The organism is Bartonella jaculi (assembly GCF_039543045.1).
Taxonomy (GTDB): domain Bacteria; phylum Pseudomonadota; class Alphaproteobacteria; order Rhizobiales; family Rhizobiaceae; genus Bartonella; species Bartonella jaculi.
Map to the genome: position 1 here is coordinate 1 of NZ_BAABIZ010000012.1, position 47,275 is coordinate 47,275.

44 protein-coding genes, 1 tRNA gene and 2 pseudogenes are annotated in these 47,275 nt (G+C 39.1%); 17 read left to right on the forward strand and 30 right to left on the reverse strand.

Going from position 1 to position 47,275, the window contains the following annotated elements:
* Positions 1–211: 211 nt before the first annotated feature.
* Positions 212–538, forward strand: coding sequence for a hypothetical protein (locus tag ABD915_RS05750; RefSeq protein ID WP_345116413.1), 327 nt, complete (start codon positions 212–214; stop codon positions 536–538).
* A gap of 22 nt (positions 539–560) precedes the next feature.
* Here ABD915_RS05750 and ABD915_RS05755 read toward each other — a convergent pair whose 3' ends face one another.
* Positions 561–989, reverse strand: a complete 429-nt coding sequence (locus ABD915_RS05755; protein ID WP_345116416.1) for a type II toxin-antitoxin system HicB family antitoxin — start codon at positions 987–989, stop codon at positions 561–563.
* Positions 990–1,054: 65 nt separating this feature from the next.
* Positions 1,055–1,246 (reverse strand): hypothetical protein, encoded by a 192-nt coding sequence (locus ABD915_RS05760; RefSeq protein ID WP_345116419.1) that lies wholly within the window; start codon positions 1,244–1,246, stop codon positions 1,055–1,057.
* Positions 1,247–1,553: 307 nt separating this feature from the next.
* Here ABD915_RS05760 and ssb point away from each other — a divergent pair.
* From ssb to ABD915_RS05820, 12 genes and pseudogenes are all read left to right on the forward strand, one after another.
* Positions 1,554–2,005, forward strand: a pseudogene (gene ssb / locus ABD915_RS05765) (single-stranded DNA-binding protein).
* A gap of 10 nt (positions 2,006–2,015) precedes the next feature.
* The gene (locus ABD915_RS05770) at positions 2,016–2,552 is read left to right on the forward strand and encodes a hypothetical protein (RefSeq protein ID WP_345116422.1); all 537 of its coding nucleotides are present in this window, start codon (positions 2,016–2,018) and stop codon (positions 2,550–2,552) included.
* Positions 2,553–2,620: 68 nt separating this feature from the next.
* On the forward strand, positions 2,621–2,821 hold the full coding sequence (locus ABD915_RS05775) for a type II toxin-antitoxin system HicA family toxin (RefSeq protein ID WP_345116425.1): 201 nt from the start codon (positions 2,621–2,623) through the stop codon (positions 2,819–2,821).
* Positions 2,818–3,213: a type II toxin-antitoxin system HicB family antitoxin gene (locus ABD915_RS05780; protein ID WP_345116428.1), complete on the forward strand. Its 396-nt coding sequence runs from the start codon at positions 2,818–2,820 to the stop codon at positions 3,211–3,213. Before ABD915_RS05775 ends, ABD915_RS05780 begins: the two co-directional genes overlap by 4 nt.
* A gap of 318 nt (positions 3,214–3,531) precedes the next feature.
* Positions 3,532–3,858, forward strand: coding sequence for a hypothetical protein (locus tag ABD915_RS05785; RefSeq protein ID WP_345116524.1), 327 nt, complete (start codon positions 3,532–3,534; stop codon positions 3,856–3,858).
* Positions 3,855–4,438, forward strand: a pseudogene (locus ABD915_RS05790) (hypothetical protein). The gene ABD915_RS05785 and the pseudogene ABD915_RS05790 overlap by 4 nt, the downstream one beginning before the upstream one ends.
* Before the next feature lie 586 nt (positions 4,439–5,024).
* Entirely contained in the window at positions 5,025–5,252 is a 228-nt protein-coding gene (locus ABD915_RS05795) for a Rha family transcriptional regulator (protein WP_345116430.1), read from the forward strand.
* 351 nt (positions 5,253–5,603) lie between these two features.
* Positions 5,604–6,356 (forward strand): transporter substrate-binding domain-containing protein, encoded by a 753-nt coding sequence (locus ABD915_RS05800; protein WP_345116433.1) that lies wholly within the window; start codon positions 5,604–5,606, stop codon positions 6,354–6,356.
* A gap of 513 nt (positions 6,357–6,869) precedes the next feature.
* A complete protein-coding gene (locus tag ABD915_RS05805; RefSeq protein WP_345116437.1) occupies positions 6,870–7,622 on the forward strand; it encodes a transporter substrate-binding domain-containing protein in 753 nt (250 codons plus the stop codon).
* Positions 7,623–7,703: 81 nt separating this feature from the next.
* On the forward strand, positions 7,704–8,423 hold the full coding sequence (locus ABD915_RS05810; RefSeq protein ID WP_345116440.1) for an ABC transporter permease: 720 nt from the start codon (positions 7,704–7,706) through the stop codon (positions 8,421–8,423).
* Positions 8,423–9,139, forward strand: a complete 717-nt coding sequence (locus ABD915_RS05815; RefSeq protein WP_345116443.1) for an ABC transporter permease — start codon at positions 8,423–8,425, stop codon at positions 9,137–9,139. Before ABD915_RS05810 ends, ABD915_RS05815 begins: the two co-directional genes overlap by 1 nt.
* A gap of 70 nt (positions 9,140–9,209) precedes the next feature.
* Positions 9,210–9,983: an amino acid ABC transporter ATP-binding protein gene (locus ABD915_RS05820; protein WP_345116446.1), complete on the forward strand. Its 774-nt coding sequence runs from the start codon at positions 9,210–9,212 to the stop codon at positions 9,981–9,983.
* 14 nt (positions 9,984–9,997) lie between these two features.
* On the opposite strand, the gene lpxB is transcribed toward ABD915_RS05820, so the two are convergent.
* The 13 genes from lpxB to ABD915_RS05885 all read right to left on the reverse strand — a co-directional run bounded on the left by lpxB (position 9,998) and on the right by ABD915_RS05885 (position 24,081).
* Entirely contained in the window at positions 9,998–11,206 is a 1,209-nt protein-coding gene (gene lpxB, locus ABD915_RS05825) for a lipid-A-disaccharide synthase (RefSeq protein ID WP_345116449.1), read from the reverse strand.
* Positions 11,199–12,071: an LpxI family protein gene (locus ABD915_RS05830; RefSeq protein ID WP_345116452.1), complete on the reverse strand. Its 873-nt coding sequence runs from the start codon at positions 12,069–12,071 to the stop codon at positions 11,199–11,201. Before ABD915_RS05830 ends, lpxB begins: the two co-directional genes overlap by 8 nt.
* Before the next feature lie 2 nt (positions 12,072–12,073).
* Positions 12,074–12,898 (reverse strand): acyl-ACP--UDP-N-acetylglucosamine O-acyltransferase, encoded by an 825-nt coding sequence (gene lpxA / locus ABD915_RS05835; protein WP_345116454.1) that lies wholly within the window; start codon positions 12,896–12,898, stop codon positions 12,074–12,076.
* Between the two features lie 22 nt (positions 12,899–12,920).
* Complete coding sequence (gene fabZ, locus ABD915_RS05840) at positions 12,921–13,388, reverse strand: 3-hydroxyacyl-ACP dehydratase FabZ (protein WP_345116457.1); 468 nt, start codon at positions 13,386–13,388, stop codon at positions 12,921–12,923.
* Position 13,389: 1 nt separating this feature from the next.
* Complete coding sequence (gene lpxD, locus ABD915_RS05845) at positions 13,390–14,436, reverse strand: UDP-3-O-(3-hydroxymyristoyl)glucosamine N-acyltransferase (RefSeq protein ID WP_345116460.1); 1,047 nt, start codon at positions 14,434–14,436, stop codon at positions 13,390–13,392.
* A 66-nt stretch (positions 14,437–14,502) separates the two neighbouring features.
* Positions 14,503–16,899 carry an outer membrane protein assembly factor BamA gene (gene bamA, locus ABD915_RS05850; RefSeq protein ID WP_345116463.1) on the reverse strand — a complete coding sequence of 799 codons (2,397 nt, stop codon included), beginning with the start codon at positions 16,897–16,899 and terminating at the stop codon, positions 14,503–14,505.
* 211 nt (positions 16,900–17,110) lie between these two features.
* Positions 17,111–18,259 (reverse strand): M50 family metallopeptidase, encoded by a 1,149-nt coding sequence (locus tag ABD915_RS05855; protein ID WP_345116466.1) that lies wholly within the window; start codon positions 18,257–18,259, stop codon positions 17,111–17,113.
* Between the two features lie 15 nt (positions 18,260–18,274).
* A complete protein-coding gene (locus ABD915_RS05860) occupies positions 18,275–19,093 on the reverse strand; it encodes a phosphatidate cytidylyltransferase (protein WP_345116468.1) in 819 nt (272 codons plus the stop codon).
* A gap of 720 nt (positions 19,094–19,813) precedes the next feature.
* On the reverse strand, positions 19,814–20,374 hold the full coding sequence (gene frr, locus ABD915_RS05865; protein ID WP_345116470.1) for a ribosome recycling factor: 561 nt from the start codon (positions 20,372–20,374) through the stop codon (positions 19,814–19,816).
* A 37-nt stretch (positions 20,375–20,411) separates the two neighbouring features.
* Positions 20,412–21,131 (reverse strand): UMP kinase, encoded by a 720-nt coding sequence (gene pyrH, locus ABD915_RS05870; RefSeq protein WP_345116472.1) that lies wholly within the window; start codon positions 21,129–21,131, stop codon positions 20,412–20,414.
* Between the two features lie 158 nt (positions 21,132–21,289).
* Positions 21,290–22,213 carry a translation elongation factor Ts gene (gene tsf, locus ABD915_RS05875; RefSeq protein WP_345116475.1) on the reverse strand — a complete coding sequence of 308 codons (924 nt, stop codon included), beginning with the start codon at positions 22,211–22,213 and terminating at the stop codon, positions 21,290–21,292.
* 109 nt (positions 22,214–22,322) lie between these two features.
* Positions 22,323–23,096, reverse strand: a complete 774-nt coding sequence (rpsB, locus tag ABD915_RS05880; protein WP_345116478.1) for a 30S ribosomal protein S2 — start codon at positions 23,094–23,096, stop codon at positions 22,323–22,325.
* Positions 23,097–23,256: 160 nt separating this feature from the next.
* Entirely contained in the window at positions 23,257–24,081 is an 825-nt protein-coding gene (locus ABD915_RS05885; protein ID WP_345116481.1) for a cell envelope integrity EipB family protein, read from the reverse strand.
* A 143-nt stretch (positions 24,082–24,224) separates the two neighbouring features.
* Between ABD915_RS05885 and ABD915_RS05890 the strand changes: the two genes are divergently transcribed.
* The gene (locus tag ABD915_RS05890) at positions 24,225–24,686 is read left to right on the forward strand and encodes a RidA family protein (RefSeq protein WP_345116484.1); all 462 of its coding nucleotides are present in this window, start codon (positions 24,225–24,227) and stop codon (positions 24,684–24,686) included.
* 136 nt (positions 24,687–24,822) lie between these two features.
* Positions 24,823–25,245: an HIT family protein gene (locus ABD915_RS05895; RefSeq protein WP_345116487.1), complete on the forward strand. Its 423-nt coding sequence runs from the start codon at positions 24,823–24,825 to the stop codon at positions 25,243–25,245.
* A gap of 9 nt (positions 25,246–25,254) precedes the next feature.
* Here ABD915_RS05895 and clpA read toward each other — a convergent pair whose 3' ends face one another.
* On the reverse strand, positions 25,255–27,606 hold the full coding sequence (clpA, locus tag ABD915_RS05900) for an ATP-dependent Clp protease ATP-binding subunit ClpA (protein WP_345116490.1): 2,352 nt from the start codon (positions 27,604–27,606) through the stop codon (positions 25,255–25,257).
* A gap of 6 nt (positions 27,607–27,612) precedes the next feature.
* Entirely contained in the window at positions 27,613–27,984 is a 372-nt protein-coding gene (clpS, locus tag ABD915_RS05905; RefSeq protein ID WP_345116527.1) for an ATP-dependent Clp protease adapter ClpS, read from the reverse strand.
* Positions 27,985–28,228: 244 nt separating this feature from the next.
* Here clpS and ABD915_RS05910 point away from each other — a divergent pair, with 244 nt between their 5' ends.
* Both ABD915_RS05910 and ABD915_RS05915 read left to right on the forward strand, forming a co-directional pair.
* Entirely contained in the window at positions 28,229–29,578 is a 1,350-nt protein-coding gene (locus ABD915_RS05910) for a D-alanyl-D-alanine carboxypeptidase (RefSeq protein WP_345116491.1), read from the forward strand.
* Positions 29,579–29,611: 33 nt separating this feature from the next.
* Entirely contained in the window at positions 29,612–29,890 is a 279-nt protein-coding gene (locus tag ABD915_RS05915; protein ID WP_345116494.1) for a hypothetical protein, read from the forward strand.
* 783 nt (positions 29,891–30,673) lie between these two features.
* Here the strand turns inward: ABD915_RS05915 and ABD915_RS05920 are convergent.
* From ABD915_RS05920 to ABD915_RS05980, 13 genes are all read right to left on the reverse strand, one after another.
* A complete protein-coding gene (locus tag ABD915_RS05920) occupies positions 30,674–32,071 on the reverse strand; it encodes an L-serine ammonia-lyase (RefSeq protein ID WP_345116497.1) in 1,398 nt (465 codons plus the stop codon).
* A 347-nt stretch (positions 32,072–32,418) separates the two neighbouring features.
* Complete coding sequence (locus ABD915_RS05925) at positions 32,419–33,099, reverse strand: nitroreductase (protein WP_345116500.1); 681 nt, start codon at positions 33,097–33,099, stop codon at positions 32,419–32,421.
* A gap of 235 nt (positions 33,100–33,334) precedes the next feature.
* The gene (locus ABD915_RS05930; RefSeq protein WP_345116503.1) at positions 33,335–33,721 is read right to left on the reverse strand and encodes a MerR family transcriptional regulator; all 387 of its coding nucleotides are present in this window, start codon (positions 33,719–33,721) and stop codon (positions 33,335–33,337) included.
* An 859-nt stretch (positions 33,722–34,580) separates the two neighbouring features.
* Positions 34,581–38,792, reverse strand: a complete 4,212-nt coding sequence (gene rpoC / locus ABD915_RS05935) for a DNA-directed RNA polymerase subunit beta' (protein WP_345116505.1) — start codon at positions 38,790–38,792, stop codon at positions 34,581–34,583.
* Between the two features lie 178 nt (positions 38,793–38,970).
* Complete coding sequence (gene rpoB / locus ABD915_RS05940; RefSeq protein ID WP_345116508.1) at positions 38,971–43,122, reverse strand: DNA-directed RNA polymerase subunit beta; 4,152 nt, start codon at positions 43,120–43,122, stop codon at positions 38,971–38,973.
* 287 nt (positions 43,123–43,409) lie between these two features.
* On the reverse strand, positions 43,410–43,781 hold the full coding sequence (gene rplL, locus ABD915_RS05945) for a 50S ribosomal protein L7/L12 (protein ID WP_004860149.1): 372 nt from the start codon (positions 43,779–43,781) through the stop codon (positions 43,410–43,412).
* 102 nt (positions 43,782–43,883) lie between these two features.
* Positions 43,884–44,402 carry a 50S ribosomal protein L10 gene (rplJ, locus tag ABD915_RS05950; protein ID WP_345116511.1) on the reverse strand — a complete coding sequence of 173 codons (519 nt, stop codon included), beginning with the start codon at positions 44,400–44,402 and terminating at the stop codon, positions 43,884–43,886.
* Between the two features lie 367 nt (positions 44,403–44,769).
* The gene (gene rplA, locus ABD915_RS05955) at positions 44,770–45,468 is read right to left on the reverse strand and encodes a 50S ribosomal protein L1 (protein ID WP_345116514.1); all 699 of its coding nucleotides are present in this window, start codon (positions 45,466–45,468) and stop codon (positions 44,770–44,772) included.
* A 4-nt stretch (positions 45,469–45,472) separates the two neighbouring features.
* The gene (gene rplK, locus ABD915_RS05960; RefSeq protein WP_019218470.1) at positions 45,473–45,901 is read right to left on the reverse strand and encodes a 50S ribosomal protein L11; all 429 of its coding nucleotides are present in this window, start codon (positions 45,899–45,901) and stop codon (positions 45,473–45,475) included.
* A gap of 150 nt (positions 45,902–46,051) precedes the next feature.
* A complete protein-coding gene (nusG, locus tag ABD915_RS05965) occupies positions 46,052–46,582 on the reverse strand; it encodes a transcription termination/antitermination protein NusG (RefSeq protein ID WP_345116530.1) in 531 nt (176 codons plus the stop codon).
* Between the two features lie 20 nt (positions 46,583–46,602).
* A complete protein-coding gene (gene secE / locus ABD915_RS05970; RefSeq protein WP_345116520.1) occupies positions 46,603–46,815 on the reverse strand; it encodes a preprotein translocase subunit SecE in 213 nt (70 codons plus the stop codon).
* Positions 46,816–47,038: 223 nt separating this feature from the next.
* A tRNA-Trp gene (locus tag ABD915_RS05975) sits at positions 47,039–47,114 on the reverse strand.
* 47 nt (positions 47,115–47,161) lie between these two features.
* The coding region (locus tag ABD915_RS05980) for an EF-Tu C-terminal domain-related protein (RefSeq protein ID WP_455578898.1) at positions 47,162–47,275 on the reverse strand (114 nt) is incomplete at its 5' end.

A 47,275-nucleotide genomic window follows, 5' to 3' on the forward strand; every position in this document is an offset into this window, starting at 1 on the left:
GTGAAGGGCAGCGTGGTAAAGCGGCTTAAACCAGCAAAATAGTGAAAAGTGCTAATGGTTTTGTAATTAGATATGCATTTAAATCGATAAAAAGGTACCGTACAAAGCGGTTTAAAGATTTTATGATAAAAACCTACATAAAAAATAAAACGCTATTATACGGTCAAATTTAAGGCAAATAGACCAGTTGGTAAAATTATGGACTAAAAGCATGAAAATTTTAAAGCATCTGTTCTTAACAAAACGTAAACAACCAATGCAAAAAAAGTTTGTTGCAACAGCTGTTGGTTATGTTCCATGGGGAGATGGGGCGGCAGAGTATTTTTACAATCTCTATGAATATGAAGACGGCACAAGAGAGTGTGAAAAATTTGATGGCGGTCAGTATTACAAAACACCTAAGAATGCGGATTTCAGTACCAAAGCGCAAGTGAAAGCGTGGGTTTATGGTGGTGCTGTACCTAAAAGCGTTCTGAATGTCGAACCTCTTATAGAGGAGATCAACAGAGAGATAAAAAAACTATCAGAAGCTGCTTGACGCATTTAAATGGAGGAGAAGATCAAGCTGCATCTTTGATTGTGATAACCACCTGCTTACCAAGAACAGTCAGTGCTTGCTCTAGTGTTTGAAGCTTAGTTGGATAGTTTAGGTCAAGAATGCGTCTTGCTTCGGTTTCTTTCTTACCCAAACGATGAGCTAACTCTGTTTTTGTAATATTCGCTTCATGAAAAGCTTCTACCACTGCGAGCTTAAGGGCATTCCACGCATCTACTGTTACCTCTACAAGATCTTTATACTGTTGTGGTGTAGGGAGAGGCAAACCACGCATTGGATAGCTACGTAATGCCAATCCTAACGCTTCAACGGCATTCTCTGATGCCTCTGCTCTATTTTCTCCAGCTGTTATTGCTTCTGGTACATCTGGAAAGGTTACAACAAAACCACCATCTGGATCAGTTTCAAATTTTGCTTGATAAGTATATTCCATATCTCTAAATCTCCTTGCTATTATGAAAGTGCTTCTGTGAGAGGTATAAAAACATTTAGAAAACTTCATACCCCTAACTGTTTTTTGATTATTTTCACATAGAGTGGGGTTAATTCACCAGATTTTATAACGGTCGTCTTATCTCCAAAAGTTACCAAATTATGTGACCCTTTGCCTGCATCTGGAGCCTCACTGTAATGAATACCTCTTTTTCTGGCTTCTTTACGTAATTCCCTAAGCAGCGCTTCTCTTTTCATTCACCCTCTCCCACTTTCGTAATAAAACTAATATCGCACAAAAAGGTTCGATAGTCAACAATAAATCGTACAAAAAAGCTTGATACAGACTTTGCTAATTTAGATGATGCTTATTGAAAAACTGAAGGCAAAACGAAAAAGCTATACCATGTGTAAGACATGACTTTTTGCTTAAATAATTTATCAAGCAGTATTATAATCTAATACTTTAAAAAACCGTTATTAATTAACTGAAATAATTGAGTAAATAAGCAAATTATGCTAAGATTATATGCATATAAATTGTAAATCTAATGGGGCTAAAAATATGCTAAATAAAGTGACGTTAATCGGGCGCCTTGGTGCTAATCCCGAAAGCAAAACCATGAATTCTGGAGCAGAAATAGTCAATTTTAGTATAGCGACTTCTGAGAGCTATACAGATAAAAAAACAATCAAAAAGTAGAGAAAACAGAATGGCATTCAGTTGTGATTTTTAATCCACATTTGGCAAAAATTGCACTTCAATATCTAAACAAAGGTTCAAAGGTTTACATAGAAGGAAAATTACAGACACGCAAATGGCAAGATAAAAATGGGCATGACCATTATACAACAGAGATTGTCTTACCACAATTCAAAGGTGAATTGTATTTGCTTGATGCCAAAAAAGAGCAATCGGCATCCCCTACCCCTTCACCTATTACTTCTCAAAGTTATGCTATCGCTTCAGGGGCTGCTGACCATAGCATATCTCTTAATGATGCTATTCCATTCTGATTGATAAAATATGACAAAAAGAAAAAAACGTGCAAAACGTGGTCGTCCACGGATCAACAGATGTGTAAGAGAACCAAACGGACGCATCTCACGAGCAAAAACACCGCATGAACCCATGGATAAATTGGCAATTGAAATGCGTGCTAAACGCTTCTGTTTGACCATAGAAGATGCTAAAAATCCGCTTGCTGGTACTTATGTTGGGCGGCTGTGTTTGCAAGGCGTGCTTACTCAAGACCAGTATGATGCTGCGCAAAAATATATTGAAGTGAAAAACAATTACCTATGTGCAAAAGGATTGCCTAATGCTGTTTATGATGACTTTACTCCTTCATCAAATGAGGAGGCACAAAAACGGTGGATTGAAAGAGCAACTCATTGTTATGAAGAAACGAAAGAGGCGATAAAAGAAGCACAACACCTCTATAGACAGTATAATCTTTATGCCGCAATACAATATCTTGTCATAGAAAACAAAACATTACCACATCTTGTTAATTCATTGCGGGTCGCTCTTAACGCGCTTCATAAACATTTCAGCCGTTAAAAAAAGAATTGACATCAGATGAGAAATCATTAAAATGTGTATATATTTACACATTATGAGTTTAGGAAATGGAACAAGATAGCCGAAAAATCATTGCAAAATTAAAGCGTGATGGCTTTGAACTTGTCAAAGTAAAAGGTTCTCATCATAAATTAAAAAAAGATGGTAAGGTTGTTATTGTTCCACATCCTAAAAAAAATCTTCCGATTGGTACAGCACGTTCTATCGCACTACAAGCAGGTTGGTTAAAAAAAGGAGAAGAAAAATGAAAAGATTTTTTGCTCTTGTTCATAAAGATGAAGATTCTGCTTTTGGTATTCAGTTTCCTGATTTTGAGGGGCTTTTTTCTGCTGCTGATGAGGAAGAAAATTTAATCGCAAATGCAACAGAAGCACTTCAACTTTATTGTGAAGATATAGATATAGTGCCTATTCCTTCAAAATTTGAAGAAGTCATACAACGGGAATCTGTCAAAACAGCTTTGTCAGAAGGAGCTTTTTTAATACAAGTCCCCTTTATTGAAAATGATGCAGAAGTGGTACGTACGAATATATCTATTGAAAGAGGGCTCTTACGTGCAATTGATGATTGTGCACAAGAAAGAGGTTTAACAAGATCTGCTTTTTTGGCAACAGCAGCGCGTCACGAGCTTAATATTTAGATTTTCTTCTTTTTTGGTTGTGTCAATACATACCTTTTTGTTTCTAAAAACACCATATTTAGGTAAAAAAATAAAAAAAACACAAGATCATGATTTTTTTGTTGACATGGTGTAAAAAATCGTATTTAATGACAGTACGGCACCAGTCGTATTGCGTCTAAAATTCAAAAATATCCCCAAAAATTCAGTAAAATATCAAGCCTTTAATATGGCTAGAAAGCCCTGTTTTCTTGATAATTCTGGCTAATCTGTTTTTCACAGAATAAAAATCAATATTTGACTAATGATGTCATTAATTATGACTCAAAAGGAGCAATGATGAAAGCAATCATCACTAAGCCAATGTGTGTTCTTGGCGATAATAAAAGCACTATCCGTTTTGAAACCTCAACTCCAAGTAATCCATTTGTGGAGGTTTCCAATCAAGTCTACGCACGCCTCAAACGCGCCAATGCTGCAAAACCTTTTGTGGAGAGTAAAACAACAACCAAATCTGAAAAGACAACTGAACCAATTAAGCCAATAGAAAAAGAAGTGGTACAAGTATCCTCTGAACCAGGTGCTGAAGAAGCACCACCCCAACAGAGCGAAACATCTAAAGTTTCCAAGCCATCAACACCTCCTGCCAAGAAGCTTAAAAGTTGAAATTAATCATTCATCAAGAATGGTATCTTCAACAGGTAAAAGATACCTTTACCAATCTTCAAGCACCACGCCTTAATTGGGCTTTGCGGAATGCTATCAACACCGCAGCAAAACAAGTAGAGCGCTTTACTGAGAAGCAAGTTGCTGACATCTCATCAGCCCAATCAAAGCGCGTTAAAAAAGGCGTTTATATTAAAGGAAAGGCTACAGCTAAGTTTCTCGAGACAGATATCATTGGTTCTGGAACTCCGTTGCCTCTTAAATTTTTTAAAGCAAAAGAGACAAAACGCGGTGTGACTTACACAATGTTTGGAAAAAAACAAATCTTGCCCCATGGTTTTATCAAGGGGGGGGGAATTTTCCAAAGCGTGTTGAATTAAAAAAGCTGAATGGTAATGTTTTTCAAAGAGCGGATGGAGATCAATTCCCTATTGCAAAACAAGAGGGACCCTCAATTGCTGGGGTGATGTCCAAGCCAGAAATTGCAAGTGCTATCGCACGATATGCCAATGAAAGACTAACCAAAAACATACAGAGACAACTTTCTCGTCAAGAATACGCTACCAATAAAAGAGGCTAGATCATGTTCCCAAGCTTTATCTCTATATTACATATCCTTATTGTTTTATGCATTACATGTTCTTATGACAATTTTAAAAACAAATTATCACTTGCACTTTGTATTTTTCCCAAAAAAATCAATGTAAAAGGTACTTCCCAGCGGGTTGGCTTCATTGCGGGGCAGGCTAGCGCGAACTATCGCTAGCGACAGAATTTTCAAATTGACTGTACATTGTACACTTAACTCATTGATAAATAACGAATTTAATATGTACTCATATACAGACTGTACAATATAGGATTATTTTTTAGAAAAAAGTTTTTTATCACTTGACAAGAGAGTATCGTTATATCTACTGTCGAATCAGGTGCCTAAAAAACACCTTAAATGCATAGCGGATGAATTGCTGAAACAGTTTATTTTCCGCACATTAAAGGCTTTGACTCATTATATGCGTGTGGCATATAGTGGTTTTGTCGGGTGTAGTTACGCTATACAATACCCTTATGGGAAAAGCGTGACGACGGACTATGCACCGTGTTTCTTAGCACCCGGCACTCTTTTTGAGTATCATTAAGAAACGTCTAACTGCATAGGAGTTCACATGAACACTCTTATAAAAATTACAGAAAATGTTGCTAACGATGCAACAGTTCAAACTATGTCTAGCATTGAAATTGCGGAGGTATGTAATAAGAAGCATAAAAATGTTATGCGTGATATTAAGCAAGTATTTAGCGAGCTCAAATTTGAGCCGGCTAAATTTTTAAGTAGTTATCTTGATGAACAAGGAAAAACACGCCCTTACCTATCCCAAGAAATCTATTCATAATACGTATTATTACATAGATATAAATAGATTACAAGTAAACTGTGTAAACCCCTATCCTCTTCAAGATCTAGACTCTCTCGTACTTAAATAGTTTTCAAAAACCAAATTCTTGAATTTCATGAATAAGATGGCAAAGGAAAAACATCGTATGCAATATCATCAAGATAAAATTTTTTTCTGTATTTATCATACGCATATTTGATAAAAATAGAATATTTTTTGATACTGATATCCTCATAACAATAACAAAATAGACATCAATGGATTTTTACATTGCTCTAGAAGAGCTTACAGATTATAGAATGCCATGATACGTCTAATATTTTCCGGCTTATCCAACAGGAGAACATAATGAAATTATTAGCAATAATCCTTATAACAAATGCAATATTGTTTACTCAATTAGCCAATGCAAAAACACTGAAACTTGCAACTGAAGCCGCCTATCCTCCCTTTAGTTACGTTGACTCAAATAACGAACTCCGCGGCTTTGATATTGATATATCTTACGCACTTTGTAAAAAAATGAATGTCGAGTGTACCATCAGCAATCAAGACTTCGATGGAATTATCCCCGGTCTTCTCGCAAAAAAATATGACGCGATCATTGCCTCCCTTGCTCCCACAAAAGAACGGTTACAAAAGATCGACTTCACAGATGCATACTATCACACAGCACTCGCCGTCATCGTTACCAAAGATTCAGAAGTTAAAGAAATCTCGGCAGAAGCTTTTAAAGGTAAAAATCTTGGTATGCAATCAAATACAACACAGGCTGCATATGCAGAAGATCATTATGCCTCTGAAGGGGTAAATATCAAACTTTATCCGACAGCAATAGAAGTTAACCATGATCTTTTAAGCAATCGACTTGATATTGCCATCTTTGATAAACTAAAGGCGTTAGACTGGCTTGAAAATGAAGGAAAAAATTGCTGCAAACTTCTTGGCACTCTGGAAGAAGCAAAATTTCCTATTGCAATTGCACTACGTAAAAATAATAACGACCTTAAAAATAAGTTTAATGAAGCAATAAAGGAAATCCGTTTGGATGGAACTTATGAAAAAATTATGAAAAAATATTTCACATTCGATATTTATTAAATATCAATATGAACAAAAATTGAACACACTATTTATCCCAAGAAACCATTATCTAACCCCTTGTGAGGGAGCGTAAGAATGATTAAAGATTTAGCGTTGTCATTTTTTGCGAGAAAAATATTCATATTTACCAAGAAATTAATTTTATATGTTCCTCGATATTTGAGCATTTCACAACACCCGTAATGACAATAATATTTTACTTTTTTCTTCTTAAGATTTAAAATTTTCTTTTGTCAATTTAATTGTCTTTTTTTAAAGCTAACGTCTCGATTTTTATGAATAAAATGATGAACATAAATCATCTCGTGAAAAAAAATCTATAATACAACCAATGAGATATTTATTTCTTCTCTAAGGTTAATAAAAATATGTAATTTTTGATAATGATGTTTATCGTAATGGTAGAAAGATGAACACCTGTGAATTTTTGTATTACTCTCAGAAGAGCTTACAGATCATAAAAATACATAATGATCTAATGTTTTTCCGCTTATCTAACAGGAGTACATAATGAAATTATTAGCAGTAGCTCTTATAATAAGCACGACACTGTTCACCCAATTGGCTGATGCGAAAACGCTGAAAATTGCGAGTGAGGGCTCCTATCCCCCATTTAGTTACATTGACTCAAATAACAAACTCCAAGGTTTTGATATTGATATCTCTTATGCACTTTGTAAAAAAATGAATGTCGAGTGTACTATCATCACTCAGGACTTTGAGGGAATGATTCCTGGTCTTCTTGCAAAAAAATATGATGCTATCATTGCTTCTCTCGCTCCTACACAAGAACGCTTACAAAAAATTGACTTCACAGATCCCTATTATCACACAGCATTAGCTGTAATTGTTAGCAAAGATTCAGAAGTTCAAGAAATCTCAGCAAAAGCCTTTAAAGGTAAAAATCTTGGCGTACAATCAAATACGACACAGGCTGCATATGCAGAAGATCATTATGCCTCTGAAGGAGTGAATATTAAGCTCTATCCTACAACAATAGAAGTTAATCGCGACCTTTTAAGCCGTCGGCTTGATGTCATTATCTTGGATAAACTGCAAGCATTAAACTGGTTTGAAAAAGAAGGTAAAGGTTGCTGCAAACTTCTTGGAACTCTCGAAGACACAAAATTTCCTATTGCAATTGCACTACGTCAAAATAATAATGACATTAAAAATAAATTTAATGAAGCGCTAAAAGAAATTCGTTCAGATGGAACTTATGAAAAAATTATGAAAAAATATTTTACATTCGATATTTATTAAATATCAATCTGAACTAAAATTGAACAAACTGTTTATCTTAAAAAAAAATATTTATCTAACTCTTTGTGAGGGAGCGCAAAAATGATTGAAAATTTAGCATTGCTATCATTTAGCAATGGGGGATGGGGTATGGTTATACTTTCTAGTGCAGGAATGACATTATCATTAGCTTTGTGCTGTGGACTCTTGGGACTCCCACTAGGCCTTCTAGGTGCAGTGATGATTCGATCCAATATCAAGATAGCTAAAGTTACCGCGACCCTCTTTTCATCAGTATTCCGCGGCTTGCCAGAGCTTTTAACCTTATTTTTAGTCTACTATGGCTTACAAAATATTATTCAAATTGTTCTTGATTATCTTAATATTGAAATAATGTTCAGTATCAACGCTTTTGTTGCCGGCGTTCTTGCACTCAGTATGGTTCTTGCAGCCTTTTCTTGTGAAGTTTGGCTTGGAGCATTCAACATTTTTGACAAAGGTCAATATGAAGCGGCTAAAGCTTTAGGGCTTTCAAACTCTACCACATTCTTTCGTATTGTCTTTCCTCAGCTCATTCGAAATGCTTTGCCAGGACTCTCTAATAATTGGCTTACTTTACTTAAAGATACATCTCTCGTGTCAACTATTTCACTTGTTGATCTTATGCGACAAACGAATTTAGCAGTCGCAGCCACCGATAAACCCATGCTGTTTTATCTTGTGGCATGCTTACTCTATTTGTTATTTTCAGCGTTTTTCTCTGCAATCCTGCGCACTCTGGAAACATACACTCAAGCGGGATATCGAAAGGTATTGAGCTAATGATTCCTGAGTGGCTTTATTTCCTTTTTAATCCTGTTCTTCTGGACCGTTACGGGCTCAAATTTATTGATGGCTTTATTGTTACTTTTGAGCTTGTTTTTATTGCTTGTTCTATTGGTTTTGTTCTCGGCATACTTATCGCATTGGCACGTCTATCAAATAATAAATTTTTACAATATTTTGCGCATGCTTATGTCTATTTTTTCCGTGGATCTCCTTTATTAGCACAACTCTTCCTTTTTTACTATGGTCTTGGTTCAATGCACAATTTTTGGCAACAGATTGGGCTATGGTGGTTCTTTCAAAACGCATGGTATTGCTGTCTTTTCATTTTTGCACTCAATTCGGCTGCCTACCAATCCGAAATCTTTAAAGGAAGTTTTCTATCCGTAACAACTGGACAACGTGAAGCATCAAAAGCATTGGGATTGAGCAATTCTGTAACCTTTTTTAAAATTATTCTTCCGCAAGCAATGATTGTAGCATTACGCCCCTTAGGAAATGAGGTTATTTTAATGATTAAATCCAGTGCCATTGCCTCACTCATCACTGTTTATGATTTAATGGGAATTGCAAAATTAACTTATTCACGTACATTCGATTTACAAGTTTATGTTTGGGCTGCCCTTATTTATCTTCTTATTGTTGAGATTATTCATCGTTTTATTGTTTTTATTGAATATCGCCTTACTCGATATTTACGGCAAATAAGATAATCACAAAAATCTTTGCAAAATCAAAATGTTAAATTAATCAATTTATTTATCAATGAAAGAATACAATAAAATGAATTGGAAAAATAATAAATCTGTCCATACCGCTGAAACTCCCGTGATTTCTATTCGAAATTTAAATAAATGGTATGGAGATTTTCAGGTACTCTACGATATTAACTTCGATGTTAAAACTGGCGAACGCATCGTTATCTGTGGCCCTTCCGGATCAGGAAAATCAACTTTAATTCGTTGTATTAATCAATTAGAAAAAGCACAAAAAGGTTCAATTTGCGTCCATAATATTGATATTCATGCTGCCCCTCTACATCAGCAAAAAAATGTTCTTCGCAAAATAGGAATGGTCTTTCAGAATTTTAATTTATTTCCCCATATGAGCGTTATGCAAAATTGCATTTTAGCACCTATGACAGTTCAGGGACTCTCTAAACAACAAGCAAAAGAACGAGCAATTCGTTACCTTACAGATGTTGGAATTGAAAAACACTGTAAGAAATACCCTTTACAACTCTCTGGCGGCCAACAACAGCGTGTTGCAATTGCCCGTGCACTTTGTATGGAACCTGAAGTGATGCTTTTTGATGAACCAACGTCAGCTCTTGATCCAGAAAGTGTTGGTGAAGTTTTAGAAGTTATGGTTCAATTGGCAAATACAGGTATAACAATGCTCTGCGTTACCCATGAAATGGGCTTCGCGCGCGAAGTTTCAGAAAGAATACTCTTTCTAGAAAACGGAAAAATTATTGAAGATACAACATCTGATAAATTTTTTAGCAACCCTAAATGTCAACGTGCTCGTAATTTTCTTGCCAAAATTAAACACTAATTATCAAAATTGTTTCATCTACAAAACTCTAAGTGTCCCCATTTTTCTTTAAGAAGAGTGATAATTGTTTGCGCACCAACAACACTCGGTGGTACTTCAGTCTTCATTTTCTGTTCCACCACCTCAAAAGCATCTAGTTGTGCTTGCCGCAATAAAGGATTATATAAAAGTTGTTCTATCTGCCTTGCTAACATGCCTGGGCGTAGAAATTCATTAAAATATTCTGGTACAATAGGCTTATCAGAAATAATGTTTGGAAGAGCAGCGCTCCATAACCTTATTTTGGGAAAAATAAATAATTTAGAAAAGCAATCAAGTTTATAGCAAAGAACCATGGGAATTTTTGTTAATGCCAATTCAAGTGAAATCGTTCCATGTGCCGCAAGTGCGACATCTGCATCCGCAAAAGCACGCCATTTTGCATCTTCGCCAACAACAATTTCTACATTAATTTTCCAGTTCTGTATAAGATAACGAATTTCATCCACTAAATGCGGCAATGTTGGTAAAATAATACGTAAATAAGAAATACGTTGTGCGAGAATTTCTATCGCTTCTCTAAAAATAGGCAATAAATAGCGTATTTCTAACTTGCGTGACCCTGGTAAAATAACCAATGTGGAGCATAATGCTTGTTTACTACACAGCTGTTTTTTTTCTAATTGGTGTTTCTTTTCTGATTGAACAGACAAAAGCGGAGGATAAGTTAAAAGACGATGTCCGACATAGCTGGTGGGAGGACCACCCAAACCTTTCATAATCTTTTCTTCAAAAGGAAAAACTGCTAAAACATGGTCAATAAATTTGCGCATAGCTTTAGCACGTTCCGGCCGCCATGCCCAAACAGTTGGTGCAACATATTTAATGATAGGAATAGAAGGTGCTAAAATACGCACCTTCTTTGCAACACGATGCGTAAAATCAGGACTATCAATGATTATTAAACAATCGGGTTGTTCTTGTGCGATAAATTTGGACAAATGACGAATATGTGCCATGAGTGATGGCAGTTTTTTTAACACTGCACCTAACCCTATTAAAGCAATATCATTAATATCAAAAATGCTTCTTAAACCTAACGCCTTTAAATGACTCCCGCCAACACCAATCAGATGAATCTTACATCCTGTTTGTTGAGATAAACAAGAAATCAAATCCGCTCCAAGAAAATCACCGGATTCCTCCCCTGCAACAACAGCAATTTTTAAGGAACAATTATTCATGATTAAACTCTTCAAATGTTTCTATAAAAAGTGAATGTTTATTAGCTTCTTTTACTGTTTCTTTTACAGACAAGATCAAACTTCTATTCGCTTCCACGGCGACACCAGATAATCCACTTTTTGCAGCATTCATTATCGTTTTAGGTCCAATTGATGGCAAATCAACACGATGATCTTGTTGTGGTTTGACACATTTAACAAGAACACCGCCTTTAGGCAGAATTTGCCCTCTTTCTCGCATTTCACAAACTCGCCATAGCATATTATCAGTTCCTTCAGCTCCCTCTACTGCAATCACCCGCCCATTAATAGCCACAGCTGCTTGCCCAATATCTAATTGACCTAAAAGTTTTGCTGCTTCTGCCGCTAAGAAAATATCCTTTTTTTCTTTTCGCGTAGCACGCCGTAATGTCAAATCGAATTTTATTGGAGCTAAAAGATCTGGTACTATCTCGTGAGCACCAATTACACAAAAACCATATGCTTCAATAACCCGTATAAAAGCTTTTAATAATGCATCATCTCCCCCCCTTAAAGCCCCGAGTAATTTAGGTAAAGCTAATATTGTTGTCCAATCGAGTCGCAATTGCGTGAGAAGCGGTCGCTTTTTTACTCCTCCCGCCAAAACAATATTACAAATTGCAGCTTCTTTTAATGTTTTAATGAGCTGCGCTAATTCTACAATTGATAACTCACAATGCTCATAGCGATAAAGTACAGCATCTGCCTCATCACGCAAAAGTACAAGGAAAGGATTTTGTCCATGTTTCTCAAGAGCCTGAGCAACAGTGATAGGTAGAACACCACTTCCTGCTATAATAGCAGTACGGCCGGAAAGAAAACTTCTGGCACTGGAGGCAGACATTTTTAATCCCTATTTTCTTTTATTCTATCACCTTCAAATTTTGGTGTACAATAAAAGCGTTTTCCTTCTTCTTTAATAAAATTAATAACATCAACAACAGACGGAGAAGTGGAATAGAAAGAAGCGACATCGCTTACGCGTTCTTTAAAGGGTTTACTGCGATCAAAAAGCATAGCAACTGCATGGCGTAACGCATGAATATCTTTACGCTCAAGTCCCGCCCGTTTCATACCAATAATATTTAAACCAGCAAGTTTTGCCTGTACCCCAACAGCTGTCCCGTAGGGAATCAGATCGCCAACCAGTGCAGACACACCACCGATGAATGCATGATGCCCAACACGAACAAATTGATGCACAGCAGAACCGCCACCAATAATCACATAATCACCAATAGTAACATGACCAGCAATCATCACATTATTGGCAAATGTTACATGATTCCCTACATGGCAATCATGTGCAACATGTGCATAGCAAAAAAACTGGCAATCATCACCAACAATTGTCATTCCCATACTGGTATCGGACCCTCTATGCATTGTTACGCCTTCACGAATCGTACAATTCTTACCAATAGAAAGGGTCGTACAACCTCCTTTATGTTTGTTATTTTGTGGGTCTGCGCCCAAAACTGCATGCGAAAATACTTTACTATTGGCTCCTAACGTTGTCTTTCCCATTATGACAACATGACTCATTAAACTGCATCCATCACCAATAACAGCCTCTGAACCGATATGACAAAATGGACCAACGTATACATTCTCACCAAGCTGTGCTCCCTTCTCCACAAGAGCAGTTGGATGGATCTTCGTATCGGACATTTTTAAATTCCTATGATATTCTTTATTCCGCTTCGATAATCATCGCAGCAATTTCTGCTTCAGCAACGCGGACATCCTCTACTTTCGCAACACACGAAAAACGTCTTACGTCAGATCGCTTTTTTAAGAGCTGAACATGTATCCTTAGTTGATCACCAGGTACAACCGGCTTACGGAATTTCCCATTATCAACAGTCATGAGATAAACCAAATTCGCTTTCTTATACTCTAAGCTTAAAAGTGAAACTGCTCCTGCTGTCTGCGCCATAGCTTCTAAAATTAAAACCCCAGGCATAACTGGTTTTGCAGGAAAATGTCCCATAAAATGCGGCTCATTAATTGTTACATTTTTAATACCAATGGCTTTTTGTTCTCCATCAATTTCAATGATGCGATCAATCAATAAAAACGGATAACGATGCGGTAATATTGAGAGCAATTTTTCAATATCTACAGCCTCTAAACTTTTAGTTCCTTCGATGCTAATCATATTAGCGTTTTTCCTTTTTTACTTTACCAATATTACGCAACGCCGCTACTTCACGAAACCATTGTTTAAATGGTCGCGCTGGACTGCCTCCCCATTTCTCACCATCTGGGATATCATTCATAACACCACTACCAGCAGCAATCTGAACATATTTACCTATTACAATATGGTCTGCTACTCCCACACTTCCACCAAGCTGAGACATATCACCTATGGATGTGCTTCCAGCAATTCCGCATTGCGCAGCAATGAGGCAATAACGACCAATCTTCACATTGTGGGCAATCTGTACTAAATTATCAATTTTGCTTCCTTCACCAATAATGGTGTCTTCAAATGTTCCACGATCAATTGTTGTATTTGCACCAATCTCTACACAATCCTCTATGATAACACGACCAAGCTGTGGAACTTTTTCAATTCCAGAAGCACCGCCAACATAACCAAAACCGTCTTGCCCAATGCAAACTCCGGGGTAAAGGTGAACTCTGTCACCTATCAAGGAATACTGAACTGTTACCTTGGGAGCAATATAGCAGTCACACCCGATACGGCAGTTTTCACCTATAACAGCAGTAGATGAAATAAGAGATCCTGAACCAATCTCAACATTTCTACCAATAACAGCTCCCGCTTCAATACACACATCATGTGCCAACTTAGCACTTGGATGAATATGCGCATGCGGAGAGATCTCTCTCTTTCCAAACCAAGGCATTGGCTTGACAGAATCAGGAAATAAAATGCGACCAATTTGAGCAAAATCACGCTGCGGCGTGGACGTCACCAAAATTGCCATAGATTCAGGAACTTTAAAAACAATTTCATTCGTACAAAAAACAGCAACTGCAGAACTCCCTAACAGAGCATCAGAAAACTTCCGATGCTCTACAAACACAAGAGAACCTTCTCCAGCGCTCTCAAGAGAAGAAAGAGTATTTATAACTGTGTTAGAAAACTCTGGATTAAGAAGTTTTGCACCTGTCAACTCCGCAACATTAGCAACTGTCAATCGCCGGGACGGCGTAAAAAAAAATGTATCCGCCATCAAAACACTTTCTCTCCCAGCCTACCCCATTCTCTTTAAAGCTTTCCTTTATGGAGAAACTTTAAATCAGAACTTAGTAGAAATACCAAAGTTCAATTTCTGCACACTATCACCTACCTGCTTATTTATTGGCCAAGCATAATCAAAGCGCAGTGGTCCAAACGGAGAATCCCACATCAAACTAACACCCGCAGATGAACGCCATGCACTTTTGACACTGCTAACAGGCGCTTCACCCTGAAAAGTAGGTTTATAATTATTGCCATAGAGCGTCATAATATCTGCAAATAAAGCACCGCGGAATCCTAATCCTTCAGGCACAACTGGTATAGGAAACTGAACTTCAGCAGTTGCATTCATATACGTCGTTCCCCCTAAGAAATGAACTTCACCTTTACTGGAAACCTGATGCGGACCTATTCCATTGTATTTGAATCCTCGAATCATATCGGTATTCGCTTTAAACATATCGAAGATACGAACACCATTTCGGCCTATTTCGTGGATATAACCACCCCCAACAGAAAGCAAACCAACAAGATCCATCCGATCAGAAAGCGTCTTATACATCATCGCTTTACCAGTTGTCTTCAAGAACTTCGCATTTCCACCAAGGCCAGCATATTCTTGAAGAACACGCACATACCACCCATCATGTGGGTTTTTCATGTCGTCAATTGTATTATAGGTTAGACCATAACTAATTGATGAACGCTTCCAAGGGCTATGCTGTGCCGCTTGCACGATTGCACCAGAATATTTTCCATACAATTTTCTTATGTCACTGTCTTTGGTTAAGTCATACTCTTTACCAAAATCATACTCTTCCTGCACATAAGAATAAGCTAGATTAGCAGATAATTGGTCATTAATAGGAACCCCAAACCGAAGTGATCCACCTGTCTGCCGCACATCGTATGCTTTATCCGCACGGTAAGTGCTGCGAAAAATATCAACACCGGCGGATAAACGGTATCCCAAAAAATAAGGATCAACAAATGATAAATTGTAATTACGGGACTTCTCTTGTCCAGCACCTAAACCTAAACGAACATATTGACCACGTCCCCCAAGGTTACGCTCTGTAACCGATACCTCAAGTGACATACCAGGACTTGTACCACCCGTTGTATACCCTCCAGAAAAAGAAAGATCTCCTGTCGGGGATTCAACTACATCTATAACCAAGATAATCTGGTCAGACTGATCGGTCGGAACCATTGAAATATTAACGGCTTTAAAAAAACCTAAGCTTTCTAAACGACGCTTCGCCCGCTGCACTAAGGTCTGATTGTAAGCATCTCCCTCATTTAAATCAATCTCACGGCGAATGACATAATCACGTGTCTTTTCATTACCACGTATTTCAATACGTTGAACATAAGCCCGGGGACCTTGTTCAATGTTATATGAAATCGAAATTGTATGATTTACCAAATCACGATTTCCCCGTGGCTCAACTTTAGCAAAAGCATATCCCGAATCAGCAGCCTTATTATTGATAATTGCAACAGACTGTTCAATATTTTCTGCACTATAAACATCACCTGAACGGGTTTTAAGTATCCCTTTCATAGATTGAACATCAATCCCATCGACATCGCTTTCAACTTGAACATCGCCAATTTTATAGCGCACGCCCTCATCAAGAATGAAGTCAATTTTATAGGCATTTTGCGCTTCATCAAAAACTGCTTTAGAGGAAATAACACGAAAATCCGCATAACCACGATTATAGTAAAAACGACGGAGCGCTTCTTCATCAGCAGCCAAACGTTCTTCACTATAAACATCACCTCTCAACAACAACGAAAGTATTCCTGAAGGTTTTGTTGAAATAACATCACGCAAACGGCGGCTTCCAAAAGCATGATTCCCCTTAAAAGTGATAGCACTAATTTTTGTCTTCCGGCCTTCAACAACATTAAAGACCACATTTACACGTCCTCTTCCCAAGTTGATGGTTTGAACTGTAACAGCGACATTATTACGACCAACAGTCTTATAAGCTTCACGAATCACATTAACATCGGCTGAAAGCTTAGCAGAATTAAAAGGCTCATTCGGTTTTAAAGAAATAAACCGTTTAAGATCAGGATCTTTAAGTGTTTTATTTCCTTGAAATAATACTTGATTGACGACCTCATATTCTTTGACAAATACAACCAGCTTATCACCTACTTGGTTTATTTTTACATCATAAAATAAACCTAATCCAAATAGACGTTTCACCGCAGAATCGATATGATCACTGGAAAAACTCTTTCCAACTTTGATGTCCATATTGTCTCTAATTGCTTGCGCACTTACAAATTTATTCCCGCGAACCTCAATAGAATGGACTACAGATGCTTGCACTTCTCCAACCATCGCAATTGACATAAAGGCTGTTGTTGGAGCAATCAGCCCCAAACCTAATACCAATACAGATGCTGCATTTAAAAACTTTGAATTCGTAGTCATTGGCTTTTTTACCTTATTTTATTCCCTGAACACAATGCCTCAAAAAGCTAACTGCCATAACAACCCTTAATGTATTCACAGCGAGACTCTCCACCCCTTAATTACTAATTATAGCACACGATGCCACAATATTTTGTGGATATGGTAAACGACTTTTGATTTATAATTTTTTTATTATTACCCAATTTATAAAATGTTTTCCATAATTTAATTAGCTAAACCAACAAAAATAATCATTAAAGAACGCAAAAAGTATAAAAAAGAAAACAATAAAGAAACCTAAGCGAAAAATAATTTCTTGAATTTTAGCTGATATTGGTCTCCCAGAAATGACCTCAACAATATGAAATAATAAATGACCACCATCAAGTGGCGGAATCGGAAAAAGGTTAATAAGTCCAATACCTATCGAAAGAAAAGCGGTAAAATTCAATAAAGAGATAAAACCTGTTTCACTAATTTGCCAAGCAATCTTAACCGTCTTAGAGGGACCACTTAGTCGACAATGATCCTCTTTTCCCCCTATTAAACGACTTATAAAAAAAATTGTTTGGGTAACAATAAACATAGCGCGTTCTGATGCTTCTCTTACAGATTTGCCAAAACCGTAGCGAATATGTTTTACATAAGCTGGATCTAAACGCGTAGGATTATCTGGATCAACAGGAACACCTACACCTATTACTCCACTCTGAACCCGATTCCCAAATCCATCATCTTTCTCAATCACTTTTGGTGTAATTACCGTCGTAAATACCCGCCCCATGCGTTCCATTTTAAATTCTATAGGACCTGTACCATGAAAAGTCACATAGTTCATCAAATCTTCAAAGCTTTCAACCCGACGACCATCCATTTCAATAAAACGATCACCCACTGCTAAACCAGACTGAATAGCAGGGGAGTCTTTTACCAAAGAACCAACAACCGGTTCAATTGCTACACGGCCATAAACAAAGAAAAAAAATGTTAAAATAACAACGGTAAAAAGGGCATTGAATAAGGGACCAGCAAAAACTGTTGCCGCTTTTTTCCAAGCATGTGCATTAGCAAATGAACCATCAACGATCGGAAATGACTGGGATGATGGTATACCCGCCTCTTTTTCATCCCCAATAAACTTTACATACCCCCCCAAAGGAATAAGTGCTAAACGCCACTGTGTGCCATGCTTATCTGTGTAACCGACTATTTGTGGTCCAAATCCAAGCGAAAAAACCGATGCCTTAATACCGCACCACCGCCCAATGAGATAATGCCCAGCTTCGTGCACAAAAATGATAATCATAACAACAAAAAGAACGCTCAAACTTCTCAAAAGCAAGTCGCCTAAAACGATTATATGATTCAAAAAATCCAAGATATCTTCTCCTGATTAAACCATGCGAAAAAGATTAAAAGGTGTATCCATATTAGACATAAATGAGCCAATTAAATAAAGAAGAGAAGCAGCTCCTATCAACCCATCCATACGATCCATAAAGCCACCGTGTCCAGGCAATAAAGAACTGGAATCTTTAACCGAAAACTGTCTTTTTAGCCATGATTGCCCCAAATCACTCAATTGCGAAACAATCGATAAAATAAAAGCAAGTAATGGCACAAAAAAACCTTCTACACTAAGATCAAAAAACTGAAAAGCAACCAATATACCGCCAGAAACTCCGACAAACGTACCACCAATCGCCCCTGCCCATGTTTTATTAGGAGAAAATTGTGGTGCTAATTTAGGTCCACCAAGTGCACGTCCACAGAAATATCCAGCAATATCTGTTCCCCACACTACTGTAAATAAGAAGATAACAACCCAGAATCCTAGCGTCTCATGCCCCCGTAAAAAGCACAAGCATGCAACTGGAAAAGATGCGTATACAAAACCTAAAAACAACCAACCAGCCTTTTTTATAGGACTGATAATAGCCAACAGCACTGCCAAAGCTATCAAAATACAAAAGATTAATGAAGCAGATACATTCGAAACCAACAAAGAGCCAAAAACTAAATAAAAAACACTCGCCAATATTTTTTGTGAAATATGCCACTTTTCTTTAGTAATACTCATCCATTCATAAAGAATAAAACCGCCAATGACCCATGCAAACAAAAAAAATAAAGTTCCACCAAGCCATGTCAAACTCAAAGCAATAATACCAAAAACAAAAGCTGTCAGAGTACGAGAAATAAGATTAGACAAAATACCATCCAAACAATAAACAAAGTACAAACTCACAATATCATGCAAGCAAAAAGCTTTGCACCGCAGCATTTTCACATTTACATCTTGGCAAACTTTAGTGATAATTTACCATAAATAACCGGATATACCAAGATGGCCTTCATAAGACCCGTAAGCAGCTAAAACAACTTCTAAAGTTTACGCATAAAGATCAAACTAAAAACACGTTCCCCAATATTTCCTCAACCTTAAAAATGAGAAAGTTGCTGTTTCTACTTACACAAATTTATGAAGTTTAGATCCACTATTCACTGCATATGAAAGCATTTTTCTAGAAAATTTTCAGTCATCTTCCTCAAAATTAAAAAATATTGAAAAAGCGTCGTGCAAAAACACTGACCCTCTGATTTATCACGTTGCATCCTTTATAATGGGAAATAATAGCAAGATTAAAGCATTCTTCTTTTGATGATATTTCTTTTCTAACATCTGCTGTGGAATATTGGAAAGACTTTCAATTATAAAACATTTTTGTCACGTAAATCAACAAAGCTACATTGAAAAAAACTTTTATATCCCATTAAATAATTTTCTTTAGCAGATAGCCCCATCTAAAATGCGAAAGAATGCATTTACCTCCACCTCGCGCCCTGTCAAAAAACACCTCTCTCTCATTATCTATAAGAACGATGCTACACGACACGGATATAATATTCTTTTTCTGATAACAAAATCGCCTCAAACATGCATAATTTCAGATTCTTTCACAGCCAAAATTTTATCAATATCAGCAATGGTTTCATCCGTAAGTTTTTGAACTTTATCTGACAAACCATGAGCTTCATCTTGACCAATTTCACCTTCTTTCTCCAACTTCTTCAAATTATCCATGCCGTCCCGACGGACATGGCGAGTAGCAACACGAGCTAACTCTGCATAATGATGCGCAATTTTTACAAGTTCTTTACGGCGTTCTTCATTTAATTCAGGTAAAGGAATACGCAAATTCATTCCGTCCGTGATGGGATTTAAACCAAGGCCAGAATCGCGAATAGCACGTTCCACAGCTCCTACCATCGTTTTATCCCACACAGAGACTGAAAGCATCCGTGGTTCTGGAACAGAAATATTCGCAACTTGATTTATATGTACAACAGAACCATAAGCTTCAACTGTCAACGGCTCCAACAAACTGGCTGATGCTCGTCCAGTCCGCAAACCACCTAATTCATGCTTAAAAGCCGAAATAGCCCCATCCATGCGACGTTTCAGATCATCCATAATCGATGTAACACTCATATTTCTGTCTCCTTTAATTACGCCTTGAAGATTATCTTCATTCCGATACTATTGTAAACCGTCCAGTTCCATTCAATACCTTAGCTAAACCACCTTTTTCATGAATGGAATATACAATGATCGGTACATTGTTCTCGCGCGCTAAGGTGACCGCTGTTGTATCCATAACAGACAACCCCCATTGTAAAATCTCGACGTGTGTTAATTGATCAAAACGCTTAGCCGTTGGGTCTATTTTGGGATCTGCAGAGTAAATACCATCTACTTGTGTTCCTTTCAAAAGAACATCTGCACCAATTTCTGCTGCACGTAAAGTAGCAGCAGAATCAGTGGTGAAAAACGGATTACCAGTACCACCAGCAAAAATAACGACCTTTCCTTGATTCATATAAGTTATAGCTTTACGCTGTGAAAAGCTCTCACAAATTTGTGGCATAGCAATTGCAGATAATACAACCGTCTCTACCCCTAACTTTGTCAATGATGTTCGCAACGCTAAAGAATTAATAGCAGTTGCAAGCATTCCCATATGATCACCGGTTACACGATCCCCACCACGTGAAGCAACGGCAACTCCGCGAAAAATATTACCTCCACCTATAACAATAGCAACTTCTACACCCATCGCCCGCACTTCAGCAATATCAGCAGCGATACGGTCTGCAACGGAAACATCAATCCCAAAGCTCTGTTCCCCCATAAGGGCTTCACCAGAAGCCTTTAAAAGGATACGTTTATACTGAAACGCTAACGCCATCGATAACCTCCCCCAAAGCACTTTTACTTTTTGCTTTGGACACCACTAAGGGCACCACTTTACCACGTGACGCCCTCTCAACAATTACACTCTTTACGCTCAGTGATTTTATAATCAATGGTACGATTTAAAATCTCTGATCAACAGTTTACAAAAAGCTACCCTTTTGCAGCAGCCGCAACCTCTGCTGCAAAATCAGACTCCTCTTTTTCTATACCTTCGCCCAGTGCGAAACGAATAAAACCTGTGATTTTTGATGGAGCACCAATCGCTTTTTCAGCATCCTTTAAAGCTGCCTCAACAGTGATATCAGGATTCATAACAAAAGCCTGAGAAAGCAAAACGACCTCTTCGAAAAACTTACGCATACGCCCTTCCACCATTTTTTCAATAATATTTTCAGGCTTTCCAGATTGACGTGCCTGATCTGAAAAAATCGCTTTTTCACGCTCAACAGCGCTGACATCAACATCCTCCGCTGTTAGCGCCAACGGATTAGTTGCGGCAATATGCATCGCAACCTGCCGGCCAAAAGCAGTAGCAGCCTCCTTATTTCCTGTTGTTTCAATAGCAACCAGAACACCAAGCTTGCCAAGCCCTTCAACCACACTATTGTGTATATAAGTAGCAACGACACCTTCCTTAACAGAGAGCTTAGCAGAACGACGAAATGTCATATTTTCGCCAATTGTACCAATTGCATCTTTAATTGTCGCCTCAACTGTCTTCTCAGAACCAGGATAAAGAGAGGCCGAAACAGATTCAACACTGCCTTGAGTCCCCAAAGCAGCTGTTGCTACATTGCGTACAATTTCTTGAAATAAGTCATTGCGCGCCACAAAATCTGTTTCAGAATTAACTTCAACCAAAACCGCGCTTGAATCTTTTGATACAACGCCGATGAGTCCCTCAGCAGCCATACGACCAGCCTTCTTATCTGCTTTGGCTATTCCTTTTTTACGAAGCCAATCAACAGCAGCTTCCATGTCACCATTAGTCTCTGCCAAAGCCGCTTTGCAGTCCATCATACCAGCGCCCGACAATTCCCGAAGTTCTTTTACTTGTGCAGCAGTAATGCTCATATTTGCCTCTTTGTTCTGTAATGGTGCAAGCGTGCAAAAAGAAAAAAACTATGCACACTTACAACTTCTCCTTTAGAAAATAAGTACCCTAATAGGCATTTTTAAATTGCTATTCAGAAACTGGAACCGCATTTTCCAAAATAGGCTCCACAGGTGCATCAACTTGAGCGCCTAAATCAACACCCATTGCACCTTGCTGACGCGCGATACCATCAAGAGCAGCACGAGCAAAAAGATCACAATAAAGAGAAATTGCCCGCGAAGCATCATCATTACCGGGAATCGGATGATCGACGTTATCAGGATCGCAGTTGGTATCAATAATAGCAATAACAGGAATACCTAAACGTTTAGCTTCTTGGATAGCAATATTTTCTTTATTTGTATCGATGATAAATATAAGATCTGGAACAGACCCCATATCCTTAATGCCGCCAAGCGCACGATTAAGCTTTTCACGATCACGCTCAAGATTTAAACGTTCTTTTTTGGTAAAACCTTGTGCTTCAGCAGCAAGAATTTTTTCAAGCTTACGCAAACGATGTATCGAATGGGAGATCGTCTTCCAATTTGTCAGCATGCCGCCAAGCCAACGCGCGTTAACATAATATTGGGCCGAACGATTCGCCGCATCAGCAATAATCTCAGATGCTTGCCGCTTGGTACCAACAAAGAGAATGCGGCCACCACGCGCAACCGTATCCGAAACAAGTTTAAGCGCTTGGTGTAAAAGTGGAACAGTCTGAGCAAGATCAATAATATGAATATTATTACGCTGACCATAAATATAGGGAGACATCTTTGGATTCCAGCGATGTGTCTGGTGACCAAAGTGCACACCTGCTTCTAAAAGCTGGTGCATAGTAAAATCTGGTAGTGCCATAAGTTTATCCTTTCCGGTTCAACCTCCGCAGAACAAAGTAGGTAAGCCTACTACCGGCGGACGTTTGCTAGGTTTTCCCTGCAAACACCCAAACTCCGCGTGTGGAATAGCGTAACCATACTAATATTTGATTCTTTTTCAAGTCATTTTATGCAATCATTTAATGTTTGCATTGATCAAGATTTTTTTCAACGTCGAGAAATTCAAGACTATTCAATTTTGCGCGCATTGAAAAAATTCCATAATCTATATGAAGATCGCGCATAACACCATTTTCGTGTAAGAGAAAGCTCGTACGATAAACAGGTAAGCCATTTTTATTCTCTACATCATCAAAATAAGAAATTGTAACTGGCCAATATTCCCATTCATCTAATTTTTGCATTTTGTCCGTTTCATCATCAGATATGTGCGTCTTCTTTTCCCCAATAATTATACTTTCTTTTATGACTTTGTCTGCTTTCTCTGTTCCATCAAACACTGTCGTGTGGTAGAAATTGCGGCCTGCTTTTGCATGCCGTATGATACTTTTCAGTTGCATAATTGGGAACTCTGCCTTTGCAAGCTTGTATTCTTTCTCTTTTGGCTTTTTCAGTTTAACGAGAATTCCATCTTGAATACGCTCAGCTACCCCTTCGGCGCGGTGTGCAACCTCTTGTCCAACTTGATCTGTAACGCTAAAATGAAATGTACGGCTATCACCTGTTTCATAACTCGTCGTCTGTTGATCCGTTATGCGCACCGGCATATCTTCAGCATGAATACGGCTGATAAAACGAAAACGTGTGGTATAACCCTGACATACTGAACCAGTGAGCTCGTAAACCATTCGCCCATTTACCCCCGAAATTGCCATTTCATGAGAAACATTATCGAGTTGAAAATCATAAATTGCCCGATGCGGTGCAACAAAAACCGATTCTTCAGCTCTCGCACTATATAAAAAAGCACTATATAAAACTATTACAAATAACGATCTAAGCATTCCTAACTTCCAATTCTTTCCCCGCTGCATACCATCACACAATAAGGAAAAAAAGGCTAATCTCTCAATTAACCATACATTTCCTTAAATCAAAAAATAGTTTATGCAATAGGTGTATTGTAGATAGCTATGGAGTTTAAATTATGACCGATACGATTGAAAGCCGCCTAAAACACTTCGGAATTATTCTTCCTGAAGCAGCACAACCCATTGCCAATTACGTAACAACATCACAAAGCGGCCAGCAACTCTTTATCTCTGGACAGCTTCCTCTTTTCAATGGAAAACCAATAGCTATTGGTAAAGTGGGAACAACCGTTAGCCCCGAACAAGCAAAAAAATCAGCCGAAGTCTGTATGATCAACATTCTCGCACAAATCAAAACAGCTCTCGGTGATTTGAATAAAATAAAACGCGTGGTAAAAATCACCGTTTTTGTTGCTGCAGATCCTCATTTTACCGATATTCCTCTTGTCGCTAATGGAGCTTCTGATTTACTCGTCAATATCCTCGGTGAAGCTGGAAAACATGCCCGTTCTGCTGTTGGCGTTGCCTCTCTTCCTATGGATGTTCCAGTAGAAGTTGAAGCCATCATAGAAATTTAGACTTTAATGATACTACACTCTATAAAGCAAAGACTGAATGCAAAATCGCTCTTTTTCTAACATTCTGCCAATCTTCGCATTCTCCCATCTTGGAATAAAAAATCTGAACTTAAAACGAATAAAAGGAAAAATTGCTATGAAACAAGCTTATGATAATAATAACATTTTTGCTAAATTGATTCGTAATGAAATCCCTTCTGTTCGTGTCTATGAAGATGAGGATGTCATTGCATTCATGGATATCATGCCACAAGCACCAGGTCATACACTGGTTATTCCCCGCAAAGGCTCTAGAAACTTACTAGACGCGGATACTGAAACATTATTTCCAGTTATCAAAGCTGTTCAAAAAATCGCCAAAGCTGTCAAAAAAGCCTTTCAAGCAGATGGTGTAACAGTCATGCAATTTAATGAAGCAGCTAGCCAACAAAGCGTTTATCATCTCCACTTCCATGTTATACCACGTATGGAAGGAATAGAGCTTACCCCTCACAATAATGTTATAACACCTAAAGAAATACTTGAAGAGAACGCAAAAAAAATCCGTGCTGCCCTTTAAAGCGCTCCTTTAAGTTGCTGAGCTTTTTTTCCCGACACGTTTTTTTGTAAAACGTGTCGTTTTGCTGTTCTTTGGACTAACAGACATATCAGAAGATGAAATTTTTAACTGCAGCTTCTCTTTTTCTTCGTTTGTTTTGTGCGTCATTACACGAACCATGCCACCATTGCGCAATTTTCCAAATAAAATTTCGTCAGCCAACGGCTTCTTAATATGTTCTTGTATAACATAACTCAATGGGCGCGCTCCCATCTGAGAATTGTATCCTTTATTGGCAAGCCAAACCATCGCAGAAGGACTTAATTCAAAACAAATCCCCCGCTCTGCCAATTGTGCTTCAAGCTGAAAAATAAACTTTTGCACGATCTGATTGATGATTAACTGAGATAAAGGTGCAAACGGAATAATCGCATCTAGCCTATTACGAAACTCTGGTGTAAAGAGTCGATTGATTGCTTCTATATCATCACCTTCACGACGCACTTTGCTAAATCCGATAGCAGATTTTGCCATATCGGAAGCTCCAGCATTGGTTGTCATAATTAAAATGATATTACGGAAATCAATTTTTTTGCCATTATGATCTGTTAACTTACCATAATCCATGACCTGCAATAAAATATTAAACAAGTCTGGGTGCGCTTTCTCAATCTCATCTAGCAATAAAACTGCATGAGGCTTTTGATCAACTGCATCTGTAAGGAGACCTCCTTGATCAAATCCTATGTAACCTGGAGGTGCCCCGATTAAGCGCGCTATAGTATGCCGTTCCATGTATTCTGACATATCAAAACGTAACAGTTCAATCCCTAAAGAAGATGCAAGTTGTTTTGCAATCTCAGTTTTTCCTACACCAGTTGGTCCGGAAAATAAATAACTTCCTATTGGTTTGTCTGATTCGCGCAATCCTGCCCTTGCTAATTTAATTGACGACACCAATGCTGAAATTGCCTGATCTTGTCCATAAACAACATGCTTGAGTTCTCTTTCAAGCTTGCTAAGAATCTTCTGATCATTGCCAGAAACCGTTTTTGGCGGAATTCTTGCCATAGTAGCAACAGTCGCTTCAATTTCTTTGACACCTATACTCTTTTTTCGTTGTTTTTTTGGCAAAAGCTTTTGCGCTGCACCACTTTCATCAACAACATCAATTGCTTTATCAGGTAACCGGCGATCAATCATATAACGTGAAGATAATTCTACGGATGCCTTCATCGCCTCATCGGTATATTTGATCTGATGAAAATTTTCAAAATAAGGCTTTAACCCCTGTAAAATCTTAATTGCATCGGCAATAGAAGGCTCGTTAACATCTATCTTTTGAAAACGGCGTTCTAAAGCACGATCTTGTTCAAAAATTTTGCGATATTCTCTGTAAGTCGTCGAACCAATACATCGAATAGTTCCGGAAGATAATGCAGGTTTTAAAAGATTTGCCGCATCCATATTTCCCCCCAACGTAGCCCCCGCTCCAATTAATGTATGAATTTCATCAATAAATAAAATACCATCTGGATATTGCTCAAATTCTTTAATAATTTGCTTTAATCGTTCTTCAAAATCACCGCGGTAGCGCGTACCAGCAACAAGTCCTCCCATATCAAGGGAAAATATCGATGCCTTTGATAAAACTTCAGGCACTTGCCCATCAACAATGCGTTTCGCCAACCCCTCAATTATAGCGGTTTTTCCAACTCCAGGATCACCCACCAAAAGCGGGTTATTTTTTGACCTTCGACATAAAACCTGAATCATTCGTGAAATTTCCACGTCACGGCCAATCAATAAGTCAATTTTACCATTGCGTGCTTTGCAATTGAGATCAATACAATAAGCAGTCAGTGCACTTGTCGCCTTCTCACCATTGTCCGAAATCTGCTGATCCAATTGTTCTTCAAGATCCTCAAGTAACATGGATAATCCATCATCACGCGTAATACCGTGCGAGATGAAACGCACAGCATCATAGCGCGTCATTCCCATCTCTTGGAGGAAATATGCAGCATGGCTTTCATGTTCAGAAAAAATTGCAACAAGAACATTTGCCCCCGACACTTCGTCTTTTCCAGCTGACTGAGCATGAATCACCGCACGTTGAATAACACGCTGGAAAAATGTTGTCGGTTTTGTATCCTCATCAGCTCTAATCTGCGCATCCAATTCTGACTGAATATAATGGATTAAGCGCTCTCGCAATTCTTCCACATCTACCTGACAAGCCCGAATAACTGAACTTGCATCGGCATCATCTAGCAGAGCAAGGAGAAGATGCTCTAATGTCGCATATTCATGTCGCGCTTGCGTTGCAATTGTTAATGCACGATGCAAAACCTCTTCAAGACCAGGTGTAAAAGACGGCATAATCCCTCACTTCCATTCCATTATACATTGTAACGGATGTTCATTTTGACGTGCGCACTCCCTAACTTGTACTATTTTCATTTCAGCGATTTCATAACTGTACGTTCCGCATTCGTCTATCCCATTCCGATGAACATTTAACATTATACGCGTTGCTTCTTCGAAATTTTTTTTAAAAAAGTTCTTCAAAACAAAAACAACAAAGTCCATAGGTGTGTAATCATCATTAAGTAAAAAAACACGATATAGCTTAGGCTTTTGAAGTTTTTGTCTAATTGTGGGCATTATAACGGCATCGCGCCTGCTTTCATTCCAACTCTTGCCCTTTTCATTGTGCACAATATGGAGTATAGAATTTGTTATTCGCTTCTGTACCATCATCATTTCTCGTGCAAGCACCCTATTAATCTTAAGTTCTTTCATAACTATTGTAATAGCTGTTTGTGTAAAGGAAAGGAAAACTTTTCGTTAGAGTTCAATTTTAAGTCAAACATGGAAATTCTCAAAATAATTTCTGTAAACAAATTAGTAATATCATTCGTCTAAATTAAATCAAAAAGCTGTAGCAAAAAGGAGCTTTACAGACATTTTTTTAAGTAAATGGTGAAATAGGATACTGCAAGTGTATATTAACTGCCAAAAAATTGTGCGTTGCTACAAAAAGGTAGCAATTGCTTTTATTGTTTTAGCTCTTTCTTACTCTTGGGCATCAGCTACTCCTCAAGGAGCCTATCCTGATAAGTATGCTGCTATCGTTATAGATGCCAATACAGGAAAAACTTTATTTCAAGCCAATTCGACGTTAAAACGTTATCCTGCTTCTTTAACAAAAATGATGACATTATACATGCTTTTTGAGGCTATGCACATACGTCGTGTGACACCCAATACACCAATCCCTATCTCACGTTATGCAGCTACACGTCCTCCAACAAAACTCGGATTTAAAGAAGGCCAAACAATTTCTGCACAAACAGCTGCTAAGGCGCTCATTACAAGATCAGCAAATGATGTTGCCACTGCAATTGCTGAATATCTTGGCGGTAGTGAAAAAAAATTCGCTCGAATGATGACAGCTAAAGCCAGAAAACTTGGCATGGTAAATACCCATTTTGCAAATGCTTCAGGACTTCCGGATGCGCGCAATTATTCCACGGCACGGGATATGGCTACTTTGTCATTGGCTCTACGAAAACATTTTCCACAACAGTATAAATTGTTCAAAATAAAAAGTTTTGTCTTCCGTGGACATACCGTTAACAGCCATAATAAACTCGTTCAAACAATAAAAGGCGTCGATGGAATTAAGACCGGCTATACACAAATGTCAGGCTCTAATTTAGCCACTTCGATGCGTCTTGAAGGACGCTCTATCGTTGCTGTCGTTATGGGAGGTAAATCATCTACTGCACGTGATGAGCATATGGCCAACTTATTGAGCCAATATTTACCAAAAGCGAGCCAGATGAAAAATAATGGACGTTTAATGGCTTCTGTACGCTATCACTTACCTACTGGAGCCAATACCCCTATACCGACCATTAAAGCTAATCCAACCGATTTAGATGACGAAATTTCTACTATGTTGACAGCATTTGCAGAACAACCTAAAAATTCCAATATGGCAATAGCCGCTGTAAATCAAGCAATTATACCAATTCCTAATCCTCAAAAAGCTATACCTGTTGAGACTCATAAAATTATTACAGCCTCTTTGTCTACAAACGCTGGATGGGCTATTCAAATTGGCTCTCTTCCTAGTAAAGAACAAGCAAATACTCTACTCTCAAAAGCAAAAGATACAGCTTATTCTGCTTTAAAGAACGCATCTTCACATATGCAATTATTTGAAAAAAGTGGAAAGCGCTATTACCGTGCACGCTTTATAGGCTTTCAATCAAAAAAAGCTGCATTCAATGCTTGTTCTTCGTTAAAGAAAGCAAATTTTAACTGCTATACTGTAACTTATTAAAAGTTTTTGAATTCTGCGTTAAGGACAAGTATCATGACAGATAATGCTCTTGCTTCATCCTCTGAAAAAGAAAAGTTATTGAAGCAATCGTCTCTCCTCTCATTGCGTTCTCTTCACGATTCTGTGACAAAACTTACTAGCTTAAAGTCCACTCCCGCTACGCTAGATAAATTGTCCCTTGTCAATCTTCTTATTTGCCAAACAACGCGAAATCGTCGTCTCGCAATGCCTCCTGTACGCATTCACCTACGCGTTGCAAGCCAAACCGGTAGCGTGCCTCTTAAAATCCGTCTAGGTGCAACAAATGTCTAATTCTATAAGTCATTGTGCCGAGAATTATTGTTATTAATAAGCGTCCTCACGCAGTGCCTACAATCCTTCAAAAATCCTTTCGCAATCGCACTTCTCCTTTAAATTTATAAGAATTGCGCAAGTTTCTATTCAACTCTCTGAGTAGGCATCTTCAGCTTTTCAAAAAACATCCTTAGAAAATACCTCAAAAATGCTAACGGTTAGCTCACTTTCGGCTTCAATATCCAAGTTTATCCTTGATACCTTTTGATAAGAAAAAGTGGCGCTTTGTATGGTATAATAGATTGATTTATAATGAGAATTATTCATTCTGTATATTAAATGAGAGCTTTGAATGTCGTAAGATCATCTCATTGCAAACTCTCTTATGATGAAACAATAAAAACCCTTCCCTTGCATGTTACAAGTGTGATTGGCCTGTGGATGAAAACCGTCTAAGAAAGATGTAAATACGCCTCTTATCAACCGTCTTAATGCAAGAGCGCTCGGCAACATTGGGAACTGGAAAAGAGTATGATAGCGCTGACGTGTTACTTTATAAGCGTAAAGATGGTGCGTAAACTCTTTTTATTGGGTAGTCGTGAGAAGTAAATACCCTTTTCAATCATTCGCGAATCTCCCCATATGCAACATAGACCCATATGCACCATAGACATTGTACAAAATTGTCTAACTCTTTTTCTAAACTTGTATTCTTTTCAACACACAAAGCTATTTTAATAGACGATTTTTATCAATGAGTAAGCCGTAAAAAATTTATCAGATTAAATATTGTTGCATACTTTAACAAGATATTGCATTGACTGCTAGGCCAGCTTTACTTGTTTCTTTATAGCGCTCACTCATATCATGCCCTGTTTGGCGCATTGTTTCTATACAAGCATCAAGAGAAACGAAATGCTTCCCATCACCATGCAATGCAAGAGAAGAAGCCGTTACCGCCTTAACAGCACCCATTGCGTTGCGCTCAATACAAGGAACCTGCACAAGACCTGCAACCGGATCACATGTCATTCCCAAATGATGCTCAAGCGCAATCTCTGCTGCATTTTCAATTTGAGCTGGTGTACCGCCCAATGCAGCTGTCAACCCCGCCGCTGCCATTGAAGACGCCGCCCCAACTTCGCCCTGACAACCAACTTCTGCACCAGAGATAGAAGCATTGTGTTTGATGACACCACCAATAGCTGCCGCCGTCAATAAAAAATTATGTATCCCCTCTCGATCTGAACCATCATTAAACTGAAGATAATAACGCAAAACTGCTGGTACAACACCAGCTGCACCATTCGTTGGTGCGGTAACAACACGACCACCGGCTGCATTTTCCTCATTCACAGCCATAGCGTAGACAGAAAGCCAATCATTTGCCAAAAGTGGGTGATTACGATTTTTCTTTTGATCTTCCGAAAGCTTATCGTGCAGTTTCTTAGCACGTCTTGGAACACGTAATCCACCTGGCAACTCACCTTCTTGTGAAAGACCTCTCTCAATGCAATTTGTCATTGCTGAAAAAATTTCATCAAGCCCCGTATTAAGCGCAGAGCGCTCCATCTGCGTCTCTTCGTTTATACGTTTCATTTCAGCAATTGAAAGCCCTGATTTTTCTGCCATTGCTAACATTTTACACGCAGAATCAAAGGGATATGGTACCTCAGACCTTTCTGGTTGTATATTATTATTCATACGGCTTAATTCATCCTCAGTCACAACAAAACCACCACCGATAGAATAATAAACCTGCCGTAAAAGAACATTACCATCAGCATCAAGTCCTTCAAAGGCAAGGCCATTAGCATGTCCAAGTAGGACTTTCTTTCGTTCAAAAATAAGATCATTTTGCAGATCAAACTGATAGACGGGATGACCTTCTGGTTGCACTTTTTTTTCGCGCTCAACCTTTTCCAACAGTAATCCCATACTATCAGGATCAACAGTAGAGGCTTCTTTTCCCAAAAGTCCTAATATAACGGCTCTATCTGTAGCATGGCCAACACCCGTAAAAGCCAATGAACCATAAAGATAGACACGTATATGAGAAACTTCAGTATGAGAAGACAAAGAAAAATTTCGTGCAATAATCTCTTGCAAAAACATATTAGCAGCAGTCATCGGCCCCATCGTATGTGAGCTGGAAGGACCGATACCAATTTTAAAAAGTTCAAAAACGGATAAAAACACCAATCACCTCAAAATCAAATATAAAACTTTGAGTATAAGCTTTTTTATCACTTTTGTCCTATTAAAAATCAAATTGTGAGATAAGCTAAAAAAATAACAGCAAAAAACAGGAATATCGCCCGTCTTGCCACTATCCAACATTTTCTTTCTAGAGCGCTTTCCATAGCCAACCTTTGAAAAATTAAAAGGATATCCGAGATCACCATCTTGATATGCTAAGCGTAGTAAAATATGTGTTAATATGCAAGATAATATTAAATGAAAATGATGTTTCCCCCGAAATATTTTTATAACATCTGAAGTCCTTAAAACTTTGCACTCAATTAGGTAAAAATGCTCTATGGACATCAGTTCATAAAACGTACAAAATTTTCGATTGGTTCGCGTTCAGTTTCAAAATTGTTTTCTGGAGCATTCACATCACGGTAACCAAGAGCCATACCACAGATAATATTCCGATCAGAAGGTACTGATAACAGTGCACGAATTTGCTTATGATAATCAGCAAAAGCAGCTTGGGGGCACGTATCTAATCCAAACCCACGCGCTGCTAACATAATGGTCTGCATAAACATACCTAAATCAAGCCAACTTCCCATTTCCATATCGTGATCCATTGTAAACAAAAGTCCTACAGGTGCACCAAAAAATGAAAAATTCCTTGCTTTTTGGCGAAGCATTTTTTCCTCATCACCTTTTTGAATTCCAAGACTCTTATAAAGATCCAAACCAATTTTTTTACGCCTTGAAAGATAAGGCTCGCGCCATTGACGTGGATAATAGCAATATTCACGCTCTCCTTTTACACCTGAGAGTACAAGTTGTGAAAGCTCTTGTCCTAGTTTCTGCAATATATCCCCTGTAAGAACAATGGCTTGCCATGGTTGAATATTTGTCCCTGATGGTGCACGTGCTGCAAGTTTTAAAATTTCTTTGATTGTTTCCTGTGTAACCGGTTGGTCAGTAAAAGCTCGAATTGACTTTCGTGACAGAATAGATTGAAAAATATCAATGGGAGAATCCATCATTGTTTTTACTTTCTCTTTTGTAGAAAAATGAATTTGAATATCGTTGCTTACTCATTAAGCCGATATGTTGCTAAAGTTTAGCACTGATTTTATTGGTCTACTCTTCTCGGATGACCTATACACTCGCACTATCAATATTTGTTAATCAAAAATTAATAGAGCCTATCCTTTAATGACAAAGCAATCATAGAAAAGGCAATCATAGAAAATGAGTGAATTGAAATAAACTTTAAAATCAACGATTAACTCCTAATTCGGCCAAACTCTCAAAAAAAGTCTCCTCGATGCGTTCTAAATCATGCAAAAGGTCATCAAGATCACGCCGCATCTGCTGTAAATCAGCCCGTTTTTTGTTAATCCTTGCAATTAATTCTTTAAGCTTTTTCTCATCATCAGGCGGTTTTCCAACTATGGCTAACATATCAGATATTTCAGATAAAGAAAATTTTACTCTTTTAGCGCGCAGTATTTGTTTCAATTTATGACGATCCGTTTGCGTATAAAGCCGTATGCCCCCACGACGAAAAGGCACAAGGAGCCCTTCTTCTTCATAATAACGCAAAGTCCGAGCAGTTATTGAAAATTCTCGTGTCAACTCACCAATTGAATAATATCCGTACATGTTATCATTCTGTTTTTATAGACTATACTGTTAACAGCAATATATCTGTTTTTTATAAATTTTAGTTAGCATTTTATCCTGTACTTCCCTGCATTTTAAAATATAAGAAAATACTAAGCTTTCTAGTCATGAAAACATTGTATAACAGAAAATTGATTATTTTGGGAATTATAGGAAAGATTTTTGATCGTTCATTATGACGAACTTTGCAATCTTTATAAAAGATATGAATCAAAAAAATTCTAAAAACATCCCAAACTGGTCGTTACCCCGTTTTCAGATAATCTACCCTTTGTCACACACATAATAGCCTATTGTTCTATGCGTTTTTTGACTTTGAATGTATGAAAAATAAACTCTCATGAGAAACTATATAAATTAAGCAATAAAAAAGACTGCTATCATTGATAACACCTGCTTATGAAAGTACAAACCAGTACTATCACTTGTATTTGTAAGCTTCTAATGTGTTGCGTCTATTTTTTTCTTGAGACGGTTTATAAGAGGCATATTTACACCTTTTTTGAATGTTTTTATCCACACGCCAATCCCACTTATGATGTACAAGCGAGTGATTTTATTAATTCATCATGAACAGGTTTGAAATGCGTGAATCCTCCGATATTTGGAGTTCTCATTAAATCTAATTAAAATTGTAAAACAATGAATTATTATTATAAATCAATATGTTGTTTATTATAAGCATAATGACCTTCAAAAAAGCTCGAAACAACACTCACCTTACAGGTTTTACAGTTATATTTGTCAGAAAAACACGCTATTTCTGCATTTGAAGACAAAAAACGCCCGAACTGTGTACATTCGGACGTTTTGATACCACTGCTAGCATCCATTCAAATTATTCAGCAGGTGCCGCGCTTGTCATATTTGTTAACATAGCCTTAGCCACTTCGTTATTACTAGACTTGCGCCGTTCATCAACGATCAAATCATCACGAACTGCAGCAATACGGCGGATTTGAGCAATCGTACCACCTGTACCCGCAGGAATAAGACGACCGACAATAACATTCTCCTTAAGACCTTGCAAAGTATCAATCTTTCCAGAAACAGCGGCCTCAGTAAGTACTCGAGTTGTTTCCTGAAATGATGCTGCTGAAATAAAGGAGGGTGTTTGAAGAGATGCTTTTGTAATCCCAAGAAGTATAGGATTACCAGACGCAGGTCTTTTCCCTTCTGCAATCAAATTATCGTTGATTTCATCCAATTCAATACGATCAACATTATCACCTGGAATATAACCAGAATCCCCAGATTCAGTAATTTCAACTTTTTGCAACATCTGACGAACAATCACTTCAATGTGCTTGTCATTAATTAAAACGCCCTGCAAACGATAAACTTCTTGAATTTCATTAACAAGATAAGCCGCCAAAGCTTCAACACCCTTAATCGCTAAGATATCATGAGGAGCCGGATTACCATCAAGGATATAATCCCCTTTTTCAATTTGATCACCTTCTTGGAAGTGAAACAATTTGCCCTTTGGAATCAAATATTCTACTGGCTCGAGAGTTTCATCATTTGGTTCAATGATAATACGGCGCTTATTCTTATAACCACGACCAAACCGGATCGTACCACTGACTTCAGCAATGATAGCGTGATCCTTTGGACGACGCGCTTCAAAAAGCTCAGCCACACGGGGGAGACCACCCGTAATATCTTTTGTCTTAGCACTTTCCATTGGCAAGCGTGCAATAACATCACCCGCTTTAACGTGGGCACCAGGCTCAACAGAAAGAATAGTTTCCACAGACATCATATAGCGGGCTTCACCCCCCTTATACAATTTGGCAATAGTTTCACCCTTTTTGTCTGCATGAATAATAATAGCTGGCTTTAACTCAGCACCACGTGGATTAGCACGCCAATCAATCACCAAACGCTTTGTAATACCCGTAGATTCATCAGCTGTTTCAGTAACTGATAAACCATCAATCATATCTTCAAAGCCTACATAGCCTTCAACTTCAGTAAGAATCGGACGTGTGTAAGGATCCCATTCTGCTATACGTTGACCACATCTAACCACATCACCATCATCAACAAAAATATGCGCACCATAGCTAATACGATGCACAACACGCTCTTTTCCAGCCCCATCCTTGATAATGATAGCCATATTACGTCCCATAACCACTAAATGGCCTTCAGAATTGCGAACAACGTTGCGATTACGAATCTCTACCGTACCCTCATAAGATGCCTCTAAATGAGATGAATCAACAACCTGCGCCGTTCCTCCCAAGTGGAAAGTACGCATAGTAAGCTGGGTTCCCGGTTCACCAATTGACTGAGCTGCAATAACACCAACTGCCTCACCCTGATTAACCGGTGTCCCACGTGCCAAATCACGTCCATAGCATTTAGCACAGACACCAAGGCGCGTTTCACATGTCAAAGCAGAGCGGATTTGAACAGACTGAATCCCAGCTTCTTCAATCTTAGCAACATCTGCCTCCTCAATCATCGCACCACCTTCAAGAATAACGTCTCCAGATACTGGATGCAAAATATCAACAAGCGCTGTGCGACCAAGAATTCTTTGCCCAAGAGATGCAACAATTTGTCCTGCATCAACAATCGGCTGCATGGTAAGCCCCTTTGCAGTACCACAATCAACTGCGGAAATAATAGCATCCTGAGCAACATCAACAAGACGCCGTGTGAGATAACCAGAGTTGGCAGTTTTTAACGCAGTATCAGCAAGTCCTTTACGTGCACCGTGAGTCGAGTTGAAATACTCGTTAACAGTTAGACCTTCCTTAAAGTTTGAAATGATTGGCGTTTCAATAATTTCACCCGATGGTTTTGCCATTAATCCACGCATACCAGCCAACTGCTTCATCTGGTTAGCAGAACCACGCGCACCAGAATGCGACATCATATAAATCGAATTCATTGGCCGCTGACGACCTGTTTTAGGATCAAACTCTACAGCCTGAATACGTTTCATCATTTCATCTGCAACGCGATCCGTACATTTACCCCAAGCATCCACGACCTTGTTATACTTTTCACCTTGAGTAATCAGACCATCATTATACTGCTGTTCATATTCCTTGGCTAAAGCTTCCGTTTCTGCAACCAAACGCGACTTACTATCAGGGATAACCATATCGTCCTTGCCAAAGGAAATTCCCGCACGACAAGCATAAGAAAAGCCAAGCTGCATGATACGGTCACAGAAAATAACTGTCTCTTTTTGCCCACAGTGCCGATAAACCTGATCAATCATTTTAGAAATATTCTTTTTAGTCATTTCTTGATTAATAATGTCAAAGGAGATATTCGGATTTTTCGGTAAAAGCTCCCCAATAATCAAACGACCAGGTGTAGTATCATAAAGTTTAGCAACTTCTTTCCCATCACTCCCCATACTTTTAACACGACCTTTGATCTTCGTATGAAGAGTTACAACCTTATTCTCCAAGGCGTGATGGAGCTCACCTATATCGGAAAAAGCCATTCCCTCACCCGGTTCTTTTTCAGAAACAATCGAAAGATAGTAAAGACCAAGAACCATATCCTGTGAAGGAACAATAATTGGTGCACCATTGGCTGGATGAAGAATATTATTGGTCGACATCATCAAAACACGGGCTTCAAGCTGTGCTTCAAGAGAAAGCGGAACATGAACCGCCATCTGATCACCATCAAAATCCGCATTAAAAGCAGTACACACCAACGGATGAAGCTGTATAGCTTTTCCCTCAATCAAGATAGGTTCAAAAGCTTGAATCCCCAAACGGTGCAATGTCGGCGCACGATTCAGCAAAACAGGATGTTCACGAATAACCTCATCTAAGATATCCCAAACTTCTGGATGCTCTTTTTCAACGAGTTTCTTTGCCTGTTTTACAGTTGATGAATAGCCTTTTGCATCAAGCCGCGCGTAAATAAATGGCTTAAATAATTCGAGAGCCATCTTTTTAGGAAGACCACATTGATGCAATTTTAATTCAGGGCCTGTCACGATCACAGAACGTCCCGAGTAATCAACACGCTTTCCAAGTAAGTTTTGACGGAAACGCCCTTGCTTACCCTTTAGCATATCTGAAAGAGATTTTAGCGGACGTTTATTTGCTCCAGTAATCACACGCCCACGCCGACCATTATCAAACAATGCATCAACAGCTTCCTGCACCATACGCTTCTCATTGCGCACAATAATTCCAGGAGCACGTAACTCAATCAGTCGTTTCAATCGGTTATTACGATTGATAACCCGACGATAAAGATCGTTCAAATCAGACGTTGCAAAACGACCACCATCAAGTGGAACCAATGGACGTAAATCCGGTGGAATAACCGGAATTGTTTTCATAATCATCCATTCTGGCCTATTGCCGGATTCCAGAAAATTTTCAACAATCTTAAGTCTTTTAATTAATTTCTTCTGTTTTAATTCCGAAGTTGTCCCAGCTAATTCGGTACGCAAATCATTCGCGATTTTCTCTAACTCCATACCCGCTAGAAGTTCGTAAATAGCCTCAGCACCAATCATGGCAGTAAACTGATCTTCCCCAAACTCATCAATAGCAAGCATATATTCTTCTTCAGAAAGAAGTTGATGGAGCTTAAGGGATGTTAACCCTGGTTCTGTTACAATATAATTTTCAAAATAAAGAACCCGTTCAATATCCTTTAAAGTCAAATCTAAAAGTGTGGAAATGCGACCTGGGAGCGATTTAAGAAACCAAATATGAGCCACAGGCGCTGCAAGCTCAATGTGCCCCATACGCTCACGGCGTACGCGTGAAAGGGTAACCTCTACACCACATTTCTCACAGATAATGCCCTTGTATTTCATGCGTTTATATTTACCGCATAAACATTCATAGTCTTTTATCGGGCCAAATATACGTGCACAGAAAAGACCATCACGCTCTGGCTTAAAAGTCCTATAATTAATAGTCTCAGGCTTCTTGATCTCACCATACGACCAAGACAAAATCTTCTCAGGGCTCGCAATGGAAATACGAATAGAGTCAAATGTCTGCGCTGGCGCATGAGGATTGAAAAGATTCATGACCTCGTGGTTCATGCCGTTCTCCTTCAAAGATTCTTAGAACCTGTTGTAATATCTCATTAATTCTACTACAGACCTTATTTAAAACCTGTTCCTACTTTTTAAACTGTCTGTTCTACCTTAATAGAAATTTCTTTCTTTAACCTCTCAAAACAACCAGAGTGCACTCTTTATTCAGTACACTCCTTTAAAATTATTGTTCTGTTGTATCAGACAACGCTCGTTGTGCAATAAGCTCACGTGCATCATCAAGTTCTACATTAAGAGCGAGTGATCGCATTTCTTTCACCAACACATTAAAGCTCTCAGGTATACCCGCCTCAAATGTATCGTCACCACGCACAATCGCCTCATAAACTTTCGTTCGCCCCGCCACATCATCCGATTTCACTGTCAGCATCTCCTGCAAAGTGTATGCTGCACCATAAGCTTCTAGTGCCCAAACCTCCATTTCACCAAAACGCTGACCACCAAACTGTGCCTTACCACCCAATGGTTGCTGCGTAACAAGCGAATACGGCCCTATCGAACGCGCATGAATTTTATCATCAACAAGGTGATGCAATTTCAACATGTAAATATAACCCACCGTCACCGGACGATCAAAAGGTTCTCCAGTACGACCATCATAAAGGGTAACCTGCCCTGAGCTATCCAAACCTGCTTCTTCCAGCATCATATTGATATCAGCTTCATGTGCTCCATCAAAAACAGGCGTTGCAATTGAAACACCTTTCCGCATCTGCAGAGCCAATTTGTAAAGGCTTTCATTATCATACTGACGCACTGGTTCATTATGATCATTATCAGGCATGAGATTCTCAATACGCTGACGCAAAGGAAGTATGTCTCCAGTCTCTTGGTATAAATCTATCAAATCACCAATCTTCTTACCCATACCGGCACACGCCCAACCAAGATGTGTCTCAAGAATTTGACCAACATTCATACGACTAGGCACACCAAGCGGATTCAAAACGATATCAGCATGAGTCCCATCTTCAAGAAACGGCATATCTTCTATTGGAAGAATACGTGATACAACACCCTTATTACCATGACGCCCCGCCATCTTATCACCTGGTTGGATTTTGCGTTTCACAGCCACGAAAACCTTCACCATCTTCATAACACCAGGGGGCATCTCATCGCCTCTTTGGACCTTCTCAACTTTATCCATAAAACGACGTTGCAACGCTTCTTTCGATTCATCATATTGCTTACGCAAAGCCTCAATTTCATTCTGAAGCTTTTCATCTTCAACAGTAAATAGCCACCACTGCGATCGTGGATATTGACCCATTATCGCATTGTCGAGCTTCTTACTTTTCGCAAAGCCTTTTGGACCATCTACAGCAACCTTACCTACCAACATATCGGAAAGACGCGCATAAACATTGCGATCAAGAATCGATTGTTCATCATCACGATCTTTAGCTAAACGTTCAATTTCCTCACGTTCAATCGCCATCGCACGTTCATCTTTTTCCACACCATGGCGGTTAAAAACACGAACTTCCACAACAGTCCCAAACGTCCCAGGAGGCATTCGCATAGAAGTATCTCGAACATCTGAAGCCTTTTCTCCAAAAATTGCACGCAGAAGTTTTTCTTCTGGTGTCATGGGACTTTCACCCTTAGGTGTAATCTTACCAACCAAAATATCACCAGGTTGAACTTCAGCACCAATATAGATAATGCCAGCCTCATCGAGATTCCTTAATGCTTCTTCTGCAACGTTAGGAATATCGCGTGTAATTTCTTCAGGACCAAGCTTTGTATCACGTGCCGCAACCTCAAACTCTTCAATATGAATCGAGGTAAAGACATCATCGGCAACTATGCGCTCGGATAACAAAATGGAATCCTCGTAATTGTATCCATTCCAAGGCATAAAAGCCACAAGCACATTTCGCCCAAGAGCTAAATCACCAAGATCCGTAGACGGACCATCTGCAATAATATCGCCCTTCTCTACCCTATCACCAACATGTACGAGAGGACGCTGATTAATACAAGTAGATTGATTGGAACGCTGAAATTTCTGTAAACGGTAAATATCAACGCCAGACTTTGAAGGATCTAAATCTTCTGTCGCACGAATAACAATACGGGTCGCATCAACCTGATCAACAACACCACCACGCTTTGCACCAACAGCAGCTCCCGAATCGCAGGCCACTATCGCTTCCATACCCGTACCAACAAACGGTGCTTCAGCACGCACAAGTGGAACTGCCTGACGCTGCATGTTCGACCCCATAAGCGCACGATTCGCATCATCGTTTTCCAAAAACGGAATAAGAGCAGCAGCTACTGAGACCAACTGTTTTGGTGAAACATCCATTAGATCAACATGATCCCGCGGCGCCATCAAAACTTCCCCCGCATGACGGCAAACAACAAACTCTTCTGTAAAGCGCCCTTCAGCATCTAATGAAGAATTGGCCTGAGCCACATAATGCTTCGATTCTTCCATAGCAGAAAGATAGATAACTTCTGTAGTCACTTTACCATCAATAATTTTGCGGTATGGACTTTCAATAAAACCATATTTATTAACCCGCGCAAAGGTTGCTAAGGAGTTAATCAGACCAATATTAGGACCTTCCGGTGTTTCAATCGGACAAATACGACCATAATGCGTAGGATGTACGTCACGAACTTCAAAACCTGCACGCTCGCGGGTCAAACCGCCCGGACCAAGAGCAGAAAGACGACGTTTATGAGTAATTTCCGACAGTGGATTGGTTTGGTCCATAAACTGCGATAATTGCGAAGACCCAAAAAACTCGCGGACTGCTGCCGCAGCGGGCTTTGCGTTAATTAAGTCTTGCGGCATAACGGTATCAATTTCAACCGATGACATACGTTCTTTTATCGCACGCTCCATACGGAGTAAACCAATGCGATATTGATTTTCCATCAACTCCCCAACGGAACGAACGCGACGATTACCAAGGTTATCAATATCATCAATTTCCCCACGACCATCACGCAATTCAACCAACAGCTTAACAACGGCGAGAATATCTTCTTGACGCAAAACGCGAACTGTATCTGGACAATCAAGGTCCATACGTAAATTCATCTTAACACGCCCAACCGCCGAAAGATCATAACGCTCCGGATCAAAAAACAACGAATGGAACATAGCTTCTGCTGTATCTATCGTCGGTGGCTCGCCTGGACGCATTACCCGATAAATATCAAACAATGCATCCTGCCGACTCTCATTTTTATCCACTTTTAAAGTATTGCGGATATACGCCCCAATATTCATATGATCAATATCAAGGATATTAATTTGATCCGCATTAACATCAAACAACACTTTTAATGCTTTTTCGTCAATTTCATCACCGGCTTCAAGATAAATCTCACCTGTCTGGTAATTGACGATATCTTCTGCTAGATAACAGCCTAATAAATCGTCCTCACTGACTTTAACTGCCTTGAGACCTTTTTCTGCTAGAGTCTTCGCCGCGCGAACCGTCAGCTTTTTACCAGCTTCAGCAACAACTTCGCCACTGTCAGCATCTACAAGGTCAGAAACGAGCTTCATTCCTTTAAAGCGATCAACAGAATAAGGAATACGCCATCCCTCTCCATCCCGCTCATAAGCAACTTTATTATAAAAAGTCGACAAAATATCCGACGCATCCATACCTAATGCCATCAAAAGACTCGTAACAGGAATCTTGCGTCGCCGATCAATACGAGCATAGATGATGTCTTTAGAATCAAACTCAATATCAAGCCAAGAACCGCGATAAGGAATAATACGAGCAGCAAAAAGAAACTTTCCAGATGAATGCGACTTCCCTTTATCGTGATCAAAAAAGACACCAGGGGAACGATGCATCTGTGAAACAATAACACGCTCAGTACCATTAACGATAAAGGTACCATTGGTCGTCATTAAAGGCATATCGCCCATATAAACGCCCTGCTCTTTAATATCTTTAATATCTTTTGATCCAGTATCCTCATCGACATCAAAAACGATTAAGCGCAATATGACTTTTAATGGTGCAGCATAAGTCAAATCACGTTGACGACATTCTTCAACATCAAATTTTGGTAAATCAAATTCATAACCAACAAACTCGAGCATAGCTGTACCGGAAAAATCCGAAATAGGAAATACCGATTTAAAAACAGCCTGCAAGCCTTCATTTGGACGCCCGCCTTTCGGTTCCTCAATCATGAGAAACTGATCGTATGATGCTTTTTGAACCTCAATAAGATTTGGCATTTCTGCCACTTCAGGAATCTTACCAAAAAACTTGCGTACGCGCTTACGACCATTGAATTGAGACGTCATTGCTAGGGTCTGAGCCATCGTCGCTCCTCGATCTTTACTCTTCAAGGTAGACTAAACCTTGAAAGCTTTACATCATTAACCTGCACATGCAGACCAGTTCACTTGATACTCGATAGTGAGTATCATCAACTCGCCCCATTAACACCAGCCATCGACTTACTTGGCTCTACATTGGGGGCACCAAGAGTAAAACCCACTCCCGTTACAGCTACTGAACCGCTGGGAAAAGGGTTCTATTAATCACCTTATCTCCTTTCAGGAGAAAGGAAATCGGCAAACATAAATGCCTGCCGATAAAACCAAACTTACTTGAGTTCAACTTTAGCACCAGCTGCTTCAAGTTGAGACTTAATTTTTTCTGCTTCGTCTTTAGAAGCACCCTCTTTAATAGGTTTAGGTGCCCCTTCAACCAGATCTTTAGCTTCTTTAAGACCAAGCCCAGTAAGAGCACGAACTTCCTTAATGACATTAATTTTCTGAGCGCCACCTTCAACAAGAATAACATCAAATTCTGTTTTTTCTTCAGCAGCTGGAGCAGCAGCACCAGCAACAGCAGCGACAGCTACAGGAGCAGCAGCTGACACGCCCCATTTTTCTTCCAACAACTTCGAAAGCTCAGCAGCTTCCAAAAGGGTTAGGTTAGAAAGGTCTTCTACGATCTTCGCTAGATCAGCCATTTTAAAATTCCTTCAATTAAAAGATTCGAACCATTGTTTAGAACTTATTAAAAAAACAGAAAAGCATCCAAGCTTTTCCATCACCATGAATATAAAACAGCCTTAAGCCGCTTTACCCTCCTGAGCATATGCGCCAATGACACGTGCAACCTGACCACCAGGTGCATTGACAACCTGTGCTATACGGGTCGCAGGGGTAGAAACCATACCAACAAGCTTCGCCCGCAATTCATTTAGTGAAGGCAATGAAGCTAAAGACTTCACAGCATCTACACTCAAATTCATTGCACCCATTGAACCGCCAAGGATAACAAATTTGTCATTGGTTTTCGCAAAATCAACAGCAACTTTCGGTGCTATTATTGGATCTTCTGAATAAGCAATCAGTGTCTGTCCAGTAAACAAATCCACGATCGATTCAGATTCCGTGCCCTGAAGAGCGATTTTAGCAAGACGGTTTTTGGCGACTTTAACGGCACCGCCAGCTTCACCCATTTTCGAACGAAGATCGTTCATCTGTGAAACTGTCAGACCGGAATAATGTGCAACGATAACAGAACCAGACTTTCGAAAAGCCTCGTTAAGCCATGTAACAAATTCGCGTTTTTCCGCTCTATTCACTGTCTCTCTCCATTTAACAGATTTGCTTAAAACAAATCTGTTGGTTACCTTTGATAACATAAAATACTTTATGCTATCGACGAGGATCCTGTCCCCTTTTTCACGCATAACGATCAAAGGCAACCTTGGCTCAAACCCTTTAAGTCCTTAAACTCTACAGTTCTTACCCCAGTCTCATGCAGGCTTTTTTTGGATTAAGATACTCAAATAGTACCACCCACAATCTCGGACAGGATATTCCGGAATGTCTCCCGGTATAACCCAAGCTCAACAAAGCTTAGATAGCCGAATGCCGACCAAAAGCGACACCCTAAATACATTTCTGATATTCACATACCCCAAAATAAAATCATAAATCTGCTTATAACTATTCTGAACGAACGGTTGCAGGATCAACTTTAATTCCAACCCCCATAGTAGAAGAAATTGCAACACGCTTAATATATTCACCTTTTGCACCTTGCGGCTTAGCTTTAATAACCGCACTAGCAAAAGCTTTAATATTTTCTACTATCTTATCACCCCCAAAAGAAGCCTTACCGATACCAGCATGCACAATACCAGCTTTTTCAACGCGAAATTCAACAGCACCACCTTTAGAAGCTTTAACAGCATTGGCAACATCAAGTGTCACAGTACCAACTTTGGGATTTGGCATCAAACTCCGTGGACCAAGAATCTTTCCAAGACGACCAACAAGAGGCATCATATCTGGTGTTGCAATACAACGATCAAAATCAATCGTTCCACCGTTAATGCTCTCAAACAAATCCTCAGCTCCTACAATATCCGCACCAGCAGCCTTAGCTTCTTCAGCTTTATCACCACGTGCAAAAACAGCAACACGAATATTCCGCCCCGTTCCATTAGGCAAATGAGCAACACCCCGAACCATTTGATCTGCATGACGAGGATCAACACCTAAGTTCATTGAAATTTCAATTGTTTCATCAAAATTCGCAACCGCACGCTCTTTAACCATCGAAACTGCATCGTTTAAAGCGTAAAGTTCATTAAAATCAATATCTTTGCGGATATTTTTTATTCTCTTTGCTACTTTTGCCATAATATTAGCCCACCACTTCCAAGCCCATAGAGCGAGCAGAACCTTCAACCATGCGCATTGCCGCCTCAATGTCATTTGCGTTAAGATCTTTCATCTTTGCTTCCGCAATTGAACGAATTTTATCACGAGAAATACTTCCTACTGATACTTTACCAGGTTCTTTCGAGCCAGACTTCAAATTTGCTTCCTTCTTCAAGAAAAACGATACTGGAGGCGTCTTGAGAGAAAACGTGAAAGATTTATCTTGATAATACGTGATAACCACTGGAATCGGCGCTCCCTTTTCCATCTCCTGCGTCGCCGCATTAAACGCCTTACAGAATTCCATGATATTAATACCACGCTGACCAAGAGCAGGACCAATCGGTGGAGACGGTGTAGCCGCTCCTGCTGGAACCTGCAGCTTCAGCTGACCTATACTTTTTTTTGCCATAACAATCTGCCTTCAATTTCACTGGTAAACTGGCAACTCATCTTGCCTGATACCCGCTTGCAGTCAAGTGGTTCGGATCATTAAGCCGACAAAAGCCATAAATCACCTCCCACCAGTTACTTAAAGTGATTAAAATCACCCTAAGTTTAATCAGAGCTTTTCAACCTGACCAAACTCTAAATCAACAGGCGTAGGACGCCCAAAAATTAGCACCTCAACCTTAAGGCGAGAGCGCTCTTCTTCAACTTCTTGAACAACTCCATTAAACGAAACAAAAGGACCATCAGCGACACGCACTTGCTCTCCAACCTCAAACAATACCGAAGACTTTGGAGAATCAACACCTTCCTGAACTTGTTTAAGAATTTGCTCAGCTTCTCGATCAGAAATGGGAACAGGACGCGAATCAGAGCCCAAAAAACCTGTTACTTTAGGAGTGTTCTTAATGAGATGATAAACTTCATCTGTCAACTCAGCACAAACAAGAACATAACCAGGAAAAAACTTTCGCTCCGTATCAACCTTACGTCCACGACGAACCTCAACAACACGCTCTGTGGGAACAAAAATCTTTTCAAAAAAATGATCAAGTCCTTTTTGCTTCGCTTCCTTGTCAATAGCTTCCGCTACTTTCTTTTCAAAATTCGAATATGCTTGAACAATATACCAACGAGCAGCCACAGTCACACTTCCTTGCACTATCAACTAAAAAGATACTTTAGGAGATCAATACCTTGCCAAACACCAAAATGCATAACCTGATCCACAATAAAAAAGAAAGCCGAAGCCAATGCTGTTACCAACAACACCATAAAAGTAGAAATCACCGTCTCACGACGCGTAGGCCACTTCACTTTAGCTGTTTCTGCATAAACTTGTTTTAAGAAGGTAATTGGATTGGTTTTAGATGCCATCAGTCACACTATACTCTTTCTGAATACCCTTTTTCTCATCTTATTGTGATTTATACAACAAAACAAACACGACAAAAACGCGAAAAGCCCATTTTCAGCTTTATGCAGCTTTCTCATTCTCTACTCAATACCGATTCATGGACAAAAAAACAAGCCCCATATAAAAAAAAGCGAAGAAGGCAGTTCAAATCCACCTCCTCACAGCCAAAATCTTATTCTCCTTTGGCAGGGGCAGCAGGGCTTGAACCCGCGACCTGCGGTTTTGGAGACCGCCGCTCTACCAACTGAGCTATACCCCTAATTCCTAAAATTAAAATACCTTTAAAAAACTTCCAACACCTACTATCTACTCAATGATCTTAGAAACGATACCTGCACCAACAGTACGACCACCTTCACGAATAGCAAAACGAAGCTTCTCTTCCATCGCTATCGGAACAATCAAAGACACATCCATCGC

Coding starts and splice junctions, on each gene's coding strand:
- bamA (WP_345116463.1), bottom strand. CDS start 16,899: ATGACTACGAATTCAAAGTTTTTAAATGCAGCATCTGTATTGGTATTA.
- clpS (WP_345116527.1), bottom strand. CDS start 27,984: ATGGTACAGAAGCGAATAACAAATTCTATACTCCATATTGTGCACAAT.
- ABD915_RS05760 (WP_345116419.1), bottom strand. CDS start 1,246: ATGAAAAGAGAAGCGCTGCTTAGGGAATTACGTAAAGAAGCCAGAAAA.
- ABD915_RS05895 (WP_345116487.1), top strand. CDS start 24,823: ATGAAACAAGCTTATGATAATAATAACATTTTTGCTAAATTGATTCGT.
- frr (WP_345116470.1), bottom strand. CDS start 20,374: ATGAGTGTTACATCGATTATGGATGATCTGAAACGTCGCATGGATGGG.
- ABD915_RS05915 (WP_345116494.1), top strand. CDS start 29,612: ATGACAGATAATGCTCTTGCTTCATCCTCTGAAAAAGAAAAGTTATTG.
- pyrH (WP_345116472.1), bottom strand. CDS start 21,131: ATGGCGTTAGCGTTTCAGTATAAACGTATCCTTTTAAAGGCTTCTGGT.
- ABD915_RS05795 (WP_345116430.1), top strand. CDS start 5,025: ATGAACACTCTTATAAAAATTACAGAAAATGTTGCTAACGATGCAACA.
- rpoB (WP_345116508.1), bottom strand. CDS start 43,122: ATGGCTCAGACCCTAGCAATGACGTCTCAATTCAATGGTCGTAAGCGC.
- lpxB (WP_345116449.1), bottom strand. CDS start 11,206: ATGAATAATTGTTCCTTAAAAATTGCTGTTGTTGCAGGGGAGGAATCC.
- clpA (WP_345116490.1), bottom strand. CDS start 27,606: ATGCCGTCTTTTACACCTGGTCTTGAAGAGGTTTTGCATCGTGCATTA.
- ABD915_RS05890 (WP_345116484.1), top strand. CDS start 24,225: ATGACCGATACGATTGAAAGCCGCCTAAAACACTTCGGAATTATTCTT.
- ABD915_RS05830 (WP_345116452.1), bottom strand. CDS start 12,071: ATGTCTGCCTCCAGTGCCAGAAGTTTTCTTTCCGGCCGTACTGCTATT.
- ABD915_RS05780 (WP_345116428.1), top strand. CDS start 2,818: ATGAAAAGATTTTTTGCTCTTGTTCATAAAGATGAAGATTCTGCTTTT.
- ABD915_RS05885 (WP_345116481.1), bottom strand. CDS start 24,081: ATGCTTAGATCGTTATTTGTAATAGTTTTATATAGTGCTTTTTTATAT.
- rpoC (WP_345116505.1), bottom strand. CDS start 38,792: ATGAACCACGAGGTCATGAATCTTTTCAATCCTCATGCGCCAGCGCAG.
- rpsB (WP_345116478.1), bottom strand. CDS start 23,096: ATGGCACTACCAGATTTTACTATGCACCAGCTTTTAGAAGCAGGTGTG.
- ABD915_RS05775 (WP_345116425.1), top strand. CDS start 2,621: ATGGAACAAGATAGCCGAAAAATCATTGCAAAATTAAAGCGTGATGGC.
- rplL (WP_004860149.1), bottom strand. CDS start 43,781: ATGGCTGATCTAGCGAAGATCGTAGAAGACCTTTCTAACCTAACCCTT.
- lpxD (WP_345116460.1), bottom strand. CDS start 14,436: ATGGCGGATACATTTTTTTTTACGCCGTCCCGGCGATTGACAGTTGCT.
- lpxA (WP_345116454.1), bottom strand. CDS start 12,898: ATGTCCGATACGAAGATCCATCCAACTGCTCTTGTGGAGAAGGGAGCA.
- ABD915_RS05930 (WP_345116503.1), bottom strand. CDS start 33,721: ATGTACGGATATTATTCAATTGGTGAGTTGACACGAGAATTTTCAATA.
- ABD915_RS05750 (WP_345116413.1), top strand. CDS start 212: ATGAAAATTTTAAAGCATCTGTTCTTAACAAAACGTAAACAACCAATG.
- ABD915_RS05755 (WP_345116416.1), bottom strand. CDS start 989: ATGGAATATACTTATCAAGCAAAATTTGAAACTGATCCAGATGGTGGT.
- ABD915_RS05820 (WP_345116446.1), top strand. CDS start 9,210: ATGAATTGGAAAAATAATAAATCTGTCCATACCGCTGAAACTCCCGTG.
- rplA (WP_345116514.1), bottom strand. CDS start 45,468: ATGGCAAAAGTAGCAAAGAGAATAAAAAATATCCGCAAAGATATTGAT.
- secE (WP_345116520.1), bottom strand. CDS start 46,815: ATGGCATCTAAAACCAATCCAATTACCTTCTTAAAACAAGTTTATGCA.
- ABD915_RS05815 (WP_345116443.1), top strand. CDS start 8,423: ATGATTCCTGAGTGGCTTTATTTCCTTTTTAATCCTGTTCTTCTGGAC.
- tsf (WP_345116475.1), bottom strand. CDS start 22,213: ATGAGCATTACTGCTGCACAAGTAAAAGAACTTCGGGAATTGTCGGGC.
- ABD915_RS05810 (WP_345116440.1), top strand. CDS start 7,704: ATGATTGAAAATTTAGCATTGCTATCATTTAGCAATGGGGGATGGGGT.
- ABD915_RS05925 (WP_345116500.1), bottom strand. CDS start 33,099: ATGATGGATTCTCCCATTGATATTTTTCAATCTATTCTGTCACGAAAG.
- ABD915_RS05785 (WP_345116524.1), top strand. CDS start 3,532: ATGAAAGCAATCATCACTAAGCCAATGTGTGTTCTTGGCGATAATAAA.
- ABD915_RS05770 (WP_345116422.1), top strand. CDS start 2,016: ATGACAAAAAGAAAAAAACGTGCAAAACGTGGTCGTCCACGGATCAAC.
- ABD915_RS05800 (WP_345116433.1), top strand. CDS start 5,604: ATGAAATTATTAGCAATAATCCTTATAACAAATGCAATATTGTTTACT.
- rplK (WP_019218470.1), bottom strand. CDS start 45,901: ATGGCAAAAAAAAGTATAGGTCAGCTGAAGCTGCAGGTTCCAGCAGGA.
- ABD915_RS05805 (WP_345116437.1), top strand. CDS start 6,870: ATGAAATTATTAGCAGTAGCTCTTATAATAAGCACGACACTGTTCACC.
- fabZ (WP_345116457.1), bottom strand. CDS start 13,388: ATGATTAGCATCGAAGGAACTAAAAGTTTAGAGGCTGTAGATATTGAA.